General features: G+C 26.5%; 55 protein-coding genes (1 of these 55 running past the window's edge). 42 read left to right on the top strand and 13 right to left on the bottom strand.

Annotation, left to right across the window (positions count from 1 at the left end):
• The 4 genes from QZ321_RS09440 to QZ321_RS09425 form a co-directional block, all read left to right on the top strand.
• On the top strand, positions 1 to 2,225 hold the 3' portion of the coding sequence (locus tag QZ321_RS09440) for a VWA domain-containing protein (protein WP_291747791.1). 556 nt of this gene lie to the left of the window's left edge; only the last 2,225 of its 2,781 coding nucleotides appear in the window; its start codon lies beyond the left edge, outside the window; its stop codon occupies positions 2,223 to 2,225.
• Between the two features lie 26 nt (positions 2,226 to 2,251).
• Positions 2,252 to 2,878: a hypothetical protein gene (locus QZ321_RS09435; protein ID WP_291740920.1), complete on the top strand. Its 627-nt coding sequence runs from the start codon at positions 2,252 to 2,254 to the stop codon at positions 2,876 to 2,878.
• A gap of 237 nt (positions 2,879 to 3,115) precedes the next feature.
• Entirely contained in the window at positions 3,116 to 4,273 is a 1,158-nt protein-coding gene (gene fliB, locus QZ321_RS09430; RefSeq protein ID WP_291747793.1) for a flagellin lysine-N-methylase, read from the top strand.
• 322 nt (positions 4,274 to 4,595) lie between these two features.
• A complete protein-coding gene (locus QZ321_RS09425) occupies positions 4,596 to 6,164 on the top strand; it encodes an AbgT family transporter (RefSeq protein WP_291747795.1) in 1,569 nt (522 codons plus the stop codon).
• 56 nt (positions 6,165 to 6,220) lie between these two features.
• Here QZ321_RS09425 and QZ321_RS09420 read toward each other — a convergent pair whose 3' ends face one another.
• Positions 6,221 to 6,733: an ECF transporter S component gene (locus QZ321_RS09420; protein ID WP_291747797.1), complete on the bottom strand. Its 513-nt coding sequence runs from the start codon at positions 6,731 to 6,733 to the stop codon at positions 6,221 to 6,223.
• Positions 6,734 to 6,894: 161 nt separating this feature from the next.
• On the opposite strand from QZ321_RS09420, the gene QZ321_RS09415 reads away from it, so the two are divergent.
• From QZ321_RS09415 to QZ321_RS09405, 3 genes are all read left to right on the top strand, one after another.
• The gene (locus QZ321_RS09415; protein WP_291747800.1) at positions 6,895 to 7,071 is read left to right on the top strand and encodes a hypothetical protein; all 177 of its coding nucleotides are present in this window, start codon (positions 6,895 to 6,897) and stop codon (positions 7,069 to 7,071) included.
• A 62-nt stretch (positions 7,072 to 7,133) separates the two neighbouring features.
• Positions 7,134 to 7,277 carry a hypothetical protein gene (locus QZ321_RS09410; protein WP_291747803.1) on the top strand — a complete coding sequence of 48 codons (144 nt, stop codon included), beginning with the start codon at positions 7,134 to 7,136 and terminating at the stop codon, positions 7,275 to 7,277.
• A gap of 236 nt (positions 7,278 to 7,513) precedes the next feature.
• A complete protein-coding gene (locus QZ321_RS09405) occupies positions 7,514 to 9,112 on the top strand; it encodes a hypothetical protein (RefSeq protein WP_291747806.1) in 1,599 nt (532 codons plus the stop codon).
• A gap of 55 nt (positions 9,113 to 9,167) precedes the next feature.
• Here the strand turns inward: QZ321_RS09405 and QZ321_RS09400 are convergent, their stop codons facing one another.
• A complete protein-coding gene (locus tag QZ321_RS09400) occupies positions 9,168 to 9,611 on the bottom strand; it encodes a helix-turn-helix transcriptional regulator (RefSeq protein ID WP_291747809.1) in 444 nt (147 codons plus the stop codon).
• 134 nt (positions 9,612 to 9,745) lie between these two features.
• Here QZ321_RS09400 and QZ321_RS09395 point away from each other — a divergent pair, with 134 nt between their 5' ends.
• The 11 genes from QZ321_RS09395 (at position 9,746) to QZ321_RS09345 (ending at position 15,942) form a co-directional block, all read left to right on the top strand.
• Complete coding sequence (locus QZ321_RS09395) at positions 9,746 to 10,918, top strand: serine/threonine-protein kinase (protein ID WP_291747812.1); 1,173 nt, start codon at positions 9,746 to 9,748, stop codon at positions 10,916 to 10,918.
• 105 nt (positions 10,919 to 11,023) lie between these two features.
• On the top strand, positions 11,024 to 11,707 hold the full coding sequence (locus QZ321_RS09390; RefSeq protein ID WP_291747815.1) for a hypothetical protein: 684 nt from the start codon (positions 11,024 to 11,026) through the stop codon (positions 11,705 to 11,707).
• 510 nt (positions 11,708 to 12,217) lie between these two features.
• Complete coding sequence (locus QZ321_RS09385; RefSeq protein WP_291747818.1) at positions 12,218 to 12,391, top strand: DUF2281 domain-containing protein; 174 nt, start codon at positions 12,218 to 12,220, stop codon at positions 12,389 to 12,391.
• A complete protein-coding gene (locus tag QZ321_RS09380; RefSeq protein ID WP_291747821.1) occupies positions 12,381 to 12,575 on the top strand; it encodes a hypothetical protein in 195 nt (64 codons plus the stop codon). Before QZ321_RS09385 ends, QZ321_RS09380 begins: the two co-directional genes overlap by 11 nt.
• 57 nt (positions 12,576 to 12,632) lie before the next feature.
• Positions 12,633 to 12,767 (top strand): type II toxin-antitoxin system death-on-curing family toxin, encoded by a 135-nt coding sequence (locus QZ321_RS09375; protein WP_291747824.1) that lies wholly within the window; start codon positions 12,633 to 12,635, stop codon positions 12,765 to 12,767.
• Positions 12,768 to 12,970: 203 nt separating this feature from the next.
• A complete protein-coding gene (locus QZ321_RS09370) occupies positions 12,971 to 13,288 on the top strand; it encodes a PadR family transcriptional regulator (RefSeq protein ID WP_291747827.1) in 318 nt (105 codons plus the stop codon).
• A complete protein-coding gene (locus QZ321_RS09365; RefSeq protein ID WP_291747830.1) occupies positions 13,281 to 13,868 on the top strand; it encodes a DUF1700 domain-containing protein in 588 nt (195 codons plus the stop codon). The genes QZ321_RS09370 and QZ321_RS09365 overlap by 8 nt, the downstream gene beginning before the upstream one ends.
• Entirely contained in the window at positions 13,865 to 14,023 is a 159-nt protein-coding gene (locus QZ321_RS09360; protein ID WP_291747832.1) for a hypothetical protein, read from the top strand. Before QZ321_RS09365 ends, QZ321_RS09360 begins: the two co-directional genes overlap by 4 nt.
• A gap of 210 nt (positions 14,024 to 14,233) precedes the next feature.
• Positions 14,234 to 14,758: a flavodoxin domain-containing protein gene (locus QZ321_RS09355; RefSeq protein ID WP_291747835.1), complete on the top strand. Its 525-nt coding sequence runs from the start codon at positions 14,234 to 14,236 to the stop codon at positions 14,756 to 14,758.
• An 81-nt stretch (positions 14,759 to 14,839) separates the two neighbouring features.
• Positions 14,840 to 15,316 (top strand): GNAT family N-acetyltransferase, encoded by a 477-nt coding sequence (locus QZ321_RS09350; protein WP_291747838.1) that lies wholly within the window; start codon positions 14,840 to 14,842, stop codon positions 15,314 to 15,316.
• A gap of 101 nt (positions 15,317 to 15,417) precedes the next feature.
• Positions 15,418 to 15,942 (top strand): hypothetical protein, encoded by a 525-nt coding sequence (locus QZ321_RS09345; protein WP_291747842.1) that lies wholly within the window; start codon positions 15,418 to 15,420, stop codon positions 15,940 to 15,942.
• Between the two features lie 142 nt (positions 15,943 to 16,084).
• On the opposite strand, the gene QZ321_RS09340 is transcribed toward QZ321_RS09345, so the two are convergent.
• Complete coding sequence (locus tag QZ321_RS09340; protein WP_291747845.1) at positions 16,085 to 16,906, bottom strand: nitroreductase family protein; 822 nt, start codon at positions 16,904 to 16,906, stop codon at positions 16,085 to 16,087.
• 230 nt (positions 16,907 to 17,136) lie between these two features.
• Positions 17,137 to 19,500: a ferrous iron transport protein B gene (gene feoB, locus QZ321_RS09335; protein ID WP_294196677.1), complete on the bottom strand. Its 2,364-nt coding sequence runs from the start codon at positions 19,498 to 19,500 to the stop codon at positions 17,137 to 17,139.
• Between the two features lie 299 nt (positions 19,501 to 19,799).
• Between feoB and QZ321_RS09330 the strand changes: the two genes are divergently transcribed.
• The gene (locus tag QZ321_RS09330) at positions 19,800 to 20,729 is read left to right on the top strand and encodes a hypothetical protein (RefSeq protein WP_291750235.1); all 930 of its coding nucleotides are present in this window, start codon (positions 19,800 to 19,802) and stop codon (positions 20,727 to 20,729) included.
• A gap of 467 nt (positions 20,730 to 21,196) precedes the next feature.
• On the opposite strand, the gene QZ321_RS09325 is transcribed toward QZ321_RS09330, so the two are convergent.
• Entirely contained in the window at positions 21,197 to 22,438 is a 1,242-nt protein-coding gene (locus QZ321_RS09325; protein ID WP_291750232.1) for a CshA/CshB family fibrillar adhesin-related protein, read from the bottom strand.
• Between the two features lie 158 nt (positions 22,439 to 22,596).
• Here QZ321_RS09325 and QZ321_RS09320 point away from each other — a divergent pair, with 158 nt between their 5' ends.
• Positions 22,597 to 22,890 (top strand): hypothetical protein, encoded by a 294-nt coding sequence (locus tag QZ321_RS09320; protein WP_291744331.1) that lies wholly within the window; start codon positions 22,597 to 22,599, stop codon positions 22,888 to 22,890.
• A 63-nt stretch (positions 22,891 to 22,953) separates the two neighbouring features.
• On the opposite strand, the gene QZ321_RS09315 is transcribed toward QZ321_RS09320, so the two are convergent.
• Entirely contained in the window at positions 22,954 to 24,048 is a 1,095-nt protein-coding gene (locus QZ321_RS09315) for an Mbeg1-like protein (protein ID WP_291750229.1), read from the bottom strand.
• Positions 24,049 to 24,268: 220 nt separating this feature from the next.
• Here QZ321_RS09315 and QZ321_RS09310 point away from each other — a divergent pair, with 220 nt between their 5' ends.
• Complete coding sequence (locus QZ321_RS09310) at positions 24,269 to 25,951, top strand: hypothetical protein (protein WP_291750226.1); 1,683 nt, start codon at positions 24,269 to 24,271, stop codon at positions 25,949 to 25,951.
• Between the two features lie 176 nt (positions 25,952 to 26,127).
• On the opposite strand, the gene QZ321_RS09305 is transcribed toward QZ321_RS09310, so the two are convergent.
• The 5 genes from QZ321_RS09305 to licT all read right to left on the bottom strand — a co-directional run bounded on the left by QZ321_RS09305 (position 26,128) and on the right by licT (position 32,013).
• Positions 26,128 to 27,321 (bottom strand): CshA/CshB family fibrillar adhesin-related protein, encoded by a 1,194-nt coding sequence (locus QZ321_RS09305; RefSeq protein ID WP_291750223.1) that lies wholly within the window; start codon positions 27,319 to 27,321, stop codon positions 26,128 to 26,130.
• A 404-nt stretch (positions 27,322 to 27,725) separates the two neighbouring features.
• Positions 27,726 to 29,147 carry a glycoside hydrolase family 1 protein gene (locus QZ321_RS09300; protein ID WP_291750216.1) on the bottom strand — a complete coding sequence of 474 codons (1,422 nt, stop codon included), beginning with the start codon at positions 29,145 to 29,147 and terminating at the stop codon, positions 27,726 to 27,728.
• Positions 29,148 to 29,172: 25 nt separating this feature from the next.
• Positions 29,173 to 29,565 (bottom strand): PTS glucose transporter subunit IIA, encoded by a 393-nt coding sequence (locus QZ321_RS09295; protein WP_291750238.1) that lies wholly within the window; start codon positions 29,563 to 29,565, stop codon positions 29,173 to 29,175.
• Positions 29,566 to 29,669: 104 nt separating this feature from the next.
• On the bottom strand, positions 29,670 to 31,058 hold the full coding sequence (locus tag QZ321_RS09290; RefSeq protein ID WP_291743247.1) for a PTS transporter subunit EIIC: 1,389 nt from the start codon (positions 31,056 to 31,058) through the stop codon (positions 29,670 to 29,672).
• A 112-nt stretch (positions 31,059 to 31,170) separates the two neighbouring features.
• Positions 31,171 to 32,013 carry a BglG family transcription antiterminator LicT gene (licT, locus tag QZ321_RS09285; protein ID WP_291750213.1) on the bottom strand — a complete coding sequence of 281 codons (843 nt, stop codon included), beginning with the start codon at positions 32,011 to 32,013 and terminating at the stop codon, positions 31,171 to 31,173.
• Between the two features lie 345 nt (positions 32,014 to 32,358).
• Here licT and QZ321_RS09280 point away from each other — a divergent pair, with 345 nt between their 5' ends.
• Positions 32,359 to 32,937: a DUF4878 domain-containing protein gene (locus tag QZ321_RS09280; protein WP_291750209.1), complete on the top strand. Its 579-nt coding sequence runs from the start codon at positions 32,359 to 32,361 to the stop codon at positions 32,935 to 32,937.
• 59 nt (positions 32,938 to 32,996) lie between these two features.
• Positions 32,997 to 33,497, top strand: a complete 501-nt coding sequence (locus tag QZ321_RS09275; RefSeq protein WP_294196673.1) for a hypothetical protein — start codon at positions 32,997 to 32,999, stop codon at positions 33,495 to 33,497.
• A 364-nt stretch (positions 33,498 to 33,861) separates the two neighbouring features.
• On the opposite strand, the gene QZ321_RS09270 is transcribed toward QZ321_RS09275, so the two are convergent.
• Entirely contained in the window at positions 33,862 to 34,302 is a 441-nt protein-coding gene (locus tag QZ321_RS09270; RefSeq protein ID WP_294196672.1) for an Hsp20/alpha crystallin family protein, read from the bottom strand.
• A 410-nt stretch (positions 34,303 to 34,712) separates the two neighbouring features.
• Between QZ321_RS09270 and QZ321_RS09265 the strand changes: the two genes are divergently transcribed.
• The 16 genes from QZ321_RS09265 (at position 34,713) to QZ321_RS09190 (ending at position 51,110) form a co-directional block, all read left to right on the top strand.
• Positions 34,713 to 35,123: a nucleotidyltransferase domain-containing protein gene (locus tag QZ321_RS09265; protein ID WP_291750065.1), complete on the top strand. Its 411-nt coding sequence runs from the start codon at positions 34,713 to 34,715 to the stop codon at positions 35,121 to 35,123.
• Positions 35,110 to 35,568, top strand: a complete 459-nt coding sequence (locus QZ321_RS09260) for a hypothetical protein (protein ID WP_291750069.1) — start codon at positions 35,110 to 35,112, stop codon at positions 35,566 to 35,568. The genes QZ321_RS09265 and QZ321_RS09260 overlap by 14 nt, the downstream gene beginning before the upstream one ends.
• A 224-nt stretch (positions 35,569 to 35,792) precedes the next feature.
• Positions 35,793 to 36,011 (top strand): DUF1659 domain-containing protein, encoded by a 219-nt coding sequence (locus tag QZ321_RS09255; protein ID WP_287892820.1) that lies wholly within the window; start codon positions 35,793 to 35,795, stop codon positions 36,009 to 36,011.
• Positions 36,012 to 36,029: 18 nt separating this feature from the next.
• Positions 36,030 to 36,245, top strand: coding sequence for a DUF2922 domain-containing protein (locus QZ321_RS09250; RefSeq protein ID WP_287892822.1), 216 nt, complete (start codon positions 36,030 to 36,032; stop codon positions 36,243 to 36,245).
• 240 nt (positions 36,246 to 36,485) lie between these two features.
• A complete protein-coding gene (locus tag QZ321_RS09245) occupies positions 36,486 to 37,463 on the top strand; it encodes a hypothetical protein (protein WP_291750077.1) in 978 nt (325 codons plus the stop codon).
• Between the two features lie 37 nt (positions 37,464 to 37,500).
• Positions 37,501 to 38,832: a DnaB-like helicase C-terminal domain-containing protein gene (locus QZ321_RS09240; RefSeq protein ID WP_291750079.1), complete on the top strand. Its 1,332-nt coding sequence runs from the start codon at positions 37,501 to 37,503 to the stop codon at positions 38,830 to 38,832.
• A 276-nt stretch (positions 38,833 to 39,108) separates the two neighbouring features.
• Positions 39,109 to 40,572 (top strand): GIY-YIG nuclease family protein, encoded by a 1,464-nt coding sequence (locus QZ321_RS09235; RefSeq protein ID WP_291750081.1) that lies wholly within the window; start codon positions 39,109 to 39,111, stop codon positions 40,570 to 40,572.
• A 120-nt stretch (positions 40,573 to 40,692) separates the two neighbouring features.
• Positions 40,693 to 43,167 (top strand): DEAD/DEAH box helicase family protein, encoded by a 2,475-nt coding sequence (locus QZ321_RS09230; RefSeq protein WP_291750086.1) that lies wholly within the window; start codon positions 40,693 to 40,695, stop codon positions 43,165 to 43,167.
• Positions 43,168 to 43,196: 29 nt separating this feature from the next.
• A complete protein-coding gene (locus QZ321_RS09225) occupies positions 43,197 to 43,784 on the top strand; it encodes a class I SAM-dependent methyltransferase (RefSeq protein WP_291750088.1) in 588 nt (195 codons plus the stop codon).
• Positions 43,785 to 43,890: 106 nt separating this feature from the next.
• Positions 43,891 to 45,339, top strand: a complete 1,449-nt coding sequence (locus QZ321_RS09220) for a leucyl aminopeptidase (RefSeq protein ID WP_291750090.1) — start codon at positions 43,891 to 43,893, stop codon at positions 45,337 to 45,339.
• A gap of 54 nt (positions 45,340 to 45,393) precedes the next feature.
• On the top strand, positions 45,394 to 45,996 hold the full coding sequence (locus tag QZ321_RS09215; RefSeq protein ID WP_294196668.1) for an ADP-ribosyltransferase: 603 nt from the start codon (positions 45,394 to 45,396) through the stop codon (positions 45,994 to 45,996).
• A 3-nt stretch (positions 45,997 to 45,999) separates the two neighbouring features.
• Positions 46,000 to 46,170, top strand: coding sequence for a hypothetical protein (locus QZ321_RS09210; RefSeq protein ID WP_291739962.1), 171 nt, complete (start codon positions 46,000 to 46,002; stop codon positions 46,168 to 46,170).
• A 156-nt stretch (positions 46,171 to 46,326) separates the two neighbouring features.
• On the top strand, positions 46,327 to 46,593 hold the full coding sequence (locus tag QZ321_RS09205; RefSeq protein ID WP_291750096.1) for a hypothetical protein: 267 nt from the start codon (positions 46,327 to 46,329) through the stop codon (positions 46,591 to 46,593).
• Between the two features lie 450 nt (positions 46,594 to 47,043).
• Positions 47,044 to 47,637, top strand: coding sequence for a GNAT family N-acetyltransferase (locus QZ321_RS09200; RefSeq protein ID WP_291750099.1), 594 nt, complete (start codon positions 47,044 to 47,046; stop codon positions 47,635 to 47,637).
• A gap of 198 nt (positions 47,638 to 47,835) precedes the next feature.
• The gene (locus QZ321_RS09195) at positions 47,836 to 49,674 is read left to right on the top strand and encodes a PAS domain-containing sensor histidine kinase (protein ID WP_291750102.1); all 1,839 of its coding nucleotides are present in this window, start codon (positions 47,836 to 47,838) and stop codon (positions 49,672 to 49,674) included.
• 221 nt (positions 49,675 to 49,895) lie between these two features.
• The gene (locus QZ321_RS09190; protein WP_291750105.1) at positions 49,896 to 51,110 is read left to right on the top strand and encodes a hypothetical protein; all 1,215 of its coding nucleotides are present in this window, start codon (positions 49,896 to 49,898) and stop codon (positions 51,108 to 51,110) included.
• 174 nt (positions 51,111 to 51,284) lie between these two features.
• On the opposite strand, the gene QZ321_RS09185 is transcribed toward QZ321_RS09190, so the two are convergent.
• Positions 51,285 to 52,352, bottom strand: a complete 1,068-nt coding sequence (locus QZ321_RS09185; protein WP_291750107.1) for a PTS transporter subunit IIC — start codon at positions 52,350 to 52,352, stop codon at positions 51,285 to 51,287.
• 293 nt (positions 52,353 to 52,645) lie between these two features.
• Here QZ321_RS09185 and QZ321_RS09180 point away from each other — a divergent pair, with 293 nt between their 5' ends.
• From QZ321_RS09180 to QZ321_RS09170, 3 genes are all read left to right on the top strand, one after another.
• Positions 52,646 to 53,335: a radical SAM protein gene (locus QZ321_RS09180; RefSeq protein WP_291750111.1), complete on the top strand. Its 690-nt coding sequence runs from the start codon at positions 52,646 to 52,648 to the stop codon at positions 53,333 to 53,335.
• 126 nt (positions 53,336 to 53,461) lie between these two features.
• Positions 53,462 to 54,073: a hypothetical protein gene (locus tag QZ321_RS09175; RefSeq protein WP_291750113.1), complete on the top strand. Its 612-nt coding sequence runs from the start codon at positions 53,462 to 53,464 to the stop codon at positions 54,071 to 54,073.
• 656 nt (positions 54,074 to 54,729) lie between these two features.
• Positions 54,730 to 57,671, top strand: a 2,942-nt coding sequence (locus tag QZ321_RS09170) for an MBG domain-containing protein (protein ID WP_294196667.1), incomplete at its 3' end; no start/stop codon positions are given.

Raw genomic sequence — 57,671 nt, 5'->3', positions numbered from 1 at the left:
AGGTTACAGAAAAAAGTGGAGATGAAATTTATATAGATAATATAACTATTCCAGATAATATTTCTATTGGAGAAGAGTTTTCTGTAAAAATAGATGTAGAAGCTAATTATAATACTTCAGCTAAACTTACTTTATTTAGTGGAAGAGAAAAGGTTGGAGAGCAAACAGTAGAAGTAAAAAAGGGAAGTAATTCTTTTGTATTTAGAGATGTACAAAATAGTGGTGGTTTTAAGAATTATAGAGTTACAATAGAGGCAGAAGGTGATACTAATAAGATAAATAATGAATATAGTGCCTATACTAATGTAGTTGATAAGCCTAATATTTTAATAATAAATGGAGTAAAGGGTGATTCAAAAGCTTTAGAAGAAATATTAAAAAATGGTGGTGCTAATATTAAAACTATTTCACCAAATTCTTCACCAAGCACATTAAATGAACTTTTAGAATATAAGGCAGTAGTTTTAAATAATGTTTATAAAGATGATTTAACTAATGGATTTATGGATAATATAGAAAGCTATGTTAAAGATTATGGTGGTGGAGTTGTTACCTTTGGTGGAGAGGATTCTTATGCTCTTGGTGGATATAAAGATACAGCTTTAGAAACTATACTTCCTGTAAACATGGATAAGAAGGGTAAAAATGAAGTTCCTTCTATAAGTATTAATTTAATTATAGATAAGTCTGGAAGCATGGGCTTAGAAGGTGGAGGAGTTAGTAAATTAACTCTTGCAAAGGAAGCTGCAATGAAGGCTGTAGATAATTTAAGAGAAATAGATTATATATCTGTAATAGCTTTTGATGATACATTTGATGTTGTAGTTAAAACTCAAAAGGTTACAGATAAGGACTATATAAAGGAACTTATATCAGGAATACAAATAAGAGGTGGAACATCGATATATCCAGCTCTTGAAAAAGGCTATAATCTTCAATTAGAAAGTGATGCAAAAATAAAGCACACTATACTTTTAACTGATGGGCAAGATTCAATTCCTTATTCAACTTACGAAGGTCTTTTAAGACAGTTTAATAACAAAAATATAACATTATCAACAGTTGCAGTAGGAAATGATTCAAATTCAAATCTTTTAAGTGATTTAGCTAAGGCTGGAAATGGTAGAAGCTATTATACAGATATTTATACTGATATACCAAGGATATTTGCAAAAGAAGTTTTAATGTCTGTTGGAACTTATATAATAAATGAGGAATTTACTCCAAGCATAGTAAGTAACCATGAAATATTAGCAGGAGTTAATACAGAAGGTGGAATTCCATCATTGCTTGGATATATAGGAACATCTTTAAAAGAGGATGCAATTGAAATATTAAGTTCTAGTAAAGATGAGCCAATTCTTGCAGTAAGACAATATGGAATAGGGAAAACTGTAAGTTTTACTAGTGATATTGATGGAAGCTTTAGTAAGAATTATTTAACGTGGGAATATGGACCTCAATTAATTAAAAACATGGTTTATTATGCAATACCATCTTATGGTGAAGAGGGGAAATTATCTATAACTCAAAATGGAAATGAAGCTAAGGTTGAGTATTATAATGATAATGTTAGTTCAAGTGCTAAAGTAACAGGAATTTACAATGGAGAAGATGGAACTCAAGGTGAGTTTACATTAACTCAAAGTGAACCGGGGAAATTTGAAGCAAATGTTCCATTAAATAATTTAGGATTTTATAATTTTAGTATAAGGGAGCAAGAAGGAGAAAATATAACTAGCAATTATAAGGGGGCTTTTTCTCTTAAATATTCTGATGAATATAAGTTTAATACTAATTCAATTAAGTTAGATTCTCTTGTAAGTGAAACTAATGGAAGTTTTATAAAAAGTGTAGAAGAAGTTTTTGAAGGAAAACTTAAAAAAGAATATAAGAAAATTAACTTAACTAATTCACTTTTAATATTAGCATTAATATTATTCTTATTTGATATAGTTTATAGAAGATTAAATTTAGATTTTTCTAAATATATTAATATTAGAAATAATAAAGATAAAGCTACTAAAAATACTTTTATAAAAGAAGAAATAGCATTAGAAAGGGAAGTAAATAATTTAGAAGAGTTAGATAGTAAAAAAGATGAGCTTAAGAAAAAGGATAGAAAACTTAAGGTGAAAAAGAAGGCTAAGGAAACTTCTAAATCTCAAACTCTTGATACTAATTCACTTCTTAAAAAGAAAAATGACAGAAATGGTATCTCTTAAAAATAATTTTTATAAAGGGAATTTAAATGAAGAAAAAAAGAAAGAAGAAATGCCAAAATAACTGTAATTGTAATCCATTAGAAGGTTTTAAACTTCCTCCATGTGTTGAATTTTTAGGAGCGCATAATCCTTTAGTAAATGGTGATGAAATTATATATACAAATCTTAATAGATTATATTATTTTTTAAGCTATAATTATTCAAGATTTAATAATCAAAGTTATAATCCTATAAACCCAGCAACTTTTAATGTAAATTCAAATGCAAATTTACAAATAGATTTATATTGCTTTATCATAGGATTATATATTAATGAGGTAGAAAAGGGAAATATCAAATTTGATAGCAATGTAAAAATCCATGATGATGAAAATGCAGATGAGTTTATTAAAAAAATTATGGGAAATAATTATGATTTAGATAGTTCTTTTGTTCCATCTTTGACATATGTAATTTCAAATTCTAATGCAGTAATTTCTCTTTTTACGGGTATGATAGATATAAGTGTTACTAATTTTTATATTATTCTTATGCTTAGTAGATTTAATACTGATTATGGATTACTATTTTCTGATAACTCCTATGTTACAAATGATTTTATTAATAGGACTTTAGCAAATATTTATGTTGAATTTAATAAGTGCAGAAGATAAATATATAAACTTATAATTTAAGAAGCTATATAATTTAAAGATAAAAATTTAAGTTATATAGCTTCTTTTTGTTGTATAGAAAATAAAAATAGTAGTTTGTTAAAAGTATACTTTAAAAGAATATTTTTGATGATTTATATATTATAATGAAAACTTTGTTTTGATTAAGGTTGATAGTAGGATTAATAAATATTAAAATTAATTTGAAATAAATTTAAATAAGTTGTGAGGTAAACAATGAAAATACGAGTACCAGAATATTTTAAGGAATTTAAATGTATAGCATCACAATGCAAAGATACTTGTTGTGCAGGATGGGGAATAGTAATTGATGATGAAACCTTTGATAAGTATAAAAAGGTAAATGGAGCATTTGGAGATAGATTAAAAAGTGAAATAGTTCATGAAGCGGGAGAAAATATATTTGTATTAAGTGGAAATGATTGTCCATTCTTAAATGAAAGTAAATTATGTGATATATATAAGGAGCTTGGTGAAGAGGGGTTATGCTATACATGCAGACAATATCCAAGATACTTAGAGGAGTTTGGAAGTTTGCGTGAAATGGGAATTTCTTTATCTTGTGAAGAAGCAGCAAGGATAATATTAAAGGATTCTAAAAAGGTAAATTTTGAATTAAGTGAAAATGATGAGGAAGTTAGTACATATAATGATATTAATGCAAGGCTTTATATGGAGCTTATAAAGTGTAGAGACATAGTAATTGATATTATTCAAGATAGAAGTATGAAATTAAACAGTAGAGCTTCAGTAGTTCTTGCTTTTACTAAAGAAATTCAAGATAAAATAGATGAAAATGAAATTAGTGATATTAAAGCTATAAGAGAAAAATATTCCAATAAGGATTTTATAAAAGAATTATTAGGTAGTTTTGAAAAATATAAAAATAAGGAAAAGGATAGATATAACATAATTAATGAATATTTTAATGTGTTTAAGGAATTAAAGCATATAAACCCTAATGATCCGTTAGGTTTAGATAATGCATTAAGATATTTTTGGCAAAGTGAAGATGATAGAGAAATATATTTAGCTAAAAGTAAGGCTTTTGATAAATATTATGAAGATTCAATATATAAATTTGAACATATTTTAGTTTACTTTATTTTTAGATATTTTATGAAAGCTGTTTTTGATTATGATGTATCTGCAAAGGTTAAAACTGCAATAGTAAGTTATTTAATGATAAGGGAATTAGCTTTAGTAAGATTTACTGAAGAGTGTGGTTTTACAGAGGAAGATATGATAGATATAGCTCATACTTATTCAAAAGATATAGAGCATTTAGAAGAAAATATTGAAACTTTAGCAGAAATATTTGAAACTAATGAAGCTTTTGCTGTAAAAGAAATGTTAATAACTTTAATGAATTAAGAAAGAACTGGTGATTTTTTAATCTCCAGTTTTTTTAAATTTTATATATAATTTTGTAAGATTTGATTAAAAAAATAGATTAAATTACTAAATATATAGTTAAAATGGGAAAAATTACTCACTACTTAATTGAAAGAAAATTGACAAACTGAAAGATAAATCCTTCAAAATTTACAGTTTATTATTAATATATTAAAAATAAAACGGTTTCATTTGTATAGTTATAATATTATGTTGAAGTGTCTTGATAAATTAATAATACTATAGTAAAATAATAGTAAATTAACTAAAGATTTTAAAAAATATAACTTGGGGGGATAAAATGGAACAGAGAAAAGAGAGTTCTGTAATTGATTTACAGGAAAAGAAAAAAGTATCGTTAATAGAGAGGATAGGTAAAAAAATACCAGACCCAGTAATTATATTTGCTATATTTTATGTGGTTGTTTTAGCTGCAACTTTTTTCCTTGGAGGAAAAACATTTGAGGTTATGAATGGAGATGGCTCTTATACAACACATACTATTTTAAATATGTTTGATGCAGAAAATATTCAATGGATATTTTCAAATGCATTACTTAATAACTGGTTAGCTTATGGGGGAGGAGTACTAGGTACAATTCTTGTTGTTATGCTAGGAGTTGGACTTGCAGAAGAATCAGGACTTTTATCTACATTAATTAAAAAGGTAGGATTAAAGGTTTCAGATAAAATGCTTCCAATAGTTTTAGTATTTTTAGGAATAATGAGTAGTATAGCTACAGATGCAGGATATGTAATATTAATACCTTTAGCAGGTCTTTTATATGCAGGATTAAAGAAAAATCCTCTTATTGGTATGGCTGCTGCATTTGCTGGGGTTTCAGCAGGGTTTAGTGCAAACTTATTACCAGCTACACCAGTTGATATTATAGTTGGTAACAATGCAAAGATATTTGCAGAAGGGCAAGGAATTCCTTTTACTAATTCTTTAGGACAAGCTCTTAATCCAGCTACTATGCATTACTACTTTGTTGTTACTTCTACATTTTTATTAGCTGCTATAGGTGCTTTTGTAACTATGAAAATAATAAAGCCAAGACTTGAAAAAGAAAGCTTTATAATTCCAGAAGATATGAACTTAGATGATTTCACAGTTAAGCCAGTTGAAAATAAGGCACTTAAATTTGCTGGAATAGGATTTTTAATTGCAGCTGTTTGTGCAGTAGGTTTATACTTTGGACCATTAAAAACATTTATAGATGCAGAAACAGGTTCAAAAGTAACTCCATTTATGGATAATATAATATTAATAATAACATTCTTATTCTTTGTACCTGGAGTATTTTATGGTGTAAAGGTTGGAAAATTTAAAAATGCTAATGATGTAGTAAAGGGTATGTCTAAACAAATGGGTTCTATGGGAGCAGTACTTGTTTTAACATTCTTCTCATACAACTTCCTTGCATTATTATCTAAAAGTGGACTTGGAACTTACATCACTTACTTAGGTGGTAACTTATTAAAAGCTATGAATTTATCAGAGTATCCAATACTTTTAATAATAGGATTTATATTAATAACAGCTATAATCAACCTTTTTGTTGGTGGATTAACTTCAAAGTGGATGTTACTTGGTCCAATATTCTTACCAATGTTATATCAAGTAAATTCAAATATGACACCAGAAGTTGTTGCTGCAGCTTATAGAGTTGCTGATTCATCAACTAATATAATAACTCCATTAATGTCTTATGCAGGTATTATATTAGTATTTATGAGAAAATATAAACCAGAATATACAATTGGTGATATGATAAGATTAATGATGCCTTACTCAGTAAGCTTCATAATTGGTTGGACAATTCTTTTATTAGGATTCTTCGCATTTAAAATACCATTTGGATTCTAAAATTTAAAATAAAAATTCCTTAATAGAAATTCTATTAGGGAATTTTTTTTATTATATTACGCATTTTTTAATTTTTTTAATACATTTGATTTTTCAAGTACAGAAGCTAAAATAGTTGCTAAAACTATTCCAACTATTGATTGAATAATATTAGCTGGAATAGAAGCTAAAGCAGCAGGAAAACCATAAAGCATAGTTTCAACTAAGGAATAAGCAAAAATTTGAAACACACAACCTATAATAGAAGAAATAATAAATGCAAATTTAGTTTTATTAATTAAAGTTTCTAAAATTGTTGCAATTATTAATACCATAATAGATTTAATTAAAAATGTAGGAATTATATATTGCATATATCCACTTAATAAATCACAAAGGGAAGCTCCAAGACCGGCAGCTAAAGCACCTTTTTTCTTTCCTAAAATTAAAGCAGAGATAATAACCATGGAATCACCTATATGGGTATATCCATTTAATGATGGAATTTTAATTAAAAATGTTGCTACACAAACTAAGGCAGCCATAATTGCAATTTTAGTTAAATCTTTAGTACGAATTTGTTTTTTCATAATTAGTTTCCTCCAAAAAAACTCTATGTTTAAATGATAAGCTAATTACAAAAGAAATGCGAATGTATGGGTACAAATAAGATAAGAAAAGTTGTTGTAATAAAATATATAAGTAGTATATAATGAAGAAAATTAAATTAAAGTTTAAAGGAGAAATGAAAATGAGTGAAAATAATAACGTAAGATTAGGATTAATTGAACTTTATAAAAATAAGGTAAGATTCCTTGGATTTACACAAAAGGATTTAGATGAAAAGTATAATAGTAAGTTTTTATCTCAAGAGGAGTATGATATTTTAACTAACTTTTATGAGGAATATTTAAAGGAGCAAAATTAATAAATATTATTTTTAAAGTTTGGAGATACTATTATTAAAATATTTTAGGGGGTATCGCCGATTTGAAAAAAGATAATAAAAATAAAGAAAAGTTTTATAAAGCTTTAGAAATGCAACAAAGATTAATTGATGTAGATGAAATTGTACATGAAAAGTTAGAAGGAATTGATGAAAATATTCCGGGAAGCAATACTGGATTAGATTAAAAAAGAAGATAAAATTATGTTAAATAAGAAATAATTAATTTATTATTTTAATAATAAAAACCTCATTTATTAATTGATATAAGTAATTGTATCATAAATAAGTGGGGTTTTTTACGTAAGTTGGATTTTTTGTTTTATTAATGATATTGAGTTAATATGTACATTTGGATATAATTTATAATAAGTTAAATTATGTATTTTTATACTTTTAATATTATTTGGGAAGGGGATTAAAAATGAGTATATTTAATATATTTAAAAAATATGATGAAAGAGGATTTGACGCTAATGGTATACATAGGAATGGAACAAAGTATGATGAAAATGGCTATGACAAAGAAGGATATGATAAAAAAGGATTTAAATTAAATGGTATTCATAGAAATGGAACCAGGTATGATAATAATGGGTATGATAAAGAAGGATATGATAAAAAAGGATTTAAATTAAATGGTATTCATAAAAATGGAACAAGGTATGATGAAAATGGGTATGATAGAAATGGTTATGATATAAAAGGATTTAATTTAAATGGTATGCATAAGAATGCAACAAAATATGATAACAATGGATTTAGTTTAAATGGTATGCATAAAAATGGAACAAGATATGATGATAATGGGTATGATAAAGATGGCTATGATATAAACGGATATAATAAAAATGGATTTAATTTAAATGGTATTCATAAAAATGGAACCAGGTATGATAATAATGGGTATGATGAAGATGGCTATGATAAAAAAGGATTTAGCGTAAATGGTATTCATAAAAATGGAACAAGGTATGATAATAATGGGTATGATAAAGATGGATATAATAAAGAAGGATATGATAGGTGGGGATATAATAGAAAAGCATATAGCATAGATGGGTTTGATAAAGAGGGATATAATAAAGAAGGATACGATAGGTGGGGATATGACAGAAATAGATATAATAGAGATGGATATGATAGGTGGGGATATGATAGAAATGGATATAATAAAAATGGATATAATAAAAATGGATATTATAGAAAGAGCTATGATAAATATGGATATGATAAAGAGGGCTACAACAAAGATGGTTATGATATAAATGGATTTAACAAAGAAGGTAGAAATCAAAATGGTACATATTTCAATGAAGATGGATATGGTGCTGATGGATTTAATGCTCTAGGATTTAATAAAGAGGGTTATAATCGAGGAGGATATAATAAAGAGGGTTATAATAAAGAAGGGTATGACAGATATGGTTTTAATACATATGGTTATGATAAAGATGGTTATGATAAAAAAGGTTATAACAAAAATGGCTATGATAGAGAGGGATTTAATTTAGATGGAATAGACCTTCAAGGGTACAATAGACAAGGTTATGATTCTAATGGATATAATAGAGAAGGATATAATATAAAAGGGGATTACTTCGAATTTGTTGATAAGTATATAAAAGATAATAATGAAGTTGCTATAACTAGTATGAATATAGTTTACAGTGAAAATATTAAAAATATATTCTTGGATATTGAAAGAAGTAAAAAGAGTATGCTTATAGAAGATTATATAGGAGCATTGTCACATTTAAGACGTGCTAGTGGAATATTGGTAGAGGAGATATTGATGCAATCAGATATATTACCTTATAAATATTTAAATTTAAGTACATTTGAAAGGTTAAATATTATAAAAGAAAATGGACTTGCTGATGAAAAAGAATTAAAATTATTACATGAAATTAGGCAAACTGGTAATATTGCTGTTCATAAAGCAGAAGCAGACTTAACTAGTACAGAAAGCTTAATTAAATCATTCCAAAGATTACTTCATGAGTGGATAAATAAAAAATAATATAAAAAATTAAAGCTACAGTTAAAAGAAAACTCCTTTAACTGTAGCTTTTTTATTATTCACAATTTCCAAGTAATGATAATTGGTATTTATCTAATATGATATTTGCATTAACAACTGAATAGCAATTATTTATAAAATAAATAATTAAGCTATCACGTACATCTTTTGAATAAAGCTTATTAAATCCAGCAAGAGTTAAAGCTTTATTAGCCTGTACTAAAGATAAATTACAAGCTAAGGCTATTTTAATTACATTATCACGACTAGGGTTTTTTGTTCCATTTAAAATTTGATAACAGTAAGTTCTGTTAATTTCAGAATCAGCAACAAGAGTGCTTTTTTTAATTTTTTTAGAAATTCTTATATCATCTATATATTCATGAAATTTTAAAGTAGACACTGAAGAAAGTTGATTTTTTATAAATTTATCAATGTCATTTTCAGAATTAATATTATTAATAATCTTATCAAGCTCGTCTGTATTGTTATTTTTCATTTTTTAATTATCTCCCTTAATATTTTTATTGATTTATTGACTTGTTTATTTGATTTGTTGATTTATTGAGTGAGATATATAATAATGATAAAATAAAAATTGTTAAAAATCAAATAAATAAGGGGAAAAAAGGAATGAATAATATAAGCTTTGATGAAATGGAATCAAGATATATTGAATTATTAGAGTTAAGTAATTCTAAGAAAAATAGTGTTTATTTAGTTAGAAGTCAATTAGATGATGGAATATATATAAAAAAGGAGCTAAAAAATTATAATCTTGATGTATATAATCAAATAATTAAAATAGAAAATATTTATATGGCTAAAATATATGAAATGTTTAAATGTGATGATTCATTAATAGTAATTGAAGAATTTATAAATGGAAAAACACTTCAAAGAATTTTAGATGATAATGGTTCATTAGATGAAGATATTGCCATAGGGTATATTATAAATTTATGTTCAATTTTAGATATACTTCATAATCAAACTCCACCAGTAATACATAGGGATATAAAGCCTTCAAATATAATTATAGATAATAGTGGAGTGTTGAAGCTTATAGATTTTGATGTATCTAGGGTATATAAGGAAGAGAGCAATATGGACACACATATATTAGGGACCAAGGGGTATGCTTCTCCAGAGCAATTTGGATTTGAACAAACAGATTGTAGAAGTGATATTTATTCAGTTGGTGTATTAATTAATGTATTGACTACTGGTAAGCATATAAAGGAAAAATTAAATGAAGGTAAGTTAAAGGATATAATTGAAAAATGTACTAGCCTTTCTCCAGATAGCAGGTATTCATTTGTTAAGGAATTGCAAATGGATTTAAGTAAAATATTAAGTGAAAAAGAGAAAAATGAAAATATAAAGTTAAATTTAAAAAAGGACAATGGAATAGAGAAAAAAGGGACAAAAACTTTAAATGATAAGAAAGGGACAAAGATTAAATATAAGAAAAATAAGTTTTTTTCTATAATAGGTGAAATACCGGGATATAGAAAGAAAAATATTATAAGCATTATTATTGCTACTTTGTGGTATTCTTTTTTGATTTTTGGACTTACAGCTAACTTTGAAAAAGGCAATATTAAATTAATATTAGAGGATATATTTTTTGTAAGTTTACTTATGCTGATGACTTTATTAAACTGCAATTTTAAAGGGATAATAGGTGTATTACCTATAACTAGAAGTTCTAAAATTTATAATAAGATAGGTGGATTAATATTATATAATATTTTATTATTTGCCATATATGGAGTTATATTAGACATATTTAATATTATATAAATTGTATGCCATTAGCATACCACTAAGGTTCTTTATTATAATAGAATAATTCCGTTGAGTTTATTTGAGTTGAGTTATAATATTATTATTTTTGGGGGGAAACTAATGGATAAAAAAGTTAAAAAACCAATATGGAAAAAATGGTGGATATGGGTTATAGCTATTATTATTGTTATATTTATTTCAACTGATAGTGGAGAAGAGGTAAACAACGTAGCAAATAATTCTAATGATATTTCATCTAGTGAAAGTATTAACAATGATGAAAATAAGGATGCTAGTGAAAATAAGGATGTTAATGAAAAAAAGCCTACTAAAATTAAAGCTGGAACATATAAAATTGGGACGGATTTACCAGCTGGAGAATATGTATTTTTTGCAACAACAGGAATGGGTTATTTAGAAGTATCATCTGATTCGACAGGAAGTTTGAATAGTATTATATCTAATGATAATGTAACTGGTCATACATATATTACAGTTAATGAAGGTGAGTATTTAAAATTAAGAGGTGGAGAAGCTTATGCAGTTTCAGAAGCTCCATCATTAACTCCTAAGAATGGAGTTTATAAAGATGGAACTTATATTGTAGGAAAGGACATACCTTCTGGGGAATATAAGGTAACTGTTAATTCAAATATGGGTATGGGCTATATAGAAGTTTCTAGTGATAGTAGGGGTGTATTGAATTCTATTATTACTAACGATAATATAATGGAAGATTCTTATATAACTATACAAGATGGACAATACTTAAAGCTATCTGGAGCAGAGATTAGAATAAATTAAATTGTTAGAAATTAAAGTTAGAAGTAAATAAAAATAAGAATTTATAAGAAAAAATCTCATAAAAAATATGAGATTTTTTCTTTTTATATAATTAAGTAATTAATATATTCTTAGGGAGCAAACAGAGTTTGATTTATTGCTATTGAAAAAAGATGCACAACGTATAAGTGATTTACCTATTTATAAAGTAGATGATGTATTGGCAGTTATAGAAAACATAAAGCTGATTAATAAAGGTCAATTTAGCAATTAAGTATAAAATGGAGACTGGATTAGCATTTAACTTATTATATGAATTATAATAATAGTAATTAGCTTTAGCTAAGTGAATCTTATACTATAGATTGGGGGGATTATTATTAAAAAATTAGATTTTAAATCACGCACAAAGATAATGGCTTTAATATCTTTTATAGTAAGTGTATTTTTAATAAAATTTAATATATTATAATTTAAAATTATCAATAATTAAGTTATAATAAAATATAATGTATTTTGGAGGTGTTTAAAATGACTTTGGCTCAAAAATTATTAAAAGTTGTTGAAAATATTTCAGATGAAAAGTTATGTGAAATTATTGATTTTACTGAATATTTAAAAACTAAGGAACTAAATGAAAATAAATTATTAATTGATTCAATAGTAGAGGAATATGATGAAGCTTTAAAGGAGCTTGCTAAATAATGAAAATATAACCATAGAAGATGTTATTTATATAAACGATTTAACTATAAAAAAACATGGTGGTACAAAGGGAATAAAAAATATTTCCTTAATAGAAAGTTCATTAAATTCTGGACTAGCAACATTTGATGGGCAAGATTTATACCCCAAAATTGAAGATAAAATAGCTATGATTTCATATTAATTTATAAAAAATCATGGATTTAATGATGGCAATAAACGTGTAGGTTGTATAATTTTATTGACTTTATGTCACAAAAATAATATTACAATTAAGCCTTCTCAAAAAGATTTAATTAATCTAGGTCTTGGAGTTGCTAGTGGAAATTTAGGAAAAGATGATATAAAATCATTCATAATGAATAATAAAATTTAAATTATTAAAATATTAATTTAATAAATAAGTATAAAATGGAGGCGAGATTAGCCTTCATTTTTTGTTTAAACATTATTTTATTTTGAAAATTAATAAACTGGATATAATTAATACCATAAAATATTTTAATTTCATAATTTTGTATGTAACTCTTGACGCATAATACTATGTATTATATGGTATTATGTATAAGGAGGTGTAATATGGATATACAATTAAAAAAAGGATTATTAGAATTTTGTGTATTATCTACATTACAGAGGGCAGATTCATATGGCTATCAAATAATTAAGGATATTTCAAGATGTATAGAAATATCGGAATCTACATTATATCCAATATTAAAAAGATTAGAAGCTAATTCTTATGTTGAAACTTATTCTGTGGAGCATAATGGTAGGCTTAGAAAGTATTATAAGATTACATCTAAGGGAGAAGAACGGATAAAAGAATTTTTAGATGATTGGAAAGAGGTTATGAATATTTATTATTTTATAAAAGGAGAGGATTTGAATGAGTAAATTAACTTTTATTGAAAATTTAAACATATTATTGAAATCAATCAATGAAGATGAACGTAATAAATTTATATCTTATTATGAAGAAATTTTTGAGGATTATATTGAAAATGGATTTACAGAAGAAGAGGTTATTAATAAGATTGGAAGCCCTGAAAGTATAGCAAATAGCATATTAGAAGAGACAGATTCACGCAATATTAAGATTCCTACATTTAATAGTAAAATATTAAACATAGCGTTGCTTATATTAGGATTTCCATTATGGGGGAGTTTATTATTAGCAGTAGCTTTAATTATTTTATCTATATACATTGTTATTTTGTGTGTTCCTTTTACAACAGGGGTTATGTCTGTTAGTTTTTTTGGAGCTGGATTGTTTGGAATAATTGCATCTCCATTTCTTATGTTTGATGGATTAGCTTTAGGTATTGTACAATTAGGATTTTGTATTTCTTTAATAGGTGCTTCTATTTTATTAGGAATTATAACTTTATATGTATCTAAAAAGATTATGAGTATTACAAGTAAATTAATATTTAAGATAGTAAAATCATTTAAGAAGAAGGTAGTTATAGTATGATAAATAAAAAAGAAAATATTATAAAGATGAGCATTGCCTTAATTGTAATAGGATTTATAATTTCTATAGTTGGCTTTGGTGTAGGTGAATTTAACTTAGATATTTTTAAATCTAGTGATACACAAAAGTGGTATAAAGTAATAAGTATTGATTAATAAAAAAAGTTTTTTAATTTAATAGATTATGATGTTAAAAGCTCTTACTTGTATTTAAATTACAGTAAGAGTTTTTTATTTTTATGGTATTAAGTTTTTAATAGGATAATAGATTATTTAAGAGTAAATATAAGTTTTATAAGTATTAAGTTTATATTAACAATTTTGTATGGTAAAATATGGATAATAGATAGCTTGAGGGGGAAAGTTATGAAAAGGGGAATTATATTATATAAATCAAAATATGGTGCTACAAAAAGATATGCAAGTTGGCTTGTTGAAGAAACGAAATTTGATTGTATAGAAATAAAATATGCTAATGTTAAAGATTTACAGCAATATGATAGGATTATTTTATGTGGAGGAATTTATGCTTCTGGGATAGCAGGTTTATCATTTTTTAGAAAGAATATTTCTAAATTGAGTAATAAAAAATTAGCAATATTATGTGTTGGAGCTTCTCCTTATGAAGAAAAAGCTTTTGAGCAGATTAAGAATTATAATTTAAAAGATGATTTGAAGGAAGTTCCTATATTTTATGGGCGTGGTGCTTGGGATGAAGAAAAGATGTCTATAAAGGATAGAAGCTTATGCAAACTTTTGAAAATGGTAATTTCTAAGAAGGATTCTGGCACTTATGAGCCTTGGATGAAGGAGTTATTAATTTCAAGTGGCAAAAAGTGTGATTGGACTAATAAGGAATATTTAAAACCATTGTTAGAGTTTATCAAATAAAAACAATAATATTGTTATTAAGATAATGAAAAATAGAGTTTGTATAAAGTATAGTTTTGCTGAAAAGATAGGAGAATTAATATGGAAAATATTAAGATTAGAGAAATTAGAAAAGATGAGTATGAACTGCTTGATGATTTTTTATATGAAGCTATTTTTATTCCAAAGGGAGAGGAAAAACCACCAAGAGAAATTATTAAAAATGAAGAATTACAAATATATATTAAAAATTTTGGATTATTTAAAGATGATAATTGTTTAGTTGCGGAAGTTGATGGCAAGGTTGTTGGAGCTTGTTGGACTAGAATAATGAATGATTATGGTCATATTGATAATGAAACACCATCTTTTGCAATTTCTTTATATGAGGAATATAGGGGAATGGGGATAGGAACTAATTTGATGAATTGTATGTTAAAGCTTTTAAAGAAAAAGGGTTATAACAGGGCATCTTTATCGGTGCAAAAAAAGAATTATGCAGTAAAGATGTATGAAAATGTAGGCTTTAAAGTTGTTAGTGAAAATGAAGAGGAGTATATAATGATATGTAATTTATAATATTTGAAGCCTTTTTATTAATCTTTAATTGTTATTTATATTTTTGATGTAGTAATGCTTCAGTTTAAAATGTTATAGGAATAAATTGGGGGTGTAGTAAAATGAAAACAAATTATTTGGAGAAAATTCAAAAGGGAATGAGAGCATTTCAAATATTATTTAAAATAATAATGATTTTTCAATATGTAGGTATTGCTTTAACATCTATTGCGGCTATGCTTGTTGCAACAGATGTATTAAATAATGGAAATAAATTTTTGAATTTTGTAGAAGTAGCAGCTGAAATTAATAAGGAGCAGATTGTTGGAAGTTTGGTTGCCACAGCTATTTATTTGCTTTTTTTATGTATTCTTTCAACATTTACTTACCGCTATTTTACACTTGAGCTAAAAGAAGGCACTCCATTTACAAATATTGGGGCAGATAAGGTAAAGCAACTTGGAATTATCACAATTGTAATATCTTTAATTTCAACTTGGATTATTGATATTATTTATGAAATGATAAACATCTCTGAGGGAAATAGATTTGATGATGCAGGAGGAATTGTATTTGGTATTTTCTTAATTTTGCTTTCTACTGTTATACGTTATGGGGCTGAATTAGAGCAAGAAAAAAAGATATAAAAAGAAATTTTTAAAATACTATCTTTTAATTTTATTTCAATATCATCATACTCAAATGGATGGTGCTCACGACAGTAATTTTAATATAAGAATATAAAGTGAGGCTAATATAGTCTCACTTTATATTTATTATCTTAAAAATTTAAATCCAATTTATATCAGCTTTTTTTCTAGGGGCAGTTCTTTGATATTTAACATCAGGATATCCAATTACTAAGCAAGAAATTATTTGTTTACTATCCTTTATTCCAAGTAAATCTAAAATTTCTTTATTATCTTGAGAAGCAACTAAAAGAAATCCACTAAAAAATGTTCCAAGACCTAAAGCATCAGTCATAAGCTCCATATTAGAGGAAGCTAATCCACCATTGATTGGAGTAGGGGAAGTAACAAAAATTGCTGCTGGAGCATTGAAAAATAGTCTATCATTTTTTGTTGGGTCTTCTTTAAATTGTGAGTAACTATGTAACCACATATTTGCATATCTTTTTAAGTATTCTGTTTCTGGAGTTAAATTTGCAAGGATATATTCTCCTTTTTGCTTTAAGCTAGAGTAAGCAAGGCTTTTTAATTCTTCTAATTTGTCAGTAACTACAGTATAAGAAACATCTTGGCTATTAGTAGAAGTTTGAGTAAATCTACCAGCTTCGATAATTTGCTCAAGTTTTTCTTTTTCTACTGGCTTATTTTTAAAGCGTCTTACACTTCTTCTAAATTTAATAAAGTTTAAAAGATTTTCAGCTTCAACTGTAAAGTTTTCTTTATCATAAGGTTTTACTTCTTCCATATTATAATCATCAGTTGAAACAGCATATACAGGGCATATTGCAACACAATGACCGCATTTAATACAGCCTTCATTATTAATTTCTGCTTTTCCATCTTTTAATGAAATAACACGAGCAGGGCAATCCTTGATACATTGCATGCAAGCAATACATTTTTCTCTATTTACTTTAAACAAAATCTTCACTCCTTAGTATTTTATTTTAAATAATTTTAAAATTTATTTATAGGTTAATAATAATTATAAATTTATAACTATTGTAAAAGAAATAAGTATTAATTTCAATATAATAATAGAGTAACTCTTTTTTAGAAAATTAATTCTTTTATTAATATACTTGCGATATTTTTAAATTATTAAAGGGAGTATCCATATAGGATATCCCTTTATATTTTTTTATAATTTTATTAAGCAAAGCCAAATAGTATTCCTACAGTATGAATTATAAATGATACAGCCCAAGCTATGGCACATTGCATTAAAACTATGAAAAAAGCAGCTCTTTTTGAACCAAGTTCTCTTTTAATACAAGCAATAGCAGCAATGCAAGGAGTGTATAATAAAGTAAATATTAAAAAGACAAAGGCTGTAAAAGGAGTAAATAAAGTAGGAAGCAAGGAAGTATCTCCACCTAATAATACAGTAAGAGTACTAACTACACTTTCTTTTGCTGTAAATCCTGTAATTAAAGCTGTTGAAATTCTCCAATCTCCAAATCCTAAAGGTGTAAATAAAGGAGCAATTAAACCACCTATCATAGCAAGTAAACTATATTTAGAATCATTTACTACGTTAAGTCTTGTATCAAAGGTATGTAAAAACCAAATGATAATAGCAGCTACAAAAATTATTGTAAATGCTTTTGTTATAAAGTCTTTAGCTTTGCTCCAAATTAATTGAAAAACGCTTTTTGGACTAGGAAATCTATAGTTAGGTAATTCCATTACAAAGGGTATTGGTTTTCCCTTAAAGGCACTATTTTTTAAAAGTAGTGAAAATAGTATTCCAACAATAATTCCAGAGAAATATAAAATAACCATAACTAATGCTGGATATTTTGGGAAAAAGGCATAAGTAAATAAAGCATAAATTGGAAGTTTTGCAGAGCAACTCATAAATGGAATAAGTAGCATTGTCATTTTACGATCTCTTTCTGATGAAAGTGTTCTAGTGGACATTATTGCAGGAACGGAGCAACCAAATCCAATTAAAAGTGGAACAAAGCTTCTACCTGAAAGCCCAATTTTTCTAAGCATTTTATCCATAACAAAGGCAATTCTTGCCATATATCCGCTATCTTCTAAAACTGATAAAAAGAAAAATAAAACTACAATTATAGGTAAAAAGCTAAGTACACTACCAACACCACCAAAGACACCATCAATCACTAAAGATTTTACTATTGGATTAATTCCATAAATAGTTAAACCCTTATCGCAAATATCTGTAAAATAATTTATTGCAAAAGATAGCCAATCGGATAATTTAGCACCAATAACACTAAAGGTTAACCAAAAAACAAGAGCCATAATTGCTATAAAGGAAGGAATAGCAGTATATTTTCCAGTAAGTATGTTATCAATTTTTACACTTCGTATATGGGATTTACTTTCACGAGGTTTTATAACGGTATTATTGCAGACATTGCTAATGAAGGTAAATCTCATATCAGCAAGGGATGCTTGTCTATCCTTACCAGTTTCTTTTTCCATTTCTATTATGATATGTTCTAACATTTGCTTTTCATTTTCATCTAGTTTAAGCTTTTCTAAAATAAGGTTATCTCCTTCAACTAATTTTGTTGCTGCAAATCTTGCTGGAATTTTTGCATTAGTTGCATGGTCATCAATTAAATGAAGTATTGCATGAATACATCTATGAATTGCAGCTTGTTCAGGAGAGGCATTTTCATCACAAAAATCTAACCTTCCGGGACATTCATCAAATCTAGCAACATGGATAGCATGTTCAATAAGTTCATCTATACCCATATTTTTAGAAGCTGAAATTGGAACAACTGGAATACCAAGAAGTTCTTCTAATAAATTAATCTTTATTGTTCCACCACTTTCTTGTACTTCGTCCATCATGTTTAATGCAAGAACTAAGGGTAAATCCATTTCTATAAGTTGCATGGTTAAGTATAAATTTCTTTCAATATTAGTTGCATCAACAATATTTATTATTCCTTTAGGTTTAGAATTAATAATAAAATCTCTTGTTACTATTTCTTCATTTGTATATGGGGAAAGGGAGTAAATTCCGGGAAGGTCTGTAACTGTAGAATTAGGATGGTTTTTAATTATTCCATCTTTTCTATCAACAGTTACACCAGGAAAGTTTCCAACATGCTGATTACCACCAGTTAGTTGATTAAATAATGTGGTTTTTCCAGAGTTTTGATTACCTATTAATCCAAAGGTTAAAGGAGCATCAAGGGGTAATTCATTTCCTTTTTTATTTACATGGTAAATTCCCATTTCTCCTACTTGTGGATGGGGAATATCAGTAATTCTTTCTTTATAATTTTTAATACATTTTTTATCGGTAACATCTTTAATTTCTATTTTTGCAGCATCAGAAAGCCTTATGGTAAGTTCATAGCCACGGACACATAATTCAATTGGGTCACCCATAGGAGCAACTTTAATCATGGTAACTTGCGTATTTGGGGTAAGCCCCATATCTAAAAGGTGATTTCTTAATGCACCACTGCCACCTACATTTACTATGATTGCACTTTTTCCAACTTCTAATTCATCTAAGGTCATTTAAATATACCATCCTTTTTTATTGCTTTATTATTACAATATTTATTCATAAATTATGAAAAACTTGCTAAAAATTTAATTACCTAAAGTGATGATTTATTGTTATAATCTTAATGAGTATCTTTATTAATTAATAAAGATTTTTTTGAAATTATAAAATTGTATGTGAAATAAAATATAAAATTTTATTTTAGTTAATTAAAGGTTTATTTATAATCATCTATGGAATTACAATAATAGTATTTTAAATAATATATTTATAAATTATAAATAAAGTACATAAAGGAGAAGTTTTTAAAATGGGATTATTTGATATTTTTAATAAAAATAAGAGTAAAAAGGTGCAAAGAATTGAGGAGCATTTTAGTGAAACAGGAGATTTGTTAGGTGAAATAATTGATTTAGCTTCAAATTATTCTTATGGTAATGAGGATAATTTACTTAATAAGTATAGTAATGAGGGCTTAGAAATAGTTTTTATTAATAAGGTAAGAAGTGAATTAGAAGCGGTATTATTGGATTTAGGGAAATCATTAAAGGAATATTATAATAATGAATATGTTACAGCAGAGGATTCAAAAGGAGAAAATAAAAGTTTTGCATATTCTTTAGATGCTTTAGTAGTACTTTTTAATAATTCTCTTGATTTGTACTTAGAAAATGAAGAAGTAAGAGATACCTTAAATTTTTGTTATAAGGTATGTAATGTAGAGCTAGAAAAGGTTAAGGAAATTTTAAGTGATGATAAAGCAATCGAAGCTTTTACTGGAATTAAAAAGAAAGTAGTAGTAGAAGAAATAATAAATGAAGAAGGCAGGGAAGAGGAAGAAGTAGCTATAGAAGAAAGAGAGAAAGAAACAGCTAAGAAGGTTTATGAAGAAAGTTTTAGTGAGGTTGATGGTGATATAATAATAGATACAGATAAGATAAAATTGTATTTTATTAGAATAAGCCGTGATGAGGAAGAAAGAATAAATTTAAACTTATGTATTGAAAATAAATTAGACAGTGATATTAAAATTGAAATCAAAGATGTAACTGTAGAGGCGTGTAAAACTATTCCAAGCTTTAATTGTAATGTTTTAGCAAAGTCTATAGTTTATGAAAAGATGGTTTTTGAAAATAATGTGGAACAATTAGTGAATTTTAAAGGAACTTTTTTAGTTATAGATAGTAACTTAAATAAAGTTATTGATGAATATAAGATTTCTATGTTTGATGAAGAGTAGAAAAAAGATAAGAGTGTAAAACAATAAAATATATATATAAATAAAGAAATGTATAAAGAGATATATAAATGAAGAAATATATATTATTTGTATAGTCAATATAAAGAAATAAAGGCTATATATAAAAATTAGTAAAAAATAATTTAGATAAAAAGAGAGGCTTGTATAATTTATATTATATATTTTATGCTCTCTTTTTATTTTAAATTTTATTATAGATAGAAAAATAAAGGAATTATAATAATTAATTTTTTAAAAATTAATAAAAATAAAATAGTAGATATTAAAATTAGTTAATAGTTAAAAAAGAAAGCTGTTAATATATTAAATATTATTAATAATTAATCAGAAAAAAGAAATTATTATTAAATTAAAAAGAGGAAAAGTTAGTAAGATGTTGTTAAAACTTAATTGTGATTTAATGTTTGTATATAAAAAATAGTTTGTGATTAATTAAATATTTTTAATTAACAACAACAAGGAGGAAATGGCGGTAGGATAAGTTTATTAGGATTTGACTTTGGAGCAGGATTTGGATTTTCTGGAGGCATTGGCAAAGGTTTTTCTTCTTGTTTTGGGTCTTTAACTACTTTTAGTTCTACTTTATTAGAAGAAGCAATTTTATTTTTGCTAGGTTCATCACCAGCAAGAGACATATTAGCTATATTGAAAAATTTATCTGGAAGTATAAGTGGATTTATAACTTTAATAGGTAAAAGTATATTTACATCTGCTCCAGCAGTAATGTTACTTGCACTAATAACTATATCAATTGTCCTATTTATAATAATAGAATTAAATTTTACAGTATCAGTTACATTATTTATAGTTTGCATAACCTTAATATTATCTAAATTTACTTCTAGTCCTTTTTCTAAAGTATCACTTATTCTATATTCTGTGTAACCATCTGTTGAATCTAAGGCATTAAAATGAATTAAAAATTCAAACTCAAATTCTTTTTTTCTAATTATTGTATTTGTGGAAGAAGATTTTGTTAGTTTTATACCTTGTTCTTGTATCATAACACCAACTGCAACGGATTGTCTTTCTCTAGGGGATATCATTGTTATTTTACACTCAGTTGCTGAACGACATAAGAAAACTGGAGCATTATTATATCCTTCTTTAACTGCAAGTTCTTGTACTGTATTTGAACCTAAACCAATATAAGCTAATTTTCCAGGAAAGGGCCAAGATTGATTTGCTTTTAATACATCAACAATATCATATAAGCTCCATACACCATTTTTAGTTTGAAAGGTATTACTTTCAGCTCCGTAGGGAAATAGGTTTGTTTGTTCTGCATCAGCAGCAATAAAGGAGTAATTAGTAATTTTATTACCATAGCTATCTTTTACACAAATATCTTCAAGGTTAACTTTCCATATATTAAGTCCCCAAGGGTTATAGGATTTAGGATAAAATGCTGGATAGCCAAGTATACCTGCATAATCAATACGTCCTAAATCACCATATTCTGTAGGTAAAACATCTGATACTAAATCCATAGCACCTCCCCATTTTATAGTCATATGGAAGGTATACCCAGAACCATCTAATTTATTTGTAAGATGGTACATATTTTTAGGGCATATTGACATATTTTTACCTAGGTTAATCCAATAAATATAAGGTACACCTCTTCCAGGACTTTTGGGATTTGCCTTATAGGCAGTTTCATTAACTTCAATGATATTAGTAGACATTAATTTTACACCTCTTTAGTTTATTAATACTATATTGTATTCAAGATTACACTAATTTGTTATGTAAATTTGAAATTTTATTAAATTATTTGAATTTAGTAAAATATATTTGAATATAAATAAAGTATTAAATAATATTTTATTGAAGGGGAGACTTTATGAGGGAAACTGTTAAGGTTACTAAGTGGGTTGCAGGAGGTCTTGAAGCATTACTTGGAATTCCAATAATAGGTGCAGGTATAATATTAGGATTATTGTGGACTCCACTTGCAATCATGTTAGTATTTCATATTGTAAATTTAGTATTTTCAATGAAAGAAGATTTGCCTATTACAGGAAGTATTTTAGGTATAATTGGAAATGCAGTTGGATGGATACCTATTGTTGGTATGGTGATGCATATTTTAACAGCAGTATTTGTAATGATGGAAGCAGCTAAAACTAAAGCTTAGAACATATAATTAAATAATATTTTATAAAAAGAGTCTATATAAAAAATAGCCTCTTTTTATATTTTATTTTTTAATATGAGTAATAGTTTTTATATAAATTATTGAAAATTCCTTAATTAACTTTAATATTATATTTTTTACTGAATCATCTATATTTTTTATTGAATTTAAAATAATTGGAATATTTTTTTTCCAGTTTTGAGATATATCAATAAAATTTTTATTTTTTGTAGATTCAAAAATATCAAATAATGTTTCTATAAATAATTTACGTTCAAAGTCAGAAAGTTTTTTTAGCCAATTATGTAAGGTATCGCTTGTATATTTAGAGTTATAAGAAATTTTTTTTAAGTAATTAAAATCAGAATTTATTACTTCCCAAGAAAAGGGATTGTGTTGTTTTAATCCACCAACTTTATTGCTTTTTACTACATGATAATCTTCATGGTTTTCAAGGAGCATTCCTATAAGTGAAGAGTGGGGAATTGTTTTATGTATTTTATTTTTTATTTTAGAAAATTCTTCACTTTTTATTATTTCCTCTCTAAAGCCTGGGCCATCATGGCTAAATATTTTTATTATGCGGGGTAAAATTTTATAGTTACAATTCATAGAAGAGTAAACTGCAATATTCCCACCCTTAGAGTGTCCACCAATATAAAGACTATGAGGAATTTTTTCTGCAATTGTATTTAGGTATTGAACTCCTTCTATTTGGGAGGGAATGGCTTTTGTAAATGCCATATTAAAGTCTTCTTTCCACCCAACAATACTATAATCTGTTCCTCGAAAGGCTATATAGGCATAAGTATTATTTAAAAGAAAGGTTGTTGCAGAAAATTGTTTTTCTAAAATCGAATCCATTTTTGAAACATGATAATTAATTCTTATATCTCTAAATCTAGGACTTGCAGAAAGACAAAAAAGTAATTGCTTTGTAAGCTCATTATAAGGAACTTTATCAAACATTTTAGGAAACATTTCTGCTTTTAGTAAGTCTTTAAATTTTACTGGATTTTTATTTGAATTTATGCTGCCAACTAAGTTATCAAGTATTATATTGCTAACTTGGGAAAGTATTAATGAATCTATTGCATTAAACTCTTTTTGGCTAAAAGTAGATAATTCTTGTTTAGCGTAATTAATTATATTTTCCATAAGTAAACTCCAATTGTAAAATATAAAAATATTATTAATTATTGTTTTCTCTAAAATCTAATTAAAAATACATAAATTTATATTTAAATTATTTTGTTAAAAATATAAATTATAAGTTTATTAATTATATAAATTAAAAAAATTTCAGAACTAATTAGTTTTAGAACTATATTATAGTAGAGAATATATAAATTAAAAAAATTATATTGGAGAATAATAAATGAATTCTGAAATAAAATTATTATCGGATGAATGGGTGTATAATGGTGAGGATTTAAATTCTTATATGAAGAGTTTAGCTAGTAATGATTCTAGTATTACAGGAATAGTTTTAGACTTAAGTAACTCAGGGTTAAATACTGATACAATTTATTATAAAATAGTAATCCCTAATAATATAATTTATTTTAAAGTAATAGGAAAAAATACAAGTGATGAGATTAAAAATATATATGCATCTCTAGTATCTGAAGGTGGAGGATTAGGGAGCTTTAATTGTGAGATAGAAAATTTAGGATTATCAGCAACTGACCCTGTTGATGACTATGAGGGTGTATTTATAGACATAGCAAGTAATATTTCTGATAATGAGCTTTTAGAAGATGGGAATACATTAAAGTTCATAGGTAATAATAGCATATTAGCATCAAGAACTGGAGCTGATATGAAAGAAGCAATTTATAATTCGGCAATTCATGTTGGAGAAGGAAAAAAGCTTTCTATTTATTTTGAAGGTGATGATACAAAACTTGTATGCCATCAAAGTAAAGAACCTTGTAGAGATTTGAAAACAGGAGAAGTTGAGTTCTTTGGGGCATCAGGCATTGGTGGAAATAATGGAGAGTCGGCAGGAAATATTATAATGTATACAGCAGGTGATATTTGTGTAGAGGGAGGATATAACTGTGCTGGTATAGGTGGTGGCTCAGAGGGAAGTGGAGGAGAAATATCAATAAGTGGAACTGGAAATATTCTTGTAAGAGGTGGAAGGTATGGTGCTGGAATTGGTGGAGGTTTAAATGGAAGCTCTGGTAATATTGGAATAAATAATTATGCAAATATGAGAGTTTATGGTGGAGAGGGAGCTGCTGGCATAGGAAGTGGATTTAAAGGTGATGTTGATTTTATTAATATTAATGATATGAATGAATTATCTGTAACTGGTGGAGATGAGGGTGCTGGAATAGGAAGCGGAAGTAATGGAAAAGAGGGAATTATAATTATAAATGAAGATGGAAGACTAAATTCTAAGGGAAGCGTAAATTCAGCAGGTATAGGTGGGGGATATAATGTTTCTGGAGGAGAAATATCAATAAGTGGTAATGGGGAAGTTATTTCAGAAGGGGGAGTTAATGGAGCTGGAATTGGTGGTGGACTTAATGGAAAATCTGGAAGTATAGAGATAAAGGGAAATGTAGATATAGGGGCAAAGGGTGGTATTAATGCTTCTGGTGTTGGAGCTGGTGCTAATGGAGAATGTGAAGACATAAAAATAATTGGAAATGGTGAAGTTAGTTCTAATGCGGGCGAAATAACTATAGATGATATTGGTAGCAAAGATAGTCAAGCTACTGATAAAAATAGATTAATAATGTATAGATCAGTATTATTAACAACAAATAAAAATAAGCCAAAAGTTAATAAAGTAAAAGTTAAGCTTCAAAATAATACTAATTATGTAGGAGATTTAATTGTAGTATTAAAAAACATAGATAATCCTAAAAGGTTTACAACAGCTACAGATGATTTAGGTACTCTATGTATATATTCTGATAATAATTTTATAAATATTTTTACACCAGATGGAAAGCTTGCAGCAAGAGATATAGATTTGAGTAAGGAAATGGATGAAATAATATTAAAATTAAATATTAAATATAGGGGAATAAATTTATTTAGATAAATATTTTTATAGATTATAACTATAAACTTTGTATTTTTATAAATGGTTTTAAGGGAGTTAGTCTTTATACATAGCTCCCTAAAATTTTTTATTTTAAGGTATTGTTATAAAGCTTAGTTGAAGTTAGATATAAAACTATAATTAAATTAAAAAGTAATAAATTTGGTTTGATTACTTTAATCCTCTTTATTAAATAAACAACAGCAATAATATAAATAAAGATAATACAAAAATTTTATTAATGTTTCATCATCTTTTGTGTCAGGTGTTACTAAATCTAAGTTTACATTAACTTTATTTGATTGGCTTACTTTATTTTTAATTATAATTGGATTTATTACTTTTAATACACATTGGTTTGTAAATTCATTTGGAACTATAGATTGATTTGTAATTTTTATAGGAAATTCTACAACTACATTTGCTCCTGGGGTTATATTTCTTATAGGAATAGTTATAGTAATAGTGTTATTTACTACCTTTGATGTTAATTGAATAGGATTATATATTTTATCTTTTGATATTTGATAAGCTTTTATATTTCCTAAATCAGCAGATAAGCCTGAAGGAATAGTATCAATTATTACATAACTAGTATAGCCATTAATATCAGGTAGTGCAGAAAATTTAAAAGAAAATAAAATATCTTTAGATGAATCATATATAGTTTGTTTGTTAGGGGATTTTTCTATATTAATATCACCTTGTTGAAGTATTACTCCAAAGGCAACTCCTTGTCTGTTAGAGTAAGATGACATTTTTACGTTGCAGTTTGTTGGAGCGGTAGCTATAAATATTGGAGAATAGTTATATCCAGGCTTTGGAGAATGTATATAAACTTGATTTGAATCTAGGTAGTCTATATCTAATTCACCAGTAGAAGCTTGATATTTGGAAGTATCGTATAATTCAATTGACCCAGGAGAAACTGTAAATAATATATCTTCTGACTTTCCAAAGTTGTTTGTTTGTTCAGCATCTGCAAATATTAGTGAATAATTTGAAACTTTATTTCCATTTCCATCTAAAATATACATATTTTCGGTATTAAATGTCCAAGTTTCAGTTTTAAATATTTCAGCTGAGTTTTGAGAAACAAGGGCAGGATAGCCTTTAATTCCTGTGTAATCTGATAATCCTATATTACCAGTTGATAGGGGTAAGCTAGAAGATACTAAGTTTGCATCTCCAAGTCCTTTTAAAGTCATATGAAAAGTATAATCTGTACCATCTATTTTATTTACAACTTCATAAGATTCACCAGGTTTTAAAACTAGGTTTTGTCCAAAATTTATCCAATAAATATATGGTACTCCTTTTCCTAGGCTTGTTTGATTTCCTTTATAGGCAGTTTCGTTAATTGTACTCATTATTTTCACCTCTTTAGTTATATACTTTATTATATTCACGAATATAAACATATGTTAATCTATAAAGGATATAGTTAATTTAAAAATTAATTTATATAAATTTATGTTAATTAAATTATTATTTATTTTAAATAATAATAAAGTAGTCCTTTATGAAAACTAAGGCAAAGAAAAAGTAATAGATTAATTGTTTAAATGAAAATGGAATAACTGTATATAAAAATAGGAGCTATACTATTTTGTATAACTCCTATTTTTTATTGGGTTTTTATTTATTTTTTAAAGGATTTTATTATTTTTAATTTTTATTTATTTTAAAGATTTTTTTAGGAATTTTGGGTTTTCATTATTTTAAAGGTATTTTTGGGTTTTTAATTTTTATATATTTTTAATTATTTTAGTTATTATAATTCTTCACCATTAGATTCAATAACTTTTTTATACCAATAGAAGGAATCTTTTGGTATTCTTGATAAATCACCGCTTCCATCATCATGTTTGTTTACATAAATTAAGCCATATCTTTTTTTAAGTTCACCAGTTGATGCACTAACAAGGTCTGTACAGCCCCAGCTAGTATAAGCAATTAATTCAACACCATCATATATTGCTTCTTTCATTTGTTCTACATGCTGTCTCATGTAATCAATACGATAGTCATCATGGATTTTTCCATCTTCGCTTACTTTATCTATTGCACCAATACCATTTTCAACTATCATAATAGGTAATTGGTATCTATCATAAATTTGATTTAATACATATCTAAGTCCTGTTGCATCAATTTGCCAACCCCAATCAGAAGCTTTTAAGTATGGATTTTTTATATTTTCAGAACCATTACTTGAAGTTTTTTCTCCATCAGAAGTTTTGCTGACACAAACGCTTGAATAGTAGCTTATGCTTACAAAATCAACAGTACCTTCTTTTAAGATTTTGCTATCGGCATCATCTATTTTTAGGTTAATATTATTTTCTTCAAAGAATCTTTTTGCAAATCCAGGATATTTACCTCTAACATGAACATCTCCAGCAATATTATTTTGAATTTGACAATATTGTTGAGCAAATAAAATGTCTTTAGGGTGACATGTATAAGGATATCCATTATGATATGCAAGCATACAACCTACCTTATTATTTTCATCTATTTCATGGGCCAGTTTAACAGCTAAGGCACTAGCAACTAATTGATGATGCATAGCTTGGTATCTATTTTCCTTGTTGTTTTCTTTTTCGTCTAAGATTCCAGCACAGAAAATTCCTCCAAATGGAACTGTTAGCATATTGATTTCATTAAATGTAAGCCAATATTTAACTTTTCCTTTATAACGAGTAAATAAAACTTTTGCAAAGTTCATATAAAAATCAATTAGCTTTCTATTTTTCCAACCACCGTATTCTAAAGAAAGGTGTAGTGGGTTTTCATAGTGAGATATTGTAACTAAAGGTTCTATATTGTATTTTAGAAGTTCATTTATTACATTGTCATAAAATTTTAATCCTTCTTCGTTTGGAGCTTCTTCATCTCCTTTAGGGAATACTCTTGACCATGAAATTGAAAATCTATAAACTTTAAATCCCATTTCTGCAAATAATCTTATATCTTCTTTAAAGTGGTGATAAAAGTCTGTTGCTTCATGGTTTGGATAAAATTCATTTTCAAGGGGTGCTGGTGGAGTAAGTCTACGACTTTTATTAACACTTCCTCCAGTTAGTATATCTGCAATAGATGGGCCTCTATTACCTTCGTTCCAGCCACCTTCATATTGGTTTGCAGCAGTAGCTCCACCCCATAAAAAGTCTTTAGGCATTTTTTTAGTCATTTAAAATTCATCCTTTCTTAGTAAACTAAACAATAGTTAATATATTATCTAATATTTGTACTTCATCTTTTTCTGAAAACATAGGAACTGCTTTAATATAATCATCTATATTTTTTATTATAATAGGAGTTAATAAGTTAAAGCCTTCATTTTTTAATGCTTCAATATCAAATTCTATTAATAAGTCTCCTAAGTTAACTTCTGATTCCTTAGTTACATGAGCTTTAAAGTATTTATTATTTAAATTGCTTGTATCTAAACCTATATGAATTAAAAGCTCAACTCCTGTATTAGTTTTAAATATTATTTTTTTGTTGTTTTCCATTATAGATATTACTTTTCCATCTGCTGGTGCATATACTTTTCCGTCATTAGGAATTATTGCTGCACCATCTAAGTTTAGATTGTTTGAAAATATTTCATCAGGAACATTTGATAATTTTTCAAATGTCCCTGAAATAGGAGAATATATTTCTATTCTCTCTACAAGAGGTTTTTCTATTTCTTCTTTTTTCTCAATTTTTAATTTTTTTTTTCTTCTGGATTAATGTCTTTAAATCCAAATAGGATTGTTAATATAAATGAAGAAGCAAAAGAAACTGCAATCATTACAATACCTGCAAGTAAATTACCCATTCCAGCTTCACCTATAAATGCAGGAATAGCCATAATGCTATTTTGGGCAATATATAATGAAACTTGCATTATACCTCCAACAATACCTCCAATACCAGCGGCAATTGAAGCAGCTATAACTGGACGTTTTAATTTTAATGTAACACCGTAAAGAGCTGGTTCTGTTATACCCATTAAAGCAGAAATTCCTGATGCACTAGCTAATTGCTTCATGTCTTTATCTTTAGACTTTACAGCAACTGCAAGAGAAGAACCTGCTTGAGCTAAGTTTGAACAAACTTGAGATACAAATATTAATTTATCAGCACCACCAGTTGCAATTGCATTTAATCCAATTGGTGTTAAAGCATGGTGCATACCTGTCATAACGATAAATGGGAAAGTAGCAGCTAAAATACCAACTATAACAAATCCAAGCTTTGCAGATAAGAAGTCAATTGCAATAGCTAAACCATCTCCAATTAATCCACCTAAAGGCCCTATAGCAATTAATGCAATTGGAGCACTAATAAGCATTACAAGAGTAGGGTTTAAAATTAACTTAAACATACGTGGAGTAATTTTATCAACTAATTTTTCTATATATGACACAATCCAAACCATTAAGATAACTGGAATTACTGAGTAAGCATATGAAAACTTAGTAATTGGAAGTCCAAATAAGGATATTGGGTCTTGTGATGCTATCATTGCAGTAAAGTTTGGATGTAAAAATACTCCTGCTATGATTAATGCAATTGATTGATTAACTTTAAATATCTTTGCAGCATTTGCAGCAACTAAAAATGGCATAAAGTAAAAGGCAACATCTCCAATAAAGCTAATTACTTGATAGCTACTGCTTGTATCATGAACTATGTTAAAGGTTGTTAATAGTGTTAATACAACCTTTATCATACCTGCAGCAGTTAAGGCTGGTATCATAGGTGTCATTGAACCTGTAACAGAGTCTATAATTTTTGATACAATTCCTTTTGAAGCACTTTCAGTATCAGATGAATTATCATCTGATGGAATACCTAAATTAATAAGTTCTCTATACATTTCATTAACATCATTTCCAACAATAATTTGTAGTTGATCATTATGCCAGTTAATGCCTGATACTTCAGGAAGACTATTTATTGAATCTTTATCGATTTTACTTTTATCTTTTAAGTAAAAGCGTAGTCTTGTCATGCAATGAAATACCTTTTTTATGTTCTCCTTTCCGCCTAAGCTTTCTGTTAATTTCTTAGAATCATTTTTGTAATCTTTTTTAATTCCAAGTTTCATTCTAAGTATCCTCCTTAAAAATATAATTTATTTTAAGGTTTTGCCTGAAGGCTGCGACTTTGTATTTAAGTTCGCATTTCAGTAACAAGCCAAAGTTAACAGTAGTAAATTTTTATAATATTGATTTTTCTTTAATTGATTGAATGTGCATTGTAAGATATAACATTTCTTCTTCTGTAAGTTGATAATTATATTTATCTTCCATCATTAGGTAAATTAATTTAACACATCCATAAGCTTCTTTATATTGATTTTTAATAATTTCAAATAATTTAGCATCTTCTTTGTAATTAAGTTCTTTGTGAAGAAATCTTTGAGCAAAGTATTTTAAATGAGTTATAAATCTTTGGTAATATAAGCTCTCTTCATCAAAGACAATTGAAGCATAATATCTTTTAACTATCTTCATTATTTCGTTTACAATATGAGATATTTGAAAGCCATCTTTTTTTCCTTCAGAGTCTTGTGCATTAACAAAATGTAGTGCAATAAATCCAGCTTCATCTAAAGGAAGGTTTACATTAAACTTTTCGTTTAATTTTTCAAGCATATCTAAACCAATTTTATATTCTAATTTATATAATTGTTTAATATCTAAAAGTAAAAGGTTATTTATTGATATGCCTTCATTAAATCGTTTAATTGTTCCTGTTAAGTGATCACTTAATGAAACATAAATACTATTATTTAATTTAATATCATAAGAATTTTTAATATAATCAACATATCCTTGAACAAAATCTAAATAGTCTTCAGGAATTGATGTTAAATAAGATTGTAATTCTTTACTTTTTTTAGAGTTTTCAGGGGTGAATATTTTTTCGATAACAGCTTCTTCTATAGTGTCCCATCTTTTTTTATTAAATCCTATTCCACGTCCCTTTACGATTATTTCATTGCCTTGCCAATCGTTTGCAAGAACTAAGTTATTATTTAATATCTTTCTTATTTTCATAAAAAACATCTCCCATTTTGATACTAAAAAGGACCAATAGTATGGCAAAAAAACTGCCTATACTATTGGTCTTGCCTGACGATATAAATATTCCAGTAACAAACCAATTTAATCATACCTAGTATGACACACGCTTGATATATTGAATATTAACATATAATTAATAGCTTGTCTATAATATTTTTATATTTTTTACCAAAAAAATGAAAAACTTAAAAGAATTTAGAGTTTTTAAATTTTATTTGAGGTTTTTTTAATAGAAATTGTATGCTAATAGCATACCAATTATGTAAAGAAAAATGGTAAAATTATATAGTATTTATAAATTTTTAGGAGGATTATAAAATGAGATACGTAAAACAATTATCAGTAGTTTTAGTTTTAATAATAACTACAGCTTTGGTTGGTTGCAATGCAAATACTCCAAGTGATGTAGTTAGTGAATACTTTGATAAGGTTAAAAAGGGTGATACTAGTGCAAAAGAGCTTTTTGCTGTAGTTGAAGAAAGTGGACAAGAAGTATTAGATGAAGATGGAGTATCAAAGGAAGTAACTGATAAGCTTATAAAGAAAATGAAAAAGTTAACTTATAAGATTAATAGTGAAGAAATTAATGGTGATACTGCAAAGGTTAATGTAACCGTAAATAGTATGAACTTTGGTGAAGTTTTTGGAAAAGTTTTTTCAGAGTCTATGGGTTATTTTATGGCACAAGCTTTTTCAGGTGTTGAAATGAGTGATGAAGATAGTGAAAATTATATGAATGATTTACTTTCAAAGCATTTAGATGAAGTTAGTTATAGTGATAAAACTGATGATATTACTTTAAGTAAGATTGATGGTAAATGGAAAATTGATGAAAGCGAATCTTTAGTTAAATTAGTTATGGGATTTGATTCTTCAATGCTTGATGGTATGGAATAAATATAACTTAATAAGCATAGTTTGCTTATTAAGGGGATAATAAAATGGAGGAAAGTAAAATGATGAAAAAGATTTTGATGGCTATTATAACAGGAACTTTATTATTATCATTAGTTGCTTGTGGGGAAGATAAAAAGGTAGATGATAGTTCAAAAAATAATGCAAATGCACAGGTGGAAGAAAAGAAAGATGAAAAGAAGGAAGAAAAAGAGCAACCACCAGTTACTATAGAAGAATTACCAATGAATGTTACTATGTTAGAACCAGATTCAATTGGAAATAGATATATGGAAGCGACCTTTACTAATAATTCTAAATATGCAATAAAGGGATTTAATGTTACAGTATTATTAAAAGATAAAAATGAAAAAACTTATTTAACAAATTATGATACTATAATGCCAGGGGAAACATCTCCTAAGTTTGAAACTTTTGCTCCAGCAACAGGAAATTCAGATGATATGGAATATCTATCATATGATATAACAGTTGTAGATGAAAATGGAGAAGAAATTTATTTAACATATGATGTAAAACTTAAAACTTATAAATGGTTTTAAAACTTAAAACAAGCTAGAATTCTAGCTTGTTTTTCAGTTTATTGCTATCGTAAATTTCTTTTCCCTTATCACTTCTAAGAAAGTTTTTATTATTGTCTTTATCATTTTAACAAAGTGTATTCTAATTATTTTATATTAATTAGAAATTTTGTTTAGTAATTCAATTGAAGCATTAGCAGTCACATCTATTTGTTTATTAGCTGGTATTTCAGCAGGATTATCACCTAATTGTTCACTTTTATTTAGATAATGTCAAGGATGTAGTATTATATCAATAAAAAAGCAATTACAAAATTAAATATTGTAATTGCTTTTTTAATGTTATGCTGAAATCATCCTCTTTCTAAAGTAATTATTAATTGGGTTATTCTATTAAAATTTTATTTTCATTGTTTGATATTAAATCTTTTTTAGGTAATTCTACACTTAACACACCATTATCAAATTTAGCTTTAATTGAATTTTTATCAATATTATTAATATAAAATCCTCTAGAAACTGATCCATAACTTCTTTCACGTCTTATATAATTATCTTTCTTTTCTTCAAATTCATTATTTTTTATAGCAGAAATGGTTAAATAATTATTATTGTAATCAATATTTATATCTTCTTTATTAACTCCTGGTAATTCAGCATGAACAACATATCCTTCAGGGTTTTCTTTTATATCAGTTTTAAAACTTCCACTTGAATTGAATTCTGATAACATATCATCATTAAAGAAATCATTGAACATGTCATTAATGCTTAACCCTCTGTTATTTTCTCCGTTATTAAATCTAAAAGGTACTAAACCAAACATACAAAGACCTCCTTTAATTAATTTTGTGAAAGTTCAAAAGTAGTTTTGCTAGACTTTATTGAATTTTCTTTTTTGTGGGAAAATCTTTAATTACTTCCCTTATTTCTTTGTACAAGTATATTATAGAATAAAGGTCAAATAAGGTCAAATTTAAAATAGTGAGAATAAGGAAGTGTAAGTGAGAAAAATTAAGAAATAGCTTTGATGAAAATTAATTTCAAATAATTTTTATTAATTTTTATGGAAAATAGTTGAAATTTAAATAAGTATAAAATTAATTTTAATAAAGTAAATCTTTAGGTTATAATAAAGAATAGGAAATATATTAATTTGATTAAATTTACCTTAATGGATTTAAGTAAGTTTTGATATATTATAAATTTTCTTAGTCAAATTTTAAGAGGTGAAAAATGAAAAAGTTATTATCTAATTTAAATATAGAAAATGATAATGAAAATTTAATATCTTTAACTTTGTTTGGAAGTTATAATACTAAGTATTGGTTTGAAGGGAAAAGTGATATTGATATTTTAGCTTTAGTAAAGAAAAATGACTTTGATATTGAGTTTGAAATAGAAAATAAATATAGAGAAGTTTTGCAAAAGTATTTTAATTATGATGATATTCATTTTACTTTTATTGGACTTAATAGTTTTGATTCTGTATTTGCAGATATTTATATTGATTATAATGATAAATTGATTTTTAACATTGATTTACATTATGATTTTTTGATGTATATAAGTAAGTTTAACAGAGTGAATGAAAGGTTAATTAAGTTAGTTAGAGAGGATTGGGAATCAAAGTATGGTATATTATAGATATAAAAAAGAGCGTTTAAATGAAAAGTTTAATAGTGCTCATGAGTTTTTAATTAAAATAAGGAAAGCTATTAAGCTTTATTGCCTAGATCCTAATGAAATTATAGCAAGGGGAATGACAGGATATTTTTCTGATTTTACTGAATATATAATTGATATATGTGAAACATATCTTGTTATAAATGATAGATATAATCCAAGATTAAGTGGTGTTGAATTGATTAAATCAGCAACTACAGAAGGGCTTATGGATAGTTATTTGTGTGAATTTTTAGTTAAGTGTGTAGTTCTTAGAAATAGATTTACCCATGATTATTATAAAAGAGATAGAGCAGAAGAAGATATAATTAAGTTTTGTCACTCAGAAATTATTTATTTGGATATATTTTTAGAATCATCTTCTGAGGTTGTAAGGTTAAATTATAAGATAAATAAACATTGCTGATGTATATAAAAATGATGATGTGTATGTAAGTACATTTTTTGATAATTTAAAAATAAGTTTAAGAGAAATATATTAGTATAGTAAAAGAGTAGTTGCAAGAAATTTTTGCAGCTGCTTTTTTTATGTATAGAAAAAAATAAATAAAATTTGTAAAAACTCTTTTTAGTTGTATATGTTCTAAGTGTAAGACAAAATAAAAAAATTTAAAATAGGGGGAATTTATTATGGCAGTTAAAACCTTAGAAAGTGCAGTTTTATCAATTGAAGTTCAATCAGCAGTTGATAAGGAAGGAAATCCAACCTTTACTAAAAAGAAAATAGGAAATTTAGTAAAAAATGCAGAGATTTCTAAAGTTCAAGCAGTTGCTACATTAATAGCAGACTTGCTTAGTGCAAATACTAGAAACTTTTATGTAACAGAATTATCTCAAATTGAAGAATAATAAGGAGGAAAATAGGATATGGAATATACATTAACAATGACATTTTCAACTGAAACAGGAGAAAAGTCTAACATTTCAATTTCAGATGTTAAAGAAGGAATTACAAATGAAGAAGTTATAGCTTTAATGGATAGCTTAATTCAAAATAATATCTTTGAAAATAAAAAGGGTGCTTTAGTATCTAAACACTCAGCTTATGTAACAGAAAAAGCTGTTACAAAATTTACTGTATAGTAAATTAATTTAATATTTAGGTGGTAATAAGGGTTATTAAATTTAGGTCTTATTACTACCTTTAATTTTATTATAAAAGCTTAAAGATAATTTTTTAATTTAAAATTTTAGGATTATTTTAAGGTATAGGTTTATAATTGATAAATTTGTTCCGTTAATTTTATGGTGAAAAAAGATTTTATCTTTATAAAGTTATGATTAATGTTTAAAAATTAAAAGTAAGGGAAGGGATGGGAATTTATGAATACTAATGGTCAAGTTATGTTAAATATTTTTGATGATAAAAATATAAATAAAGATGAAAGATATATGCTTTTAATCTTTATATCAAGGATAAAGGAATTTAAAGAGGAAACTTGTATTTCAATTTCAAAGATGATGGAGCTTTTTCAAACTAAGCGTAAAAATAAAATATTAGATATTTTAAAATCTTTAGAAAATAAGGGATACATAGAAATAATAAAAAGTGTGGGAAAAACTAATAAGTATAAAATTATTAAAGAGTATATTAATAAATCACAAAAGAGTTTAGAAAATTCTACTGAAGTAAAGAATGATGATTTAGAAAATCTTATTACAGAAAAAAATAGTAATTATAATGAAAGGAGCTATAATTCTTTTTCAAAAGCTAGTTTAGTTTTAGAGAATGTAAGTTTAACTAGTAATAATGATGATACTAGTATCAAAAATGGTAGTAGCAAAAATGATACTGGTAACAAAAATGGTAGTAGCAAAAATGATACTAGTAGCTATTTTGAAACTAGTAAAATTGTTTTAGAAAACCAGAAGGAAGATGAGGAAAATAGTTGCTTTGAGGGTTGTTTTGAAGAAAATTATGGCGCTAGCTTAGAGGATAATAATATAAATAATAAATATATAAATAATTATAAATTATATATAAATATATTTAATACTTGGAATAAAACTAAAATTAAAGTTGAAAAGGTATTAAGTAATTCAATTAAAGATGCTATAGAATATGCAGTTAAAGCTTTTGGGGAAAGTAGAGTTTTAAAAGCTATAAAAAATTATAGTGAGGTTTATTATAGTGATTATTATTATGACTATAGCTGGAGCTTAGTGAGTTTTTTGAAGAGGGAAAATGGGGTTAAAAGATTTTTAGATAAAGGGGATATGTGGCAAAGCTATACAAAAGCTTTTGAAAAGATAAGGAAAAAGGAGAGTTTTAAAATAAACATTGAGGATTATATAGACTAGGATTAATTATTTTAAGGGTTAAATAGGGGGAAGAATTATGGTGATTTTAAGTAATGGACAAATTCAATTAGAGCAAGAAATTTTAGGAGCTATGTTTAAAGATAGTAATCTTATTATCGAGGCGAAAAATAGGATAAAGGCTGAAATGTTTTTGTATTCTAAACATAGGAGAATTTATCTTGGAATACTTGAAATGGTTAAAGAAAAGCTTGAAATAGATTTGGTAACTTTTTTGGAGCATCATAAAAAGGTTATAGGTGAAATGGACGGAGTAGCTTATGTTTCTGAAATTTTTGCTTGTAGTGTTAGTAGTTTGGCTTTTAATACAAAGTTAAAGCTATTAGTTGATAATTATAAAAAGCATCTTTATCTTAAAGCTGTGGACAAGATAAATGGTGATATGAACCTTGAGGAAATTGAAAGTGAAATTGAAGAGGCTAAGGTGAAAATTCATAAGTGTAGCTTAAAAAAGGAAATAGATATAAATGCTCAATATGATGAATATATAAATTGGCTTTATGATGAAAATAGGGATAAGGGAATAAAGTCTGGGCTTTTGTATGTTGATAAGTATTTGGGGAATTTTCAAAAGGGTAGGCTTATAACTGTATTTGCTAGAAGTGGAGTTGGAAAAACTACTTTTTCTTTGCAACTTGCTTCTAATATGGCTTTAGGTGGATATAAGGTTTTTTATGGTAGTGCTGAAATGACTAGAAATCAAATTTTTAATAAGATAGCAGGAAGTTATCTTTCTCTTTCAACTAAGGCTATTGATGATGATAGTATATTAAAAGAGGATAAGGATAGTATTTCAAGGTTTATGGCTAATTTGATTAATAAAAAGATTTATGTTTCTATGGAAACTAATTTTGAAAGGTTTGTTAATGAAATTAAGGTTTATAAGATGCAAAATAGTTTAGATATTGTATTTGTTGATTATATTAATAAATACATAGATTTTTCTGATAAGGACCTTATGACAAATAGGCTTGGGAAGATTAGTGGAGTTTTGAAAACTCTTGCTATGGAGGAGGATATATGTATTGTCCTTTTGGCACAGGCTAATAGAATGGTTGATAAAAGAGGTGGGGATATTCCTCTTGAAAAGATTGATTCTGGTGATATTCAAGATAGTGCTAGAATTGAACAAGATAGTGACCAAGTTATAGCTCTTTATAGGAATATTAAGCTTGATGATAGAGTGTATAGGGATATGATGTTTAGGCAAGGGAAGCTTAGGTATAATTCTAAAAATGCAGATGAAAATCCTGAGTGTATGAATGTTGTTGTAATTAAAAATAGACATGGAAGAAGGGGAACTTGTGCTTTGAGGTGGAATGGGAGATATTCAAGAGTTAGTGACTTTTAGAATTTAAGTAAAAACTAATAACAAAAAAGCGATTATAAAACTAAGCTTTGTAATTGCTTTTTTTACTATTAAGTTTGAACTAGCTTATTTTTTAATACTTGACAATTTAGTATTAACAAAATATCCATTTCAAATAAGATTTCTGAGTGTAGAGGAAATTAGATAAAATTTAAATTAATTACTACATATAATAAAATTACTATAACGACTAATTTCGACATAAAAATATGTTTTTATAAGATATAATTTTATTATAATACTTCGAGGGGGAAAAATATGTTTAAGAATATTAAGGAGTTATTTAAATTGAGAAAGTCTATTGAAGAGAAAAATTTAGAATTAAATAGACTTAATAGTGAAATAGATAACTTAAGTATAGAAAAGGAAAATAGAATAAAAAACTTAGATAAGGAAGTAAATGCGGAAGTTGAAAAGTTAAGATTAGAAAAGCAAGATGAAGTTTTTAAGTTTAGTGAAAAAATAGAGAATATAAAATATGAAATTTCACAAGAAGCAGAAAAAATTGAAAGGATTGAAAAGTTAAATAATGAAACTGAAAAACTAGAGAAAAAGTTGGCAAGAGAAACTAAGAAGTTAAATAAAATTAAGCCATTATATAATAGTATTCAGTACATAATAGAAAAATATAAAGTTCAAGATATATTTAAGGAAAATATCGAAGAGTTAATACTTAAAGAAAAATTTCATGATGATGAAATTGAGTTTAATCCAACAATAAAACTTAAACTACATTGCATGGATATAAAAGAGTTAAGAAAAGCATTTAATGAAAATGAAAAATGTATAAGTGAAGTTTTAAAAAAATATGAAGATAGGTATAGTACTAAAGCGAATGCAACAATATACAAGCTTATGGTAATTGCATTAAAGGCAGAGCAACAAAATATATTATATAACTTAAAATATGGGAAATTAGAAAAGGCTATAGAGGATGTAAAGATTACTACTCAGAAATACTTAGATATTGCTGCAGAAGGAAACCAGAGTATTTTTAATACTATGGTTAAGTTTATAAATGAAATAGAGTTTTTATTTATAAAATCAGTTGAAATAGAATATGAATACTATATAAAGAAAGAAAAACAAAAAGAAGAGCAAGCTAAACTAAGAGAACAAATGAGACAAGAAGCAGAGGAGAGAAAGATTTTAGAACAGCAGAAAAAACAAGTTGAAAAAGAAGAGGAGAAATATAAGGCTGAAATATCTAAGATTGAAGAATCTTTGTTGATTTCTCAAGAAAACGAAATGTTAGAAAAGTTAAAGGCTAGATTGGAAGAGTTACAAAATCAATTAGATAATGTTGAGCATAAAAAGCAAGATATTGTAAAAAGACAAAATGGTAAGGCTGGTTATGTTTATATAATTAGTAATTTAGGTTCATTTGGAGATAAAACATTTAAGGTTGGAATGACTAGAAGATTAAATCCACAGGATAGAGTAGATGAGTTAGGAGATGCAAGTGTGCCTTTTGTATTTGATGTTCATAGCTTTATATTTTCAGATGATGCTGTAGCTTTAGAGAAAAAGTTACATGATATTTTAAATGATAAGAGAACTAATAAAATTAATTTAAGAAAAGAATTCTTTAATGTTTCCATTGATGAATTAGAAAAATTGGTACAAGAAATTGAACCTACAGCAGAGTTTAATAGAACTATGGCGGCTGAACAATATAGACAAACTCTTTCTATTAATCAAGAAAGTGAGATATTGGTTTAAAAATTACACAATTAATACATTTTAAATATTAAATTAAATATGAGATAATATATAGGAGCAAGGAAATATATCTAAAAGATTTCTTAGCTCCTATTATTTATAAAAAAATAGGGGATTACAATGATAAACACTATAAAAGAAACAACAATAAAAGAAAAGCAAATACAACAGCAAGAAATAAGTCTAAACACATCAACAGGAGATAAAGATTATCTTTATCCAAAACTAAAACAAAGCTTCAAAACTGCAAATAAAATAGATATAATAGTATCATTTTTAATGGAACCAGGAGTAAAACTACTACTACAAGACCTAAAAGAAGCACTAAATCGTGGAGTTAAAATAAGAATACTTACAGGAAACTATCTTAAAATAACACAGCCACAGGCACTATACTTATTAAAATCAGAGTTAAAAGACAAAGTAGATTTAAGATTTTACAATAATCCAAGCAAATCCTTTCATCCAAAAGCATATATGTTCCATAATCCATTAGATTCAGAAATATACATAGGTTCATCAAATATTTCAAGAGGAGCATTAACTTCATCAATAGAATGGAACTATAGATTTTTAAAATCAAATGCACCAACAGATTTTAAAACCTTTTACGATACCTTTGAAGATTTATTCAATAACCATTCATTAATAATAACAGATGAAGTATTAAAGAGTTATTCAAAGGAATGGACAAGACCTAATCTTTATAAGGATATAGAAAAAGAAAAAAATAAGGAAGAAAATATAGTAAACATATTTGAACCACGTGGAGCTCAAATTGAAGCATTATATTGTTTAGAAAAATCAAGAGATGAAGGATTTGATAAGGGGCTAGTGGTAGCAGCAACAGGTATAGGAAAAACTTATTTAGCTGCATTTGATTCAAGAAAATATAATAGAATTTTATTTGTGGCTCATAGAGAGGAAATAATAAAACAGGCGGCTCAAAGCTTTAAAAATGTTAGAAATTCAAATGATATTGGATTTTTTTATGCAAATAAAAAAGATACAGAAGCATCATTTATCTTTGCATTAGTTCAAACACTTGGAAAAGATGAATATTTAAATGAAAAATATTTTTCAAAAGATTACTTTGATTACATAGTAGTAGATGAATTTCATCATGCAGTTTCTAACAATTACAAAAAAATAATAGATTACTTTACTCCAAAATTCTTATTGGGACTTACAGCAACACCAGAAAGACTTGACTCTAAGGATGTATTTGCACTTTGTGATTATAATATGGTTTATGAAGTAAGATTAAAAGATGCAATAAACAAAGGGTGGTTAGTTCCTTTTAGATATTATGGTATTTATGATGAAACTATAAATTATGAGAATATAGATTATAAAAATGGGAAATATGATGATAAGGGGCTAGAAGAAGCTTTAATGATTAATAAAAGAGGTGAACTTATATTAAATCATTACTTAAAATATAATTCAAAAAGAGCAATAGGATTTTGCACTTCAAGGCATCATGCTGAGTATATGGCAAAAGTATTTAAGGAAAATAATATTAAAGCAGTTGCAGTTTATAGCGGTGAAAGTGGAGAATATTCAGAAGAGAGAAATATAGCATTAAATAAATTATCATCTGGGGAATTAGAAGTTATCTTTTCTGTAGATATGTTTAATGAAGGTTTAGACATACCTGCAATTGATATGGTAATGTTTTTAAGACCAACTCAATCACCAACAATATTTTTGCAACAGCTTGGAAGAGGATTAAGAAAGTTTAAAGGAAAAGAGTACTTAAATGTACTAGACTTTATAGGAAATTATAAAAAGGCAAATTTAGTACCATTTTTATTAAGTGGAAAAGAATATTCAGCAACAGAATGTAAGAAAAACAAGCAAAGTGATTATGTTTTTCCAGATGATTGTATGGTGGATTTTGATTTTAGAATAATAGATATATTTAAAAATCAAGCTGAAAGGGAAATGAAAGTTAAGGATAAAATTAAAGAACAATTTGAAGTTGTCTATGATATGCTAGGCTATAGACCAAGTAGAATAGAGTTTCTTACTTATATTGATGATGAAGTTTATCAAAATATAAAAAGTAAAGGTAAAGCAATGAATCCATTTTCTAATTATTTAGAGTATATAAAAGAAAATGATGAGTTAAACCATTATGAAGAAGTATTATATAATTCTAGAGGAAGAGAATTTATTAATATGATTGAAACTACAAGCATGAGCAAGACTTATAAAATGCCAGTTTTATTAGCCTTTTATAATGGTGGAAATATAAAAATGGAAGTATCAGAAGATGATATTTATGAAAGTTTTTATAATTTTTATAGAAATGGTTCTAATAAGGCTGATATGCTTAAAGATAAGTCAACTAGCAATTTTATGGACTGGGATAAAAAGAAGTATGTAAGTTTAGCTAAAAATAATCCAATTAAGTTTTTAATAAAAACTCATGGTGATTTCTTTAAAGAAAAGAAGGGTTGTTTAATAGCACTTCAAGATGACCTTAAAGAAATTATAAATAATGAAGCTTTTAAAAAGCACATGAAAGATGCCATTGATTTTAGAGTTGAAGCTTATTATAAAAATAGATTTTTAAATAAAGAAAAATAGTATATTTGGAAGGAAATATAAAGTAAAAGATGAATAAAACATTAAATTATTATAATAACAATTCAAAAGAATATATAGAGAAAACATTACAAGGAAACACAAATAATCTATGTAATAACTTTTTAAACAATATTAAAAAAGGTGGAAAAATATTAGACTTAGGTTGTGGCTCTGGAAGAGATAGCTTAGAGTTTATAAAAAGAGGATACAAAATTACAGCAGTAGATGGCTCAAAGGAAATAGCAAGTAGAGCAAGTAAAATAATTGGTCAGCCAGTAATTTGCAGTAAATTTGAAGACTTAAAGCTAGAAGAAAAATTTGATGGAATATGGGCTTGTGCTTCACTCCTTCATGTAAATAGAAAAGATATAATAAATGTAATAAAAAATATATCATTAAATTTAAAAGAAGATGGAGTATTTTATATGTCCTTTAAATATGGTGAAGATGAATATATTGATGAAAATGAAAGATACTTTAATTGCTATACAGAAAAAACCTTTAAAGAAATGATAGAAAGGGTTAAAAACTTAAAAATTAAAGAAATATATATCACAGGAGATACCCTTGGTGGTAGAGAAAATTTAAGATGGCTTAATATATTATTAGAAGCTTAATTTTAAAAACAAAAAATAATAATTATTAGTTAATTAAATTTACTACTTATAAAAATTTGTAGTATAATAAAGAAAAATACAAAAATTAAGAAGGAGAAATCAAAAGATGACTGATGTAAAAGACTTAATAGTTGGAAGCTTTCAAGGTGCAATTAACCTTGTATATGAAGATAAAGCATTAAATAATAAATTTCTTGAAGAATTAAAAACTAAAAAAGTATTTGAAGGAAAGACAGGACAAATATTTTATAGAGTTACAGAAGAATTAAACTATGAAATTTTTGTGGGTCTTGGAAAATTTGAAGAATTAGAAAGAACAGACCTAATAAATGCAGTTGCTAAAGGAATTAAAGAGGCAGAAAAATTAAAAATAAATGATTTAAGCATTAATTTCATAAAAGCAAATGGATTATGTACAGGTGGAGTTACAAAGTCCATAGTACAAGGTGTAAAACTTGCAAGTTATAAGTTTGATAAATATAAAGCTACTAAAGAAAGCTATGAGCCAAAGGTAACTATAATAGGTGCACCAAAAGATAAGATTAATAAAATGAAAGAAAAAATTAAAGAAGCAAGTAATGTGGCAGATGGTATAATCTTAGCTCGTGACCTTGTAAATGAACCAGCAAACATTTTATACCCAGAAAGCTTAGCAAAAATAGCTTTAGAAGTTGGGAAAGAAAGTGGATTTGAAGTAGAAATTTTTGATGAAAAGCAAATTGAAGAATTAGGAATGAAAGCATTCTTAGAAGTTGCAAAAGGTTCAGTTCATAAGCCAAGATTAATTGTTATGAGATATATGGGAAATAAAAATAAGGATGAAATAGTAGGGCTTGTAGGTAAAGGGCTTACTTTTGATACTGGTGGATATTCTCTTAAGCCATCAACTGCTATGGACACAATGAAAAGTGACATGGGTGGAGCAGCAGCTGTTATTGGAACAATGAAGGCTCTTGCAGAAAATAAAGTAGAAAAAAATGTAGTGGCAGTAGTTGCAGCTTGTGAAAATGCTATTTCTGGTGGAAGCTATAAACCAGGTGATATTATTAGTTCTATGGCAGGAAAAACTATTGAAGTTTTAAATACAGATGCAGAAGGAAGATTAACTTTAGTTGATGCAGTTACTTATATTATTGAAAAAGAAAAGGTAGATAAGGTTGTAGATGTAGCAACTCTTACTGGAGCAGTTTTAATTGCTCTTGGAACTGAAATAACTGGAGTTTTAAGCAATGATGATAGCTTTTATGATGAATTATTACTTGCATCAAAGAGAACTGGAGAAAAATTCTGGAGATTACCTAATGATAAAGCTTACAAAAAGCTATATAAAGGAGACTTTGCAGATTTAAAAAATATTGGTGGACGTAATGGAGGAACAATTACTGCTGGTATGTTCATTGAGGAGTTTGTACAAGATAAGCCATGGTTACATTTAGATATTGCAGGAACAGCTTGGACAGATTCAGGAAATGATGTAACACCAAAAGGAGGAACAGGAGCTCCTGTTGCTACATTATATGAATTAATCGTAAAGCATAAATGTAAACATAAATAAATTTTAAAAGATTAATATTTTTTATAAATTAAGAGAAGCTATATCAAATTTATTTTGATATGGCTTTTTTTATCTAGTGATAAAAAACAATTTGAAGAATATAAAAATATTTTGGGGAAAAATTCTCCTAAAACACTTAAAGAGTTCCAAGAAATAAAGTATAATAATATTAAAGAGTGGAGTTTATTAAAAGAAAAGGCTAGTATAAATAGAAAGAAACAGTTACATGCTATTAATAAATATATAAGCTCAGAATCATATAAAATAAATGATAAATTAAGAAATAATTTACCATTGAATGATGATAAGGAATTTATAAATGACTTAGATAAAGCATTAGATAGAATGCCTATATTTAAAGGAGATTTAAGAAGATCACTTGAATTTTACTATGAAGAAGATTTGGAGAAATTCTTAAGTGAACATGAGATAGGTGAAAAAGTAACATATAAAGAATATCTTTCAACAACAAAAGGAAATACTTATAATTCTGATGGTCAAGTTCAAATTTATATTTTAAATTCTCAAAAAGGTAGAGATATAAGTAAATATAATGATGGTGAACAAGAAATATTATATCCTAGAGGAAGTAAATTTAAAGTATTGGAAGTTGAAAAGATAGGAAATGTTACGCATATAGAATTAAAGGAGTTGTAAAAAATGAGTGAAAAAAAATTATATACACATAGAAGATGGCATGAGCCACCTAAAGCAACGAGTATAGGAAGGGTAGAAATATCTGAAGAAGAGCAAAAAGAAAATAGAAAAATACTTAGAAGATTTATGAGGGAGGATGGAGTTTTAAAAGAAGATGATAAAGAGGAAGAATAGCACTTACTAAATAAATAGTAGGTGCTTTTATTAGTAAACCTAATTATATACAACAAGATGGAAGGTTAGTAAACTTTAATAATTAAATAGCTATTATTAGAAATAATGAAACAAACGAAATTGTTAGAAAGAATCCGAAGGAAGGGTGGATAAGGAATGATTAAAAAGGTTTTAGATGTAATTGAATCATATTTAGATGGAAAATATGAGGAAGATAAAAATTATCCGTTTTACCTTGAACTAGAAACGGAATTTTTATTTAATAATTATGATGCAATGTACAAAGAAAATAAAGAAGTAACAGAGTTGTTAAATGAAGAAATTCCAGATATATGTGCAGCAGTTGGAGAAATAGATATTAAAGAGTTCAAAAGACTTTTAAGAATTGAATTTTTAAAAGCAAAAGAATTGTACAATAAATAAAAGCACTTACTAAGTTAAATAGTAGATGCTTTTATTATGCTTAACATTAAGTCTTAGGAAACTAAGGCTTTTTATTATGCCTTTTATTACTTACTGGAAGGCTTTAAAGAACAGGATAGTAGTGGGAAGTATAAATAATTTTCTTAAAATAAGAAAGCAAATGCAAGAGCGTAGAAAAAAATTACAGAGAGAATTGACTTTAACAAATGGTGGCAAGGGAAGAGATAAAAAACACAAGCATTACAAAAATTAAGGGAAATTAATGTAACATTACAATATTTTCTTTTAAAATATGTACATTTGTATTAATTTACAGTAAAATTTTTAAATAATTATTAACACATAAGTACATATTTTAACATCCATAAAGCCTTAAACATTTTTACTCTTAAAAATATAATAAATATATAAAACCTTATTATATTTATATAAAAGAAGAGAGGAATTTTTATGGAAAGTTTCACCTTAAGAGAAGCAAAAAAAGAGGACTCGGGAAGTATAGCAGACCTGGTTTATAAAACAGAAGATGATCCAGAGCATATTTGGGGCTATGGCAGAAAAAAAGAAATAATAAATAGAATAAAATTGCTAGTAGAAAGCGAGGACTCAAGATATTCCTATAGGAATGTAAAGGTTGCAGAACTAAAGGGTAAAATTTGTGGAGCTATAATATTAATAAAGGGAAAAGATTTATCAAAGTTAGATAAAATTACAACTATAAAATTAATTAAATATATTAAAGGAATAAAAAATAAAATTAAATTTTTAAAAGATGTTATTTTAGAATTAAACTTAAATGAATGTGAAAAAAATGAATTTTATATTGCAAATTTAGCTACATTAGAAGAGTGTAGGGGAATGGGAATAGGAAAAGCTCTTATAAGCTTAGCAGAAGAAGATGCTAAAAAGTTAGGCTATAAGGTTTGTTCCTTACTTGCAAAGGATTCTTTTGTTAAAGGCTTTTATGAAAAGCTAAACTTTGTTTTTGAAGAAGAAGAGGAATTTTATTCTCATACACTATATAGAATGATTAAAGCAGTTTAATAAAGATAATGTTTACAGGGGAAAGAATGTAGATGCCTTGAAATATCTACTTTTGAATAGGATTATTATAAAATATTAATTAGTGAAATAGTGATTATTATATAAAATAAATAATCGCTATTTTTTATTGCCAATATAAACAAAAATATAATATAATAATTTATACTTAATGAGAGAAATAATCAGAGGATGAAGAAAATGAGAGAGTATAAGGAAATTTTTGATAAAATGCCAATAGCCATGTTGTGCGTGAGATATGGTTTAGAGGAAAATGAAAATTTAAAAATGGAAATTGAGTATGCTAATAATAGGATGCTTTTATTATTAAATTCAAATTATGAAGAAGTTATAAATAAGGACTTTTTTGAAGTTTTATCAGAATATAAAGAAGATGAAGAGTTCTTAAGAATATTAAAAAATTATGATGGAAAGATTTTAAGCTATAGTAAATATATAAAAAAGTTAATGAATTTTATTCATGTTACTATACAAAAAATAGAAGGAGACAAGTTTTTAATATATTTTGAAAATTGTATAGCTAAAGATTTTTTTAAGGGAATACATGAAGCAAATGGGATTTTCTATGTTAAAGATATAAATAATAAATATGTACATGCTAGTGATAGTTTTAAAAATTTAGTTGGGTTTGATGATAATCTATCAGAATTAAATGATATAAAAATACATGGAGAAGATGCAGGACAAAAGTATTTAAAGTGTTGCAAAGAATTTATGAAATCAAAATCTTATTATCGTAAAGAAATTTGCAAGTTAAAGGATAAGATTTATTCCCTTCATAAACATGCTATATATGATAATAGTAGTAATGTAATTGGTGTTATGGGAGTTTTTGAAGACATAGTAGAAAAGAAAGAAAAAATAGAAGATGGAAATACTTTATCTTATATAATTAATAATATATCGGATTATATAGTTTTAAAAGATGCTAATAGAGTTCATTTAGATTGTAATAATACTTTTTTACAGGATTTAGGAATTAGTAGAGAAGACTTTGTAGGTAGAAAAATTGAGGAAATCCCAGAGCTAAATAAAATTTTAAAGCATACAATCGAAAAAGATTTAGAAACAATTAAATTAGGAACTAAGCAAATATATAACGAAACAGTTTTATATGATGGAGTTGAATTTGATTTTGAAATAATAAAAGAACCATTTAGAGATAGCTATGGCAATTTAGTAGGCATTATTGATATAGCAAGAAATGTTTCTCATAGAAGAGAAGTTGAAAAATTAAGATTAGACTTTTTTGCTAATTTATCCCATGAATTAAGAACACCTTTAAACCTAATCTTTAGTTCACTTCAAACCATTGATGTATTAGAAAAAGATTTATTAGAAAATAACAGTAGATTAAAAAAGTATATAGGCATAATAAGTCAAAACTCTAAGAGGCTATTAAAATTAGTTAATAATTTAATAGATTCTACTAAATTTGATTCAGGATATTACGAATATGAGCCTAAAAATGATGATATAGTCAGCTTTATAGAAAATATATCTATGTCTGTAGCAGAATTTGCAAAACAAAATGGTATATGTTTAACATTTGATACTGATGTTGAAGAAAAAATAATGGTATTTGATTTAGAAAAGCTAGAGAGAACTATGCTTAATTTACTTTCTAATAGTATTAAATATAATAAGTCAAATGGAGAAATACATGTATTATTACAGGATGCAGGTGATAATTTTAATATAACAGTAAAGGATAGTGGTATTGGAATACCAGAAGAAAAGCTAGACACTATTTTTGAAAGATTTAATCAAGTTGAAAATAGATTTACAAAAAGAAGTGAAGGAAGCGGAATAGGCTTATCTTTAGTAAAAGACTTAGTTAAAATTCAAGGTGGAAGTATAGAGGTTAAAAGTAAAGTTAATGTTGGAAGTGAATTTACTATAAAATTACCAGTTAAAGTTTTAGAAGAAAGCAATGTTTTAAAAGAACAAACTTATGATAACTTAGCTAATAGTTTAGAAGTAAGAATGAATATAGAGTTTTCAGATATTTATCTTTAAGCGTGTAAGTTATTGATTTCTTAAATTATTAAGTGGTAACAGTTTAATTTTTAGAGAATATAATATATAAAAAAATATTATAAAGTAGTACTTAAGCTAAGAGGAGCTAGAGTACTACTTTTATAATTTTAAATCACAAAAGTTACATAAAGTGCGACTAAATTTTGTTTTAATTGGAAATAATTATAAAAGCTTAAAGGGTAGAGAATGGAGGTCGTGAAATGAAAGCAAAATGTGAGAAATGCGGAAAAGATGCTATCTTTTTTGATGTTAATTTACAAGCATGGTTATGTGAAGATTGTGTTAAGGAAGAATATAAAACTTTTGATTTAGATGGATTTATGGAAGGAAATAGTGAAAATATATATAACTCAGAATTTAATAATATATTAACGGCTATGGAGAAGTTATGCAATTCTATAAGTGAATCAAATAATAAAAGAATTGAAAGGCAGTTTAAAAACACACCATATTCTAAAGATTTAAATGAATTATTATCTAATATAACAAAAGATAGATTAGTTAAAATTGCAGAAAACTTAGGTGTTAAAAAAGTTTATAAATATAAAAAGCAAGAGCTAGCAAGGGTTTTATTATCATCTTATGAAAAGCTTATATTAGAAAAATTTAATCTTTTAGATGAAAAAACACTTAAAATTTTAAGAAAATATTTAAAAAATGATGGTGAAAGATTTTATGATAATGTATCTAATGATGAAAGAATATATTCAGATTATTTTATTGAAATAGGAGCAATTTTTCCCGTTGAAAATAAGGAAGGTAAAAGAGTATTTTTAATGCCAACAATAACTCAAGAAATAGTTAAGTCTCTGCAAGATTTCTATGTAAGGCTTAAAATAAAAAATAATACTAAAATAATAAGTTTATATAAAGGAATGGTTAGAGCTTATGGTTTGTTAGAGGTATATAAAATTATTGAATTTGTAAAACAATATCTAGTAGAAGAATATGATAGGAAAGAGCTTTTTAGTCTTTTAAATGAAGGTTCTAAATATAGTGATGATTACATTGTTGAAGGTGAGTTTGTATTTAATTCTAATATAGATAATTATATTGCTCTTTATAATGAAATTAATAAAAAAATGAAATATAGTGATTATAGAAAGTTTTCAGAAAGTGAATTAATCTCTTTATCTACAAGCAATTGGGAAGTTGATAATAGCTATGCAAAGGATTTTAAGAAAAGATTTTTAAAATATTTTATAATGTCAGAAGAGGAAATAGATGACTTTTTAAAATTCTTATATGCCACAGCTCAAGAAAAGAGTTTAGATGAAATTTTAAATGAAATAAAAAGCATGATTCAAGAAGAGGAAGCAAAAGAAATAGGGTTAGATATAATTAAAAAGTATGTTGTTAGTGTGCCAATTTGGGCAAATAAAGGAAGATGTATGAATGACCTTAAAATTAAATAATATATAGATATTAACAATTAAAAAATATTTATAAAATAAAGTGAAAATTAAATAGAAATATTTTAAATATAAATTGTAGTAAAAAGTAGTAAAAAAATAAGGAAGTCTATAAATAATTTAAGTTAAAAAACTTAAATTATTTATAGACTTCCTTATATAATAATTAAAAACTTTTTATAAATCTAAAGCCATATCTCCATGCTTAATCCAGTTTCTATTACGCATAAATTCAGAAATTATAAAAGTAAGAAGTGCAGGAAGCACAAAATGCATTACGATTATTTGTAATAAAACTATTTTTGAAGAAGAGCTTTGAGCCATTGTTTGATAAGCCATAATTTGTCCAACAAATCCAGCAGAACCCATACCAGAACCAGTTGCATTATTAGTCATCTTCAAAAAAGTTGAAGAAATAGGTCCAAGTATTGCACTAGATATAATTGCAGGCAACCATATTACAGGTTTTTTAATTATATTAGGAACTTGAAGCATTGATGTTCCAACCCCTTGAGCAAGAAGCCCACCAAACTTATTTTCTCTATAACTTGCCACTGCAAAGCCAACCATTTGACAACAACATCCAACAACAGCAGCACCAGCAGTTATTCCATCAAGATTTAAAATAACTCCAATAGCCGCAGAGCTAATTGGTAATGTTAATAATATACCCATTATTACAGAAACTAAAATACCCATAATAAAAGGTTGTTGTTCTGTAGCAAACATTATTATACTTCCAAGATAAGTCATAAATTTTGATATTGGAGGACTTAAAAGAAGTCCAACCATAGAACCACAAGCAATACTTACAAGTGGAGTTAATATAATATCAATTTTTGTTTTACCAGTAATAAGATGTCCAATTTCTATTCCAACTATAGCTGCAATAAATGCTCCTAAAGGTTCTCCAGGGCCTGCAAGAGTAATAACTCCAGCATCAGAAATAACACTTCCATCAAGTATTTTAGTTGCAAAACCACCAATCATTCCACATACTGATGCAGAAATTACTACAAGTGGCGTTTCTTTAAACTTATACGCAACTCCAACACCTATTCCTGCACAGGTTATAGAAGCAGAAAGCTTCCCTATAACAAATATAGTGCTTCCTATATTTCCATCTATAAGATTACCTATTTGTTGCAATATAGTACCTATTATAAGTGTGGAAAATAGCCCTAATGCCATTCCACTTAAACCATCAATAAAAATATGGTTTAAATATTGTTTTAAGTTTTTCATAGTTTACCCATCTCCCCATTTGTAACTTAACAGGTGTATATACACCTGTATTTCAAAGTAAGTTTAACATAATTTGGGGACAAAGGTCAAATAATTTTAAATAAATTACAATCAATCATTATATTTTTGTATAAAGGTATTTGTGTAAAGATAAAAATTATTAGCTTAATTATGAGTGTAATAATATAAATTTTTGTTATTATTGAAAAAAGCAAATAATGAAGATATAATGTGAATCAAAAGAGAGTAAGAAAATGAATCTAAAATAAAAAAATAAAAGAAAAGAGATAAATATGGATAGGTATAACAAAATAACAAATAAAAATAAAAGAGAAATTGTTTTATTAAAAGCATTTCCTTGCATATGGGGAAAATGTAGCTTTTGTGATTATATTGATGATAATGGAGATAATGAAGAGGAAATAAACAAGCTAAACAAAGAAGTTTTAGATAATGTAACAGGTGAATTTAAAGCTCTTGAAGTTATTAATTCAGGTAGTTGTTTTGAAATTCCAAAAGAAACAATGCAGTACATAAAAAAGATAGTAGATGAAAAGAATATAAAATTATTATTTTTTGAAAGCCATTGGTGCTATAGAAACAGACTAGATGAAATTAGAGAGTTTTTTAATGTAGATGTTATATTTAAAATTGGAGTTGAAAGCTTTGATTATGATTTTAGAAATAACTTTTTAAATAAAAATGCTAAATTTAAAGAAGTAAAAGAAGTAGCAGAAAAGTTCCAATCAGTATGTTTGATGGTGGGAATAAAAGGTCAAACAAAAGGAATGATTAAAAAGGATATGGAAATAGTCTTAAAAAACTTTAAATATGCAACAATTAATATTTTTGTTGAAAATACAACATCTATTAAAAGAGATGAAGAGCTAATTAAATGGTTTAGAAAAGAATATAGTTATTTAGATAGTTACGATACAATTGAAGTCTTATATCACAACACAGATTTTGGAGTAGGGGATTAAAAAATATTTATTATAGCTTTAAATTTAAATATTATTTTAGGTAATATCCTTATGATTATTTCAATAGAATAAAATTAAATGCCAAGATGTAAACTTATAGTAAGAGTGATATATTTGGAGGAGACTATGTCATCAGATATTCAAGAAATAAGTAATTTAAAAGAAGTCTTGTGCAGAAAAAAAGTTGCAGAAATAAGAAAAAAATACTATAAGGCTGAAAAGAAGGTTTGTAAGAAAATAATAAAAAACAATGATGGTGATTATGAATTTTTAATAAAAAGTAGCTTTGTAGAGTTTAGAAAAAGATATTTCAGCAATTTGTATAATGTTATTAGTAGTTTAGTAAGTGATTCTATGGGAAGTATAGAAGGACAAATGAGAGAATATATTCTTGAAAAAGAAAGAAATAGAAGCTTTGAAGTTATATCATTAATAAAGAGCATTTTAGATAGAAATAATATAATATGGGCATTGCACAAGGAATATTTAGATTGCAGGAAAGAATGTAGCTGTCCAGAGGTTATTACAATTGTTATAGGTCAGCAATATCAAAACTTAGCATTAAATATTTTTAATACTTTAGGAGCCGTTGAAGATGGACATGTCTTTGTAATTAATAATGTAAAGTTTAGGATAGCTTTTAGCTTCATGCTTGAAAATACTATATATAACTTAACAAATAATAATATAAGATATTGCATATTAGAAGATGAGTCATTGCCAATATTAACTCCATAGGTATATTACCTCTAGTTTTGAAAAAATACATATAAACTAGAGGTAAATTTAATTAAATGTATAATTTTTATACATATATTATGGAGATTAATTAAATTTTTAAAGCCCTATGGAAAAATAAAAAATATATGGTATAATAAAAACATAACAAGAAAACGTATACAATAATATGAAAATTAAGGGGGAGAGAGTTATGGGGAAAGATTCAAAGGTTGTTGAAATTAATAGTAAAGTAAAAGAGGGAAATGAAGAGGTAAAAGAAGTTAATAAAGAGGAAGTTCTTAAAGAATACGAAGATACATTAGGATATTAAAAAATTATAAAAGCTTATAGGGTAAAGCTTTTTTGATTTATTAGGGTAAAATTTTAGCTATGGTAATAAAAGTTAAATAAGATATTAGATAGGACAAACTATTTAATATCTTATTTTTTTTTATTTAAGAAAATAAATAAGAAGTATGTAAGTTAAAGGTTAATTAATAATAAAATAAGAAAATTGATTGACTTATTTTATTAAATTTTTAGCTTTAATATTAAAATACAACAGGCATAATATGAAAAACATGGACATTAATGTATTTACAGTTTATAATATCCTATATATTGTAAAAATGTAAAAAGAAACAAAGGGATTAAAAAGGGGTGAACATACATAAATGAAGGATAAGAAAAATAAAGTCACGGCTATGGCTATGGCAACAACAATAGCAGTAACAACAATGGCACCATTACCAACAACTACAGTTTACGCACAAGAATTGGACAAGACACAAATAGAAGCAAGGGTTAAGGAAGAAAACAAAGAAAAAGATACTAAGGCAGAAGCTCCAGAAGATGAAAATAAGGGAGCAGTTGAAAACAATAAAGAAACAAGTAATGTAGAAGATGAAAAAACAGAAGAAAGCACAAGCAATAAGGAAAACAATGAGGAGAAGGTTCAGGAAGAAGAAAAAGATAATGCAGAAGAAACGGACAAGGTAGAAAATCAAGATAACAAAGAAAATACAGATGAAAATACAAAAGTGGAAGACCAAGAAAAGAAAGAAGAAACTGAAATTAAAGATAGTAATGAAAAAAATGAAACTTTAGATAATGATGAAAATAAAAGCGAAAGTGAAAAGGTAGAAAAAGAAGCCTTAGAAAAGGTTGAAGAAAGTGAAAATAAGGATTTATCTAGGGTAGAGGAAAATAAAGAAAGTGGAGAAAAAGAAAGAGATGGAGAAGTTGCAATTGATGCAACAAACTTTCCAGATAAAGAGTTTAGGCAGTATGTGTCAGATAACTTTGATACTAATAATGATGGAGTTCTTTCAGAAGATGAGATAAATGCAGTAACAAGGATTGATGTTTATCAAGAGAAGAATATATTGAATTTAAAAGGAATTGAGCATTTTAGAAATTTGAGATATTTGGATTGTGATAGGACAGGGATAACAAGTTTAGATATAAGCAAAAATACAGCTTTGCAAACTTTGAATTGTAGTATGACAGGAATAACAAGTTTAGATGTAAGTCATAATATAGCTTTAGAATATTTGGATTGTAATAGTACAGAAATAACAAGCTTAGATGTAAGCAATAATAAAGCTTTAACTACTTTGTATTGTAATTATACAGGAATAAGAAGTTTAGATGTAAGCAATAATAAAGCTTTAACTACTTTGTATTGTAGTGATACAGGAATAACAAGTTTAGATGTAAGTCAAAATACAGCTTTGAAAGATTTGAATTGTAGTGGTACAGAAATAACAAGTTTAGATGTAAGTCAAAACAAAGCTTTAAAATGGTTGAATTGTAGTAGTACAGGAATAAAAAGCTTAGATGTAAGTCAAAATACAGCTTTAATTGATTTGGAGTGTAGTGATACACCAATAATAAACTTAGATATTGGTAATAATAATAATTTACGTTTAAGTTATGATGCAAATAAAACAAAGGATTTAACTTTAACAAGTAATTCTTTTAATGCTAAAGATAAGCTTGAATGTGATGTAAGTAAAATAGGTAATATAAAGGGAGCAACATTAGATACAAATACTGGTATTATGACTATTGAGTCAATAGATACCCCGATAACTTATGAATATGATTGTGGTACTTCTAGTAATGGGCAAGCAGTTTTAAATGTAACCTTGAACCTTGAAAGGGGAGATAGGGAAATTGAAATTAATGATGATTTAAATAAAACTTATGATGGAAATTCTGTTACATTAACAAAGAGTGATTGTACAATTAAAGAAGTAACAACTTATGATGATGTATCTACGGTAGAGAATGGAGATGTTACCTTTACTTATTATAAAAAGAATTCAGCTGGAGCATGGGAAAAAGTTCAAGAGGTAAGGGAAGTAGGAGAATATAAAGTAGTAGCAAATTTAGACAAAGTTGAATATTGGAATGAAGCAGTAGGAGAAAAGGAATTTAAAATTTCTCAAGCTACTAACGAATGGAAAGATGAACTTTTAATTGATGGATGGACTTATGGAGAAGCTTCAAAGGAGCCAATAGCATCATCAAAGTTTGGTGACGTAGAGTTTACTTATAGTAATTCTAAAGATGGTGAGTTTTCTAGTACAACTCCAACAGAAGCTGGAATATGGTATGTAAAGGCAGAAGTTATAGGAAATGATAATTATACTGGAATTTCAGATATAAAAGAATTTGAAATTAAAAAGGCTGTGGCACCAGAAGTAATTTTACCTAATAATTTATCTGCCATTCAAAATGATTTATTATCTACAATTGAATTGCCAGAAGGTTGGACATGGGTTAATCCTAATGAAAAAGTTACTGTAAATAATAAGGAATATAAGGCAAGATTAACAGTTGATGATAAGAATTATGATTATTCAAAAGTTGATGGCTATAATTCAAAAGGACATTATGTAGAAAGAACTCTTACTGTTTCTGTTTCTCAAGGGAAAAATGAATGGTCTGTAACACCTTCAATAAAGGGATGGACTTATGGAGAAAAGGCAAATGCTCCAATAGGTAGTGCTGAACATGGAAGTGTAATATTTACTTATAGTAATTCTGAAACTGGTAAGTTTGAAAGTACTGTTCCAACTGATGCTGGAACTTGGTATATGAAAGCAACTGTTTTAGAAACTCCTGAATATGCAGAATTATCTAAAGTTATTGAATTTGAAATTGCAAAGGCTAAGCCAACTTATTCTATTCCACAAGATATAAAAGCAACGTATGGACAAACTTTAAAGGATATTAAGCTTCCAGAAGGTTTTTCATGGGTTGATGATACTCAATCCGTAGGGAATGTTGGAGCAAATAAGTTTATGGCAACTTATACGCCAAGTGATACAAATAATTATGAAGTTGTAAATGATATTGAAGTTACTGTTGATGTTACACAAGCTATAAATAACTGGACACAAGAGCTTTCAATAGAAGGTTGGACTTATGGAGAAGCTCCAAAGAATCCAACAGCTTCTGCACAGTTTGGAGAAGTAAAGTTTAGTTACAGTAATAAAAAGACTAGAAATTATACAGAAGAAGTTCCAACTGGAGCTGGAACATGGTATGTAAAAGCTGAAGTTATAGGAAATGATAATTATGCTGGAATTTCAGATATAAAAGAATT

The organism is uncultured Clostridium sp. (assembly GCF_910588715.1).
Taxonomy (GTDB): Bacteria; Bacillota; Clostridia; order Clostridiales; family Clostridiaceae; genus Clostridium.
The sequence above is the reverse complement of the archived record's forward strand: the minus strand, read 5'-3'. Positions and strand labels throughout refer to the sequence as shown.

What these genes read in the sequence shown, in the direction of transcription:
- QZ321_RS09435 (WP_291740920.1), top strand. Translation starts at nt 2,252, where the DNA reads ATGAAGAAAAAAAGAAAGAAGAAATGCCAAAATAACTGTAATTGTAAT.
- fliB (WP_291747793.1), top strand. Translation starts at nt 3,116, where the DNA reads ATGAAAATACGAGTACCAGAATATTTTAAGGAATTTAAATGTATAGCA.
- QZ321_RS09425 (WP_291747795.1), top strand. Translation starts at nt 4,596, where the DNA reads ATGGAACAGAGAAAAGAGAGTTCTGTAATTGATTTACAGGAAAAGAAA.
- QZ321_RS09420 (WP_291747797.1), bottom strand. Translation starts at nt 6,733, where the DNA reads ATGAAAAAACAAATTCGTACTAAAGATTTAACTAAAATTGCAATTATG.
- QZ321_RS09415 (WP_291747800.1), top strand. Translation starts at nt 6,895, where the DNA reads ATGAGTGAAAATAATAACGTAAGATTAGGATTAATTGAACTTTATAAA.
- QZ321_RS09405 (WP_291747806.1), top strand. Translation starts at nt 7,514, where the DNA reads ATGAGTATATTTAATATATTTAAAAAATATGATGAAAGAGGATTTGAC.
- QZ321_RS09400 (WP_291747809.1), bottom strand. Translation starts at nt 9,611, where the DNA reads ATGAAAAATAACAATACAGACGAGCTTGATAAGATTATTAATAATATT.
- QZ321_RS09395 (WP_291747812.1), top strand. Translation starts at nt 9,746, where the DNA reads ATGAATAATATAAGCTTTGATGAAATGGAATCAAGATATATTGAATTA.
- QZ321_RS09390 (WP_291747815.1), top strand. Translation starts at nt 11,024, where the DNA reads ATGGATAAAAAAGTTAAAAAACCAATATGGAAAAAATGGTGGATATGG.
- QZ321_RS09385 (WP_291747818.1), top strand. Translation starts at nt 12,218, where the DNA reads ATGACTTTGGCTCAAAAATTATTAAAAGTTGTTGAAAATATTTCAGAT.
- QZ321_RS09370 (WP_291747827.1), top strand. Translation starts at nt 12,971, where the DNA reads ATGGATATACAATTAAAAAAAGGATTATTAGAATTTTGTGTATTATCT.
- QZ321_RS09365 (WP_291747830.1), top strand. Translation starts at nt 13,281, where the DNA reads ATGAGTAAATTAACTTTTATTGAAAATTTAAACATATTATTGAAATCA.
- QZ321_RS09360 (WP_291747832.1), top strand. Translation starts at nt 13,865, where the DNA reads ATGATAAATAAAAAAGAAAATATTATAAAGATGAGCATTGCCTTAATT.
- QZ321_RS09355 (WP_291747835.1), top strand. Translation starts at nt 14,234, where the DNA reads ATGAAAAGGGGAATTATATTATATAAATCAAAATATGGTGCTACAAAA.
- QZ321_RS09350 (WP_291747838.1), top strand. Translation starts at nt 14,840, where the DNA reads ATGGAAAATATTAAGATTAGAGAAATTAGAAAAGATGAGTATGAACTG.
- QZ321_RS09345 (WP_291747842.1), top strand. Translation starts at nt 15,418, where the DNA reads ATGAAAACAAATTATTTGGAGAAAATTCAAAAGGGAATGAGAGCATTT.
- feoB (WP_294196677.1), bottom strand. Translation starts at nt 19,500, where the DNA reads ATGACCTTAGATGAATTAGAAGTTGGAAAAAGTGCAATCATAGTAAAT.
- QZ321_RS09330 (WP_291750235.1), top strand. Translation starts at nt 19,800, where the DNA reads ATGGGATTATTTGATATTTTTAATAAAAATAAGAGTAAAAAGGTGCAA.
- QZ321_RS09325 (WP_291750232.1), bottom strand. Translation starts at nt 22,438, where the DNA reads ATGTCTACTAATATCATTGAAGTTAATGAAACTGCCTATAAGGCAAAT.
- QZ321_RS09320 (WP_291744331.1), top strand. Translation starts at nt 22,597, where the DNA reads ATGAGGGAAACTGTTAAGGTTACTAAGTGGGTTGCAGGAGGTCTTGAA.
- QZ321_RS09315 (WP_291750229.1), bottom strand. Translation starts at nt 24,048, where the DNA reads ATGGAAAATATAATTAATTACGCTAAACAAGAATTATCTACTTTTAGC.
- QZ321_RS09310 (WP_291750226.1), top strand. Translation starts at nt 24,269, where the DNA reads ATGAATTCTGAAATAAAATTATTATCGGATGAATGGGTGTATAATGGT.
- QZ321_RS09305 (WP_291750223.1), bottom strand. Translation starts at nt 27,321, where the DNA reads ATGAGTACAATTAACGAAACTGCCTATAAAGGAAATCAAACAAGCCTA.
- QZ321_RS09300 (WP_291750216.1), bottom strand. Translation starts at nt 29,147, where the DNA reads ATGACTAAAAAAATGCCTAAAGACTTTTTATGGGGTGGAGCTACTGCT.
- QZ321_RS09290 (WP_291743247.1), bottom strand. Translation starts at nt 31,058, where the DNA reads ATGAAACTTGGAATTAAAAAAGATTACAAAAATGATTCTAAGAAATTA.
- licT (WP_291750213.1), bottom strand. Translation starts at nt 32,013, where the DNA reads ATGAAAATAAGAAAGATATTAAATAATAACTTAGTTCTTGCAAACGAT.
- QZ321_RS09280 (WP_291750209.1), top strand. Translation starts at nt 32,359, where the DNA reads ATGAGATACGTAAAACAATTATCAGTAGTTTTAGTTTTAATAATAACT.
- QZ321_RS09275 (WP_294196673.1), top strand. Translation starts at nt 32,997, where the DNA reads ATGATGAAAAAGATTTTGATGGCTATTATAACAGGAACTTTATTATTA.
- QZ321_RS09270 (WP_294196672.1), bottom strand. Translation starts at nt 34,302, where the DNA reads ATGTTTGGTTTAGTACCTTTTAGATTTAATAACGGAGAAAATAACAGA.
- QZ321_RS09265 (WP_291750065.1), top strand. Translation starts at nt 34,713, where the DNA reads ATGAAAAAGTTATTATCTAATTTAAATATAGAAAATGATAATGAAAAT.
- QZ321_RS09260 (WP_291750069.1), top strand. Translation starts at nt 35,110, where the DNA reads ATGGTATATTATAGATATAAAAAAGAGCGTTTAAATGAAAAGTTTAAT.
- QZ321_RS09255 (WP_287892820.1), top strand. Translation starts at nt 35,793, where the DNA reads ATGGCAGTTAAAACCTTAGAAAGTGCAGTTTTATCAATTGAAGTTCAA.
- QZ321_RS09250 (WP_287892822.1), top strand. Translation starts at nt 36,030, where the DNA reads ATGGAATATACATTAACAATGACATTTTCAACTGAAACAGGAGAAAAG.
- QZ321_RS09245 (WP_291750077.1), top strand. Translation starts at nt 36,486, where the DNA reads ATGAATACTAATGGTCAAGTTATGTTAAATATTTTTGATGATAAAAAT.
- QZ321_RS09240 (WP_291750079.1), top strand. Translation starts at nt 37,501, where the DNA reads ATGGTGATTTTAAGTAATGGACAAATTCAATTAGAGCAAGAAATTTTA.
- QZ321_RS09235 (WP_291750081.1), top strand. Translation starts at nt 39,109, where the DNA reads ATGTTTAAGAATATTAAGGAGTTATTTAAATTGAGAAAGTCTATTGAA.
- QZ321_RS09230 (WP_291750086.1), top strand. Translation starts at nt 40,693, where the DNA reads ATGATAAACACTATAAAAGAAACAACAATAAAAGAAAAGCAAATACAA.
- QZ321_RS09225 (WP_291750088.1), top strand. Translation starts at nt 43,197, where the DNA reads ATGAATAAAACATTAAATTATTATAATAACAATTCAAAAGAATATATA.
- QZ321_RS09220 (WP_291750090.1), top strand. Translation starts at nt 43,891, where the DNA reads ATGACTGATGTAAAAGACTTAATAGTTGGAAGCTTTCAAGGTGCAATT.
- QZ321_RS09210 (WP_291739962.1), top strand. Translation starts at nt 46,000, where the DNA reads ATGAGTGAAAAAAAATTATATACACATAGAAGATGGCATGAGCCACCT.
- QZ321_RS09205 (WP_291750096.1), top strand. Translation starts at nt 46,327, where the DNA reads ATGATTAAAAAGGTTTTAGATGTAATTGAATCATATTTAGATGGAAAA.
- QZ321_RS09200 (WP_291750099.1), top strand. Translation starts at nt 47,044, where the DNA reads ATGGAAAGTTTCACCTTAAGAGAAGCAAAAAAAGAGGACTCGGGAAGT.
- QZ321_RS09195 (WP_291750102.1), top strand. Translation starts at nt 47,836, where the DNA reads ATGAGAGAGTATAAGGAAATTTTTGATAAAATGCCAATAGCCATGTTG.
- QZ321_RS09190 (WP_291750105.1), top strand. Translation starts at nt 49,896, where the DNA reads ATGAAAGCAAAATGTGAGAAATGCGGAAAAGATGCTATCTTTTTTGAT.
- QZ321_RS09185 (WP_291750107.1), bottom strand. Translation starts at nt 52,352, where the DNA reads ATGAAAAACTTAAAACAATATTTAAACCATATTTTTATTGATGGTTTA.
- QZ321_RS09180 (WP_291750111.1), top strand. Translation starts at nt 52,646, where the DNA reads ATGGATAGGTATAACAAAATAACAAATAAAAATAAAAGAGAAATTGTT.
- QZ321_RS09175 (WP_291750113.1), top strand. Translation starts at nt 53,462, where the DNA reads ATGTCATCAGATATTCAAGAAATAAGTAATTTAAAAGAAGTCTTGTGC.